Origin of the sequence: Streptomyces sp. NWU339 (assembly GCF_003143855.1) — a bacterium.
GTDB lineage: Bacteria > Actinomycetota > Actinomycetes > Streptomycetales > Streptomycetaceae > Streptomyces.
This window is the reverse complement of record NZ_QFRK01000058.1, coordinates 1-40,763: the sequence shown is the minus strand read 5'-3', so window position 1 is coordinate 40,763 and position 40,763 is coordinate 1. Positions and strand designations below refer to the sequence as shown.

General features: G+C 70.1%; 38 protein-coding genes, 1 other RNA gene and 1 pseudogene. 20 read left to right on the top strand and 20 right to left on the bottom strand.

What is annotated here, in order from left to right; translation table 11 throughout:
* Positions 1–114: 114 nt before the first annotated feature.
* The gene (locus DIZ27_RS37625; protein WP_109382882.1) at positions 115–1,107 is read right to left on the bottom strand and encodes a glycoside hydrolase family 11 protein; all 993 of its coding nucleotides are present in this window, start codon (positions 1,105–1,107) and stop codon (positions 115–117) included.
* A 334-nt stretch (positions 1,108–1,441) separates the two neighbouring features.
* Entirely contained in the window at positions 1,442–1,927 is a 486-nt protein-coding gene (locus DIZ27_RS37620) for a PaaI family thioesterase (RefSeq protein ID WP_109382881.1), read from the bottom strand.
* Positions 1,928–2,017: 90 nt separating this feature from the next.
* On the opposite strand from DIZ27_RS37620, the gene DIZ27_RS37615 reads away from it, so the two are divergent.
* Positions 2,018–2,497, top strand: coding sequence for a helix-turn-helix domain-containing protein (locus tag DIZ27_RS37615; RefSeq protein WP_109382880.1), 480 nt, complete (start codon positions 2,018–2,020; stop codon positions 2,495–2,497).
* Positions 2,498–2,609: 112 nt separating this feature from the next.
* Positions 2,610–3,476, top strand: a complete 867-nt coding sequence (locus DIZ27_RS37610; RefSeq protein ID WP_109382879.1) for an NAD(P)-dependent oxidoreductase — start codon at positions 2,610–2,612, stop codon at positions 3,474–3,476.
* A gap of 75 nt (positions 3,477–3,551) precedes the next feature.
* On the opposite strand, the gene DIZ27_RS37605 is transcribed toward DIZ27_RS37610, so the two are convergent.
* The 6 genes from DIZ27_RS37605 to DIZ27_RS37580 form a co-directional block, all read right to left on the bottom strand.
* Complete coding sequence (locus DIZ27_RS37605; RefSeq protein WP_258308725.1) at positions 3,552–4,046, bottom strand: ATP-binding protein; 495 nt, start codon at positions 4,044–4,046, stop codon at positions 3,552–3,554.
* A 48-nt stretch (positions 4,047–4,094) separates the two neighbouring features.
* Positions 4,095–4,376, bottom strand: coding sequence for a type II toxin-antitoxin system RelE/ParE family toxin (locus DIZ27_RS37600; protein ID WP_109382877.1), 282 nt, complete (start codon positions 4,374–4,376; stop codon positions 4,095–4,097).
* A 4-nt stretch (positions 4,377–4,380) separates the two neighbouring features.
* Positions 4,381–4,662 carry a type II toxin-antitoxin system Phd/YefM family antitoxin gene (locus tag DIZ27_RS37595; protein ID WP_258308724.1) on the bottom strand — a complete coding sequence of 94 codons (282 nt, stop codon included), beginning with the start codon at positions 4,660–4,662 and terminating at the stop codon, positions 4,381–4,383.
* A complete protein-coding gene (locus DIZ27_RS48985; RefSeq protein ID WP_375232052.1) occupies positions 4,659–4,781 on the bottom strand; it encodes a type II toxin-antitoxin system Phd/YefM family antitoxin in 123 nt (40 codons plus the stop codon). Before DIZ27_RS48985 ends, DIZ27_RS37595 begins: the two co-directional genes overlap by 4 nt.
* Positions 4,782–5,104: 323 nt before the next feature.
* Positions 5,105–6,496 carry a serine/threonine-protein kinase gene (locus tag DIZ27_RS37585; RefSeq protein ID WP_109382875.1) on the bottom strand — a complete coding sequence of 464 codons (1,392 nt, stop codon included), beginning with the start codon at positions 6,494–6,496 and terminating at the stop codon, positions 5,105–5,107.
* A gap of 265 nt (positions 6,497–6,761) precedes the next feature.
* Positions 6,762–7,862 carry an NAD(P)-dependent alcohol dehydrogenase gene (locus DIZ27_RS37580; protein ID WP_109382874.1) on the bottom strand — a complete coding sequence of 367 codons (1,101 nt, stop codon included), beginning with the start codon at positions 7,860–7,862 and terminating at the stop codon, positions 6,762–6,764.
* 319 nt (positions 7,863–8,181) lie between these two features.
* Here DIZ27_RS37580 and DIZ27_RS37575 point away from each other — a divergent pair, with 319 nt between their 5' ends.
* Positions 8,182–8,823, top strand: a complete 642-nt coding sequence (locus DIZ27_RS37575) for an NADPH-dependent F420 reductase (protein WP_109382887.1) — start codon at positions 8,182–8,184, stop codon at positions 8,821–8,823.
* A gap of 194 nt (positions 8,824–9,017) precedes the next feature.
* Here the strand turns inward: DIZ27_RS37575 and DIZ27_RS37570 are convergent, their stop codons facing one another.
* Both DIZ27_RS37570 and DIZ27_RS37565 read right to left on the bottom strand, forming a co-directional pair.
* Positions 9,018–9,785 (bottom strand): SDR family oxidoreductase, encoded by a 768-nt coding sequence (locus DIZ27_RS37570; protein WP_109382873.1) that lies wholly within the window; start codon positions 9,783–9,785, stop codon positions 9,018–9,020.
* A gap of 74 nt (positions 9,786–9,859) precedes the next feature.
* Entirely contained in the window at positions 9,860–10,315 is a 456-nt protein-coding gene (locus tag DIZ27_RS37565; protein ID WP_219933696.1) for a lipocalin-like domain-containing protein, read from the bottom strand.
* 359 nt (positions 10,316–10,674) lie between these two features.
* Here DIZ27_RS37565 and DIZ27_RS37560 point away from each other — a divergent pair, with 359 nt between their 5' ends.
* The 11 genes from DIZ27_RS37560 to pqqE all read left to right on the top strand — a co-directional run bounded on the left by DIZ27_RS37560 (position 10,675) and on the right by pqqE (position 21,458).
* Positions 10,675–11,097, top strand: a complete 423-nt coding sequence (locus DIZ27_RS37560; RefSeq protein ID WP_181383890.1) for an Hsp20/alpha crystallin family protein — start codon at positions 10,675–10,677, stop codon at positions 11,095–11,097.
* Positions 11,098–11,188: 91 nt separating this feature from the next.
* Complete coding sequence (locus tag DIZ27_RS37555) at positions 11,189–11,584, top strand: DUF2267 domain-containing protein (RefSeq protein WP_109382870.1); 396 nt, start codon at positions 11,189–11,191, stop codon at positions 11,582–11,584.
* Between the two features lie 272 nt (positions 11,585–11,856).
* Positions 11,857–13,251, top strand: coding sequence for a DNA-binding protein (locus DIZ27_RS37550; RefSeq protein ID WP_109382869.1), 1,395 nt, complete (start codon positions 11,857–11,859; stop codon positions 13,249–13,251).
* 77 nt (positions 13,252–13,328) lie between these two features.
* Positions 13,329–15,539, top strand: a complete 2,211-nt coding sequence (gene katG, locus DIZ27_RS37545) for a catalase/peroxidase HPI (RefSeq protein WP_375232051.1) — start codon at positions 13,329–13,331, stop codon at positions 15,537–15,539.
* Positions 15,540–15,994: 455 nt separating this feature from the next.
* Positions 15,995–16,456 carry an MSMEG_3727 family PQQ-associated protein gene (locus tag DIZ27_RS37540; RefSeq protein ID WP_109382868.1) on the top strand — a complete coding sequence of 154 codons (462 nt, stop codon included), beginning with the start codon at positions 15,995–15,997 and terminating at the stop codon, positions 16,454–16,456.
* 13 nt (positions 16,457–16,469) lie between these two features.
* The gene (locus DIZ27_RS37535) at positions 16,470–18,170 is read left to right on the top strand and encodes a PQQ-dependent dehydrogenase, methanol/ethanol family (protein WP_109382867.1); all 1,701 of its coding nucleotides are present in this window, start codon (positions 16,470–16,472) and stop codon (positions 18,168–18,170) included.
* A 47-nt stretch (positions 18,171–18,217) separates the two neighbouring features.
* Positions 18,218–18,316, top strand: a complete 99-nt coding sequence (gene pqqA / locus DIZ27_RS37530; RefSeq protein ID WP_109382866.1) for a pyrroloquinoline quinone precursor peptide PqqA — start codon at positions 18,218–18,220, stop codon at positions 18,314–18,316.
* A gap of 105 nt (positions 18,317–18,421) precedes the next feature.
* Positions 18,422–19,309, top strand: coding sequence for a pyrroloquinoline quinone biosynthesis protein PqqB (gene pqqB, locus DIZ27_RS37525; protein ID WP_109382865.1), 888 nt, complete (start codon positions 18,422–18,424; stop codon positions 19,307–19,309).
* A gap of 4 nt (positions 19,310–19,313) precedes the next feature.
* On the top strand, positions 19,314–20,012 hold the full coding sequence (pqqC, locus tag DIZ27_RS37520; RefSeq protein WP_109382864.1) for a pyrroloquinoline-quinone synthase PqqC: 699 nt from the start codon (positions 19,314–19,316) through the stop codon (positions 20,010–20,012).
* 5 nt (positions 20,013–20,017) lie between these two features.
* The gene (gene pqqD / locus DIZ27_RS37515; protein WP_109382885.1) at positions 20,018–20,347 is read left to right on the top strand and encodes a pyrroloquinoline quinone biosynthesis peptide chaperone PqqD; all 330 of its coding nucleotides are present in this window, start codon (positions 20,018–20,020) and stop codon (positions 20,345–20,347) included.
* The gene (pqqE, locus tag DIZ27_RS37510) at positions 20,340–21,458 is read left to right on the top strand and encodes a pyrroloquinoline quinone biosynthesis protein PqqE (RefSeq protein WP_109382863.1); all 1,119 of its coding nucleotides are present in this window, start codon (positions 20,340–20,342) and stop codon (positions 21,456–21,458) included. Before pqqD ends, pqqE begins: the two co-directional genes overlap by 8 nt.
* On the opposite strand, the gene DIZ27_RS37505 is transcribed toward pqqE, so the two are convergent.
* Both DIZ27_RS37505 and DIZ27_RS37500 read right to left on the bottom strand, forming a co-directional pair.
* Positions 21,418–21,927, bottom strand: coding sequence for a manganese efflux pump MntP family protein (locus DIZ27_RS37505; protein WP_258308723.1), 510 nt, complete (start codon positions 21,925–21,927; stop codon positions 21,418–21,420). The genes pqqE and DIZ27_RS37505 overlap by 41 nt on opposite strands.
* Positions 21,928–23,322: 1,395 nt before the next feature.
* Positions 23,323–23,619, bottom strand: a complete 297-nt coding sequence (locus tag DIZ27_RS37500; RefSeq protein WP_109382861.1) for a hypothetical protein — start codon at positions 23,617–23,619, stop codon at positions 23,323–23,325.
* Positions 23,620–23,834: 215 nt separating this feature from the next.
* Between DIZ27_RS37500 and DIZ27_RS37495 the strand changes: the two genes are divergently transcribed.
* Positions 23,835–24,983 carry a site-2 protease family protein gene (locus DIZ27_RS37495; RefSeq protein ID WP_109382860.1) on the top strand — a complete coding sequence of 383 codons (1,149 nt, stop codon included), beginning with the start codon at positions 23,835–23,837 and terminating at the stop codon, positions 24,981–24,983.
* A gap of 132 nt (positions 24,984–25,115) precedes the next feature.
* A complete protein-coding gene (locus DIZ27_RS37490; protein ID WP_109382884.1) occupies positions 25,116–25,958 on the top strand; it encodes a hypothetical protein in 843 nt (280 codons plus the stop codon).
* 137 nt (positions 25,959–26,095) lie between these two features.
* Here the strand turns inward: DIZ27_RS37490 and DIZ27_RS37485 are convergent, their stop codons facing one another.
* Positions 26,096–26,581 carry a hypothetical protein gene (locus DIZ27_RS37485; RefSeq protein ID WP_181383887.1) on the bottom strand — a complete coding sequence of 162 codons (486 nt, stop codon included), beginning with the start codon at positions 26,579–26,581 and terminating at the stop codon, positions 26,096–26,098.
* Positions 26,578–26,907, bottom strand: coding sequence for a ribbon-helix-helix protein, CopG family (locus DIZ27_RS37480; RefSeq protein WP_109382859.1), 330 nt, complete (start codon positions 26,905–26,907; stop codon positions 26,578–26,580). The genes DIZ27_RS37485 and DIZ27_RS37480 overlap by 4 nt, the downstream gene beginning before the upstream one ends.
* 543 nt (positions 26,908–27,450) lie before the next feature.
* On the opposite strand from DIZ27_RS37480, the gene DIZ27_RS37475 reads away from it, so the two are divergent.
* The 4 genes from DIZ27_RS37475 (at position 27,451) to fxsT (ending at position 35,642) form a co-directional block, all read left to right on the top strand.
* On the top strand, positions 27,451–28,398 hold the full coding sequence (locus tag DIZ27_RS37475) for a trypsin-like peptidase domain-containing protein (protein WP_181383886.1): 948 nt from the start codon (positions 27,451–27,453) through the stop codon (positions 28,396–28,398).
* Positions 28,399–28,463: 65 nt separating this feature from the next.
* Positions 28,464–30,008 carry a hypothetical protein gene (locus DIZ27_RS37470; protein WP_109382857.1) on the top strand — a complete coding sequence of 515 codons (1,545 nt, stop codon included), beginning with the start codon at positions 28,464–28,466 and terminating at the stop codon, positions 30,006–30,008.
* On the top strand, positions 30,001–31,125 hold the full coding sequence (locus tag DIZ27_RS37465; protein ID WP_109382856.1) for a MoxR family ATPase: 1,125 nt from the start codon (positions 30,001–30,003) through the stop codon (positions 31,123–31,125). The genes DIZ27_RS37470 and DIZ27_RS37465 overlap by 8 nt, the downstream gene beginning before the upstream one ends.
* 56 nt (positions 31,126–31,181) lie before the next feature.
* Positions 31,182–35,642, top strand: coding sequence for an FxSxx-COOH system tetratricopeptide repeat protein (gene fxsT / locus DIZ27_RS37460; RefSeq protein ID WP_146229062.1), 4,461 nt, complete (start codon positions 31,182–31,184; stop codon positions 35,640–35,642).
* Between the two features lie 37 nt (positions 35,643–35,679).
* On the opposite strand, the gene DIZ27_RS37455 is transcribed toward fxsT, so the two are convergent.
* From DIZ27_RS37455 to DIZ27_RS37430, 6 genes and pseudogenes are all read right to left on the bottom strand, one after another.
* Complete coding sequence (locus tag DIZ27_RS37455; protein WP_181383885.1) at positions 35,680–37,584, bottom strand: HEXXH motif domain-containing protein; 1,905 nt, start codon at positions 37,582–37,584, stop codon at positions 35,680–35,682.
* 164 nt (positions 37,585–37,748) lie between these two features.
* Positions 37,749–37,922 (bottom strand): hypothetical protein, encoded by a 174-nt coding sequence (locus DIZ27_RS46185; RefSeq protein WP_181383884.1) that lies wholly within the window; start codon positions 37,920–37,922, stop codon positions 37,749–37,751.
* A 127-nt stretch (positions 37,923–38,049) separates the two neighbouring features.
* Positions 38,050–38,373 carry a CU044_2847 family protein gene (locus DIZ27_RS37450; protein WP_258308722.1) on the bottom strand — a complete coding sequence of 108 codons (324 nt, stop codon included), beginning with the start codon at positions 38,371–38,373 and terminating at the stop codon, positions 38,050–38,052.
* 214 nt (positions 38,374–38,587) lie between these two features.
* Positions 38,588–38,991: RNase P RNA component class A (rnpB, locus tag DIZ27_RS37445), an RNA gene on the bottom strand.
* A 115-nt stretch (positions 38,992–39,106) separates the two neighbouring features.
* Positions 39,107–39,823 (bottom strand): annotated as a pseudogene (locus DIZ27_RS48980) (DMT family transporter); the annotation flags it as partial.
* Positions 39,824–39,905: 82 nt separating this feature from the next.
* Positions 39,906–40,739 (bottom strand): AraC family transcriptional regulator, encoded by an 834-nt coding sequence (locus DIZ27_RS37430; protein WP_109382851.1) that lies wholly within the window; start codon positions 40,737–40,739, stop codon positions 39,906–39,908.
* Positions 40,740–40,763: the final 24 nt, after the last annotated feature.

The window sequence follows — 40,763 nt, the reverse complement described above, 5'->3', positions numbered from 1 at the left end:
GGCCGACGGTCTCGCKGCCAGCGCGGCGACGGCCATCCCGGTGACCAGGGAACGCAAGGACGAACGGAGTCTGGTGCGCATACGAGTGGGTCCTCCTCACTCCTCGTGTCCGGTTCAGCCCGCGCTGCAGGAGACCGTCGGCCAGGTCCAGTTGCCGTTGGGCTGGATGGTCACGCCCCAGTTGTTGCCGTTGCCGTTGGGCCGGGCGGTCAGCACCTGCGCGCTGGGATAACTCGCGCTGACGTTCCAGGTGGACAGCACCTTCGCCGGCGACGGCACGTTCATCGTCACCGTCCAGTCGCTGGACCCGGTGACGGAGACGTTGAGGTTGTACCGGTCACCCCACTGCTGACCGGCCGACAACGTCGCGGCACAACCACCACCGCCACCACCGCCACCACCGCCGGATCCCGTGCCGCCGACCGTGATGTTGGAGCTGCCGCTGCTCTGGTAACCCTCGGTCGCCATGATCATGTAGTTGAAGGTGCCCAGGTTCATGCCGTTCCGGGCCCACGCGTCGAAGTGGTTGCCGGTGGTGATGGTGCCGCCCGTCCGCTTGGACTGCCGGACGCTCCAGTACTGCTGGAAGGTCCTGGTGCCCTCGACGGAGGGGGCGTTGTAGCGGGTCGTCTCGTAGATGTCGTACGTGCCGCCGTCGCTGGTGACGGTGCCCTTGAACGTCCCCGTGGGCCGGTAGGTGCCCCAGTTGTCGACGATGTAGTACTCCACGAGCGGGTTGGTCGACCATCCGTAGAGGGTCAGGTACGCGTTGCCCGACGGGTTGAAGGTGCCCGAGTAGGTCACACTCCGGCGCCCGCCGGTGCTCCAGCCCTTGCCGGCGACGAAGTTGCCGGTGTCGCGCCACGAGGTGCTGTACTGGCCGCCGGAACCCATGTTCATGGAGACGGTGCCCTGGCTGTCGGTCCAGAACGAGTAGTAGTAGCCGTTGTCGGTGCCGGTCTGGTTCGTCGTGACGACCGTGTCGGCGTGGGCGGTACCCGGCAGCAGCATCGCGGCCAGCGCGGCCAGCGCGATGGCCCACGCACTTCTGATGAACAGCGTGACGGGGCCGCTTCTGCGGCACCTCGGTCGGGCGAGCACGTTCATGGGGGGTTTCCTCTCCTGGAGGTTCCACGACGGCGCCAGTGTTGGCCTGCACGCGTCAGACGTCAACAGTTTCGGTAATTATTTCGAAATCTTCGACGCCCATTCAGAACCACGAGAACAGAGAAATCGCCAGCTCAGACACAGGTTCACAGCAAGGCGAGCACCCACACAAGGAATCACTCAGAATCTAGATCAGAAATGACGTGAAGTAAGAGCGAAAGTTTCGGACTCCTCGAAGGGCCGGGTCCACTGGGAAGTCCCGGACCCGGCACCGGGGACGGCCGGCTCCACCTGAGTCACGTTGCGCGCGGCGACCCGGCGGGCGCAGGGACGGTCAGGCAGGGAAGAGCATGCAGCTGCTGGTGGCGTGGGCGAGCAACCGGTCCGCCGAATCGACGAGTTCGACCTGGGCGAACGCCGTACGCCGCCCACTCTTGAGGACCGTGCCGACGGCCCGGACCTTGCCCGTGTCGACGGTGACCGGGCGCAGGAACTTCACGTTCAGGTCGAGCGAGGTGTACCGCGTGCCCTTCGGCAGGATCGACAGCACCGCACAGCCCGCCGCCGAGTCGAGCAGGGTGGCATAGACACCGCCGTGCACGCTGCCGAGCGGGTTGTAGTGCTCCTCGCCGGGGACGAGTGCGAACACCACACGGCCCTGCTCGACCTCCTCGAGAGTCATCCCGAGAGCCGCAGCGACCGGCGGGTCGGGAAGACGGCCGGCCAGCCAGTCGCACATCACGGTGAGACCGCTGTCCTGCCCCATGGCCGCGTCCAGGATGCCCGGGTCCTCCCAGCCGAACGTGCGTGATCTTTCCACGGAAACACCTTTCCCCACCTGGCTACTTTTTTCGAAGTTAGATGGCACGAGCTCTGGGTGTCAATACCGAAGCCTGCCTACCATTCCCGTATGACGTGGCTTGAGACGAGCACCGAGAACTGCACGGTCCAGCGGACTCTCGACCTGGTCGGAGAGAAGTGGTCGCTGCTGCTTGTCAGAGACGCCATGAACGGCGTACGGCGCTTCGACGACTTCCGCCGGCACGTCGGGCTGTCCGAGAGCGTGCTGACCGACCGGCTGCGGAAGCTGGTCGCGGCCGGGATCCTGCGCACCGTCCCCTACAGCGAGCCCGGCAGCCGCACCCGCCACGAGTACCGGCTCACCCGCAAGGGCTGGGACCTGTGGCCCGCGATGATCGCCCTCAAGCAGTGGGGCGACCGCTACACGGCGGACCCCGAAGGACCCCCGCTGGAAGTCGCTCACCGCGAGTGCGGCCGGCCGGTGGAAGCCGTGGTCGTCTGCACGGCGGGACACGGTGCGCTCATTCCCCCGGAGGCACTCACCCGCCCCGGCCCGTCCGCGCACCCCGCGACCGCGCCCGCCCGGTAGCAGCGGACCGACGGGCGCACGGGCACCCGCGCCGCGTTTCCTCCGCCAGGAAGGATTCGGGTTCCCAGCGGAAAATCGACAGGGGGAAGAGAATCCTGCGAGGGAGCCTTCCATGTCGCGCACCACAACCGTCACCGTCCTCGGAGCCGGCGCACTCGGCGCCGCGATGGCGACGCGGCTCGGAGAAACCGGTCACGACGTACGGCTGTGGAACCGTACGCGGGAGAAGGCCCGCGTGGTGGCGGAGCAGGCCGCCGGGATCACGGCGGTGGAGGCTCTGGGCGATGCGGTCTCCGGCGCGTCCGTCGTCATCACGGTGCTCCGTGACGGCGACGCGGTCGCGACGGTCATGTCCGATGCCCTCCCCCGGCTCGACGACGCCGCCGTCTGGGTGCAGGCGAGCACGGTGGGCCCACGGAGCGCCGACGCCCTGGCCGGTCTGGCTCGTGATCACGGTGTCGCCTTCCTCGACGCACCGGTCTCGGGAAGCACCGCTCCCGCCCGGCAGGGCAAGCTGATCTGGATCGTCGCCGGATCCGAGGACGTCCTCACGCGGGCGCGTCCCGTGCTCGACGCTCTCGGCTCGTCCGTACAGCACGTGGGGACGGGGGTCGAAGGCAGCGCCGTCAAACTTGCGGTCAACGCCTGGATGACGGCCGCGACGGTGGCCGCGAGCGACGTCCTCGCGCTGTGCGACGCGCTCGGTGTCGACCATGCGACATTGGTCCGGGTACTGGAGGCGGGCCCGCTGTCCATGCCGTACGAGTTGCAGAAGGTCGGCGCCATGGAGGAGACGTCGTACGCGCCCGGCTTCGCGGTGCGACTCGCCCTGAAGGACGTCGACCTGGCCGCTGAGGCCGCCACCCCCAGCCCTCTGTTCCAAGCGGTCCGCGACCGCCTGGAGGCAACCGTCGCAGCCGGGCACGGCAACGACGACCTCGCCGCCGTCGACTCCCTCAGGAAGCCGCCGTCGGCGTGAACCGCTCCGTGGCCAGGTTCAAGCCTCAACGGATGATGGACGCGTGATGGCAGGCCGACTTCGTGGTGCGCGGTACTACCGCACACACGGGGGCACGGACCCGCTCGGCGCGGCCCGGTCGGAGAGCGTGTACTGCGCCCACACCGTCTTGCCCGGAGCGCCGGGTCGTGGGTGCCGGTCCCAGCGGGCCGCCAGACGCGAGACGAGCAGTAACCCCCGGCCGCCTCTTCGACCCGTCCCGGTGGCCTCCGGGGCGACGGCGGGGCTCCGGGGCGCCCGTTCGGCGCGGGCGTCGGAGACCTCGACGCGGACGGTACGGCCGTCGGCCGGGGCGTGCACCCGCAGGTGGAAGTCCCGGCCGGGGGCATGCCCGTGCACCACCGCGTCGGCGGTCGACTCCGCGACGATCAGCACGATTTCGTGGTGATCGTCGGTGTCGTACGGGATGCCCCGGGCATCCCGCCGGAGGGCCGTCAGGCGACGGGCGAGACGGGCTCCGCGCGGCGTGGAAGTGAAGCCCATCGCAAAGGTGCGGTCCAGGTGTGCGCCTGCCTCCTGATCGGTGGTCAAGTGGGGCGTGAGGGTGGTGAGTCGGACCGTGCGGTACTCGGCCGTCCGTCAGGGAACCTGCCGGTAGACGTCGCGGCGATTGCCCAGGGCCATGACCCACACGATCAGTCGGCCGTCCTCGACGGTGTAGACGACGCGGTAGTCACCGACACGGAGCCGCCACCGGGCGCTGTGGCCCTGCAGGGCTTTGACGTCGAACGCCGCCGTGTCCCCCGAATCCATGGCCTTCTGCAATTCGGTGAGGCGATACAGGATCCGCAGCGCGTCCGGACGCGGGATCTTGAGCATGTCCCGCTGTGCGTGCGGCGTGAAGCGGGTGACGTACCCCATGCGGTCAGTCCTGCCCGTCCCGGAGCATGGCGGCCATCTCCTCGATCGAGACCGCTCCCTCCACCCCCTCGGACTCGGCCTCGTCGGCCAGCCGGTTGAGCCAGGCCTCCTCGGCCTCCTCGGCGATCCCGCGCAGCCGCCGGTACTCCTCGATGTCGATCACGACGGCTTCCTGCTTGCCGCGTCGCGTGATGATCGTCGGGATCTCCTCGCGCCGGGCGCGGTCGATGACGTCGGCGAGGTGGCTCCGCACCTCGGCCATGGATTCAACCACCGGATCACTCATGTCACGAATGTAGCAGATGTACATGAACACATCGGCCGCCCGTTCTTGGTCACGGTGATCCGCTCGCCGCGTCCGGCTGCGGCGAGGACCTCCAAGGCGTTCTGGTTGAACTCGCACACGGTCACCCCCACACCCTCAGAGGGCACCGCTCCACGTGAGTGCGCACTCGGCCCGGACCGTCTTGCCCGATCCGTCCGGGCGCGGATGCCGGTCCCGGCGCGCGGTCGGCCCCGCCACAAGGAGGCAACCCACGGCCACTCTCCTCGACGCCGGCGAGATCGAGGGCGTCGATTGCGTCAGGGGCATCGGAGGCGCAGGGGCGGGGCGGGGCGGGAGGCGTTCGGCGCGGGTTCCAAGCCCTGGGTCGGCCCTGTCGGAGCGGAGCGTCTGAGGCACGTACGGCCGTGAGGGCTCTGCCGTCCCGAAGGAACCGGCAGGGTCCTCACGTGCGCGGGGTGCCCGATCGGCTTCCGGCCCCCTCCCGGTCTCCCCCCGGACGGCTCGCGACCTTCGGGGCGGCACCCACCGCCCCTGCCGGATCCGCCGGAGCCATCGGGGCCTCCCCCGGCCGGGGAGGCGGAAGGGGGTGGCCGACGGCAGCGGGTTCATCGCCCGGCCGGCGCTCGGACGCGGGCAGCGGGACCGTCGGCGCCGTGGGCGTCCGCTCCCGACCGTCGTCCAGGAGCGTGGGCGGGTGGCCGCCGGGGCCGTCCGCCCCCTCGACCACCCACTCGATGTCCTCCGTGTTCACGAGGCCGTAGAAGCCCGGGTCGTCCTCCGCCCAGGGGGCGTCCGGTGCCTCGCCCTCGTCGACCGCCTTCTGCGCCAGCTCCCGTACGACGGGGTCGGCACGGCCCTTGAGCGCCTCGGGGGGCAGCTTCGGCGTCAGGTCGGCGTCGGTGACCCGCTCCCGGAGCTGCTCCGCCGCCTGTTCGAGGGTCAGGCCGGCGTCGGTGAGCAGGGTCGACAGGCTCTCCCGCACACCGTCGAGATCCGGACGCCGGAGCGGTTCGGCGACGATCACCCGGCCCAGCAGCGGCAGAAAGGCCGGATCGACGCCTTCCCACGTCGGGGGCACCATCAACGGCATGTAGGGATACGGCGCCCGGCCCGTCAGCGCGAAGAAGAGGGTGGCGCCGAGGGCGTACACATCGGCGGGCGCCTCGACGTGCTTGCTGTCGCGCAGTTGCTCGACGGGCATGTAGGGGCGCGTGCCCAGGCGGTCGCCGGTCCGGGTGAGCGCCTGGCTGGACTGGCGCTCGGCGAGCACCGCCAGGCCGAAGTCCAGCACCACCGGCCCGTTCGGACCGAGCACGACGTTGCTCGGCTTGAGGTCGCGGTGCAGCAGCTTCCTCCCGTGAATGGCCGCCAACGCGTCCACGAGGGCCAGACCGAGCGCCGCGCACGGCCCGGCGGGAAGGGGTCCGGCCCCCTTCACCAGGGTGTGCAGCGCCGGTCCGGCGATGTAGTCCATGGCGAACCACAGCTCACCGGCCTCCGGGTCCGCCGCGCGCAGCGCCGGAACCCGGTCGCCGGCCACCGCGCGGACGGCGTCGATCTCCCGCGCGAACCGCTCGCGGGCCTGCGGCTGGCCCAGCAGGGACGGCTGGATCATCTTGACCACGGCGAGCCGCGACGGGTCGGCCACCTCGTCACGGCCACGATCATGATCGGGCTCGACCAGCCGGTAGGCCGCGACCATCTCGTCGGAAAGGCCCTCCAGCGGGATTTCGCGCGCCAGATAGGCGACGCCCATGCCACCCGCGCCAAGCCGGGCGAGCAGTTCGAACGGTCCCACCACACGCGGGTCCGCATTGGTGTCCAGCGGCTTCATCGGCGCTCTCGTATCCCCACACTCTCGTCCCGGTCCTCCCCCGGCCACACCGGCGCACCACAGTCTACGGACTGTGACCGGATGAACACGGAAGGCTCGACCGGGCAACCGAGAGCCCGAAGCAGCCGTGTTCCAGAAGCCGTTGAGGGGCGCACGAGCTCAACGACTCGTGCGCCCCTCAGGTTCGGACTGCGGGGCCCGCGGGACTCGCCCCCCGGCTCCCGGCCTCGACGGCCCTCGGCCGCGTCAGAGACGTCAGACGGCGTCAGAAGACGACGACCGGCTTGACCGCCGCCCCACTGGCCGAGTCGGCGAACGCCTCGTTGATCTCCTTGAGTTCGTAGGTCTGCACGAGCTCGTCGAAGGGGAAGCGGCCCTGCTGCCACAGCTCGACGAGGCGGGGGATGAAGACCTGCGGGACCGCGCTGCCCTCGATGACGGTCTTGAACGTCCAGCCCTTCAGGAGGGACTCGCCGATCTCGAAGGGGACCGTCGTACCGGCCGCCGCGGCTCCGACGAGCACGATGGTGCCCCGGATCGCCAGGGCGTCCAACGCCTGGGTCAGCAGGGCCGGTACGGCGGTGGTGTCCACGACGTAGTCCACGCCCTTGCCGCCGGTGATCCTCTTCAGCTCGGACACGACGTCGGCACTGCCGGAGTTGACGGTGTGGGTGGCGCCGATCCGTCGGGCCAGGTCCAGCCGGGAGTCGTGCAGGTCCACGGCGACGATCGTGGTGCAGCCGGCGACCTTGGCCGCCATGACGGCCGCCGAGCCGACCGCTCCGGCCCCGAAGACCACCAGGGACGTGCCCGCGGCGGGCTGCAGTTCGTTGAGCACCGCTCCGGCGCCGGTCTGCAGGCCGCAGCCCAGCGGGCCGAGCTTCTCCAGCGGTACGTCGGCCGGAACCTTGACCACGCTGCGCTCCACGACGTTGGCGTGGGTCGCGAAGGAGGACTGGCCGAAGAAGTGGGAGGACACCTGCTCCCCGTTCGAGGACAGGGAGGTGGTGCCGTCGGAGCGCCGGCCGCCGAAGCACTGCTCGTAGGCGTTCTCGCAGTAGGTCGGGTTCCCGCTCATGCACTGCGCGCAGACTCCGCAGGACGCGGCCGACAGGACCACGTGATCCCCGGGCACCACAGTGGTGACCGCACTGCCGACCGCCTCCACGACACCGGATCCCTCGTGACCGAGGACGGCGGGCAGCGGGGTCGGGTACACCTGGTCCCTCACGATCGCGTCCGTGTGGCACACACCGGTGGCGACCATGCGGACCCGGACCTCGCCCGGCCGAAGGTCGTCCAGTTCGAGCTCCTCGATCGTCAGTGGCTTCGACTCGCCCCGGGCGACAGCGGCGGTGACGTTCATGGCACAAACCATCCTTTCGCTCCTGCGTCGTGCGGATAGTTGAACCGTAAATGACTTTGCGAGCAAACGCTAACCAGGGTTCGGAGGGTGCTTGAACAGGAGTGACCGCCACGAAGTTCCGTTTCGCGAACGGGTGATGGTGGCGCCGATGGGGTGTGAGGTCGTCCCGGGTGGCAGGTGAGCGGGTGGGGAGGTTCCCGCCGGGGGCGTTCGGTACCGGCGCGGCGTACGGCACCAGCCGGAAGAACCTCGATCGGTGGCAGCGGCCGTCCGGGAGTGCGAGGGTGGAAGGCATGTGACGTCCATCGAGGAGCAACGCATGATCGTCACCATCGTCGGTGCCGGGAACATGGCCCGCGGCATCGGTACCCGGGCGTTGGCGGGCGGGCACTCCGTCCGTCTGCACGACCGCGGGAAGGCCAAGGCGGAGGAGCTGGCCACCGCCTTGAGCCAGGCCACCCCCGGAGCGGACGTCACGGCGGTCGACGCCGACGCCGTGGCTGACTCCGACCTCGTGGTGCTCGCCCTGCCCTATCCGGCCGGACGCGACGTCGCCGCCGCGTGGGCCGGCCCCCTGGCAGGGAAGGTCGTCGTCGACATCTCCAACCCGGTGGATTTCACCACCTTCGACTCACTCGTCGTGCCCCCCGGCACCTCCGCCGCCGAGCAGATCGCCGCCGCCGTGCAGGAAAGCCGGGTCGTCAAGGCCTTCAACACCACCTTCGCCGGGACGCTCACCACGGGGGAGGTGGCAGGCCGGCCACTGGACGTCTTCATCGCCGGAGACGACGAGGCAGCGAAGCAGGCCGTCTCCGGCCTGGTCTCCTCCGCGGGGCTGCGCCCCCTGGACGTGGGACCGCTGCGCCGGGCACGCGAGCTGGAAGCCTTCCAATTCCTGCACATGGCGTCCCAGGAACGGCTCGGCCTGAACTGGTCCAGCGCCATCGCGATCCTGCCGTGACAGCCGGCGCATCGGTTTCCTCTCTCCCCGATGCACAGCGTGGTGGCTGTTCTCAGCGCCTGCACGGACCACGTCGACCACGCGCCGGAACGCAACCCGCAACACGGAAAAAGTCCGGCGGGCGGTCGATGTTCTGCGTCTGGACAACGGGCTCCGGAGTCTTCACCCGGAAGGGTCGCACGCTCAATGGCGTGTCATTGCGCGGCTTTTGAGCCGCCGTCGACGGCGAGGGTCTGCCCTGTGATCGACTTGGCGCTGTCGGAGGCGAGGAAGAGCACCAGTGCGGCGATGTCGTCGGGGTCCGTGAAGTACTTGAGGGACTGGATGCTCAGCGCGTCGGCGGTGACGTCCGCCAGGCTGCGTCCGTCGGCATCGGCTCGGCCCCGCAGGACCCGCTGGATGCGTTCACCGGCGACGGCACCGGGGGCGACGGCGTTGACGCGGATCCCGTCGGCCCCGAGTTCGAGGGCGAGCGTCTCGGTCAGACCGAGCAGTCCTCGCTTGGTGGTCGCGTAGGGAGCGCGGTTCGGGTAGCCGTAGCGACCGCCGACCGAGGACATGATGACGACGACGCCGGCCGCGGACTTCTTCAGGTGAGGGAGGGAAAGCCTGGTGACGTTGAAGGTGCCGGTGAGGTTGACGGCCAGTACCTTCTCCCACTGGTCCGGGTCCGTCTCCTCCACTGACGCGGTGGGACCGGAGATCCCCGCGTTGTTGACCAGGACGTCGATGCCCCCGAGGGTGCGCACCGCGGTCTCGACGAAGGTCTCGACAGCGCGCCGGTCCGACACGTCGCAGACCGTCCCGGTGACCCGGGGATCGGCCCGAGTGACGCGTTCCAGCGCCGACTCGTCGATGTCGCAGATGTGCACGCGGTCACCGTCGGCCGCGAAGGCCTTGGCCATCGCGAGCCCGATTCCGCTCGCCGCCGCCGTCACGACGACGTTTCGAGGTGTGTCCATGCGGGCCCTCCTCCTTGTCGGCCGCGCCGCACTGTCCGGTGCCGGGGGGGCGGGCTGTGTCCCGGCCGGTACGGTCAGTTGGGTTCGGCTCTGCGCCAGGTGAGCGCCGAATTGACGGTCTTGCCGCTCGACGAGATGGGCGACGCGGTGCTCAGGTGCAACGTCTGTCCCTCGAGCCTCACCACCCGTGGCTGGGTCTGACCGGTCCAGTTGGGGAACAGGGACACGAACATGGTGTGGGTGAGGGTCTGCTTCTCCTCATCCACGTGGAAGGGACCCGAGTAGGCGATGTAAGTGGTCGCTTCCGCCGTGTAGTCGTCGGTCGTGCCGTCGAACCAGTCCCCGGAGGCGAACACGGGGCGGTCGGGTCTGGACAGCTGCGCGGACATGTATCCGTCGGGGGTGTACATGATGATGCCTTGCGGCGCGTGGCCCAGCGGTTCGAACGGCTCGGACCCGTCCACCGGGGTTTCCCGGTACGACACCAGTTTCCACGCGCCGATCAGCCGTTGACGCAACCCTTCAGGCACGATGACCTCCATTGCCCCACGCACCCACCACCCCGCCTCCTCTGAGGCGCCCCGCCGGTGTCGGGAGAGGTGGGTTCATCCCCTGAATGAGAAAATCCCACGTTCGACTCGCGGGCGCTCGGCCAGTGCGGCGTTCGGGTTCGGGCCTTACCGAGCCGCCGACGCACCGGCCGGCTCGCCTCACGGCGCACTTCCCGTCCCGGCCGGCAACAGCGCCTGTCGCAGCGTCGCCGCCCTCGACCACTGCACTGCTTCATTCGATCCCAAGAGCATTGAGCCGATGCTTGTCAAGTTTACTGAGGTGAGATATATAGGTGTTGTCGCCATGTGCATCCCGTCCCGGAGAGGAGTGACCGATGATGCTCATGCGAACCGATCCCTTCCGCGAGCTGGACCGGCTCACCCAGCAGGTCTTCGGCACCGCTGAGAGGCCGACGGCCATGCCGATGGACGCCTTCCGCGACGGCGACACCTTCGTCGTCGAACTGGATCTGCCGGGCGTGGCCCCCGAGTCGATCGACCTGGACATCGAGCGCAACGTGCTGACGGTCAAGGCAGAACGCCGTCCGAGCATCGGCCAGGACAGCGAGGTCGTGATCGCGGAGCGACCCACCGGGTCCTTCAGCCGCCAGCTCTTCCTCGGCGAAACCCTGGACACCGAACACATCGACGCCTCCTACGAGGCCGGTGTGCTGCGGCTGCGCATCCCTGTCGCCGAGCAGGCCGAGCCCCGCAAGATCACCATCAGCGGCGGCGACTCGCGCAAGCAGATCAGCGGCTGAACCCGCAGTACGAGGCGGGCGGGAACCCGGGCCAGGGACTCCCGCCCGCATACCCCCGCCAGACATCGGTCGGTCCCCTTCGGAGGACGTCATGCGCATGCACTGGGACGCGTTCATCTCCGCGGTCCAAGAACGCGGCGAATACCCCACCCAGGAAGAGGCGGAACGATCCTCCCGCGTCGTTCTCGGCCTGCTGGGTGCTCATCTGGTGGGCGAAGTGCGCGCCGAGCTGGCCGCCCGGCTGCCGGAAACGCTGGCGCTGGTTCTGCTCAATCCCCTCCAGGCGCACGAACCGCTTTCGCCGGAGCGGTTCATCCGGGCGGCTGCGGCCTGGATCGAAGGCGCCACCGAGAAGACCGCGACGTGGGACGTCAGCGCCGCCCTCAGTGTGGTGGCCGACGTCGCGGGCGACGACCTGGTCAACCGCATCCTGCTCCAGCTGCCGCCGGGCTACGACCTGCTCTTCGGCCGCCCCCGGCCGACCTGACCACTGCACCACCCGTGCGTGGACGTGACCCGACCAGGAAGCGGCATCTCGCGCACGCGGCCCGGAGCGGGACGTGCGCAGCCCGACAACGGTACCTAGGGTGGGGAGTGCGGGAGTGCAGGTATGTGACACAGCCCGGAACGAGTGACGAAGCAGGAAGACGCGCGACGCAGTGCCCGGTCCGCTGCAGGCCCGCCGCGACGAGCGGCGACCGGCGCGGACCGCGCGCACGCCGTCGGGCGTTGGGGACGGACCAAGGGCGGTTCTGAACCATGAGGGATGTACATCGGCTCGAGCCCATCTCGGCGGACCTGGGCAGCGGCACCGTGCTCGCGGCGTGGGAACGGTTCGTGCAGGGCGAGGACCAGGTCCCGGGTGTCCGGCCCCTGGTGGCGATCTCCTGGCATCGCTGCCGAGAGCAGTACCGGGTCGATCCCCACCTCACAGAGGCTCCGGTGGCTGTCACGACGCCCGACCACACGCCCGAGCACGATGTCGTATTCGCCGAGCTGGGTTTTCGTGCCGCCTCCGTGGCACATGAAGTGGGCAACCTCGGTGGCGTCGTCACCGTCACCGATGCCACTGGCCGGATCCTGGCCGAGTGGGGCGACCAAGCCACGCTCGCCAGAGCCGGCGACTCCAATCTGACGCCCTGGTTCTGCTGGTCCGAGTGCGCGGTCGGCACGAACGGCATGGGCACGGCGCTCGAGGCGCACGGCCCGGTGCCGATCAGGGGAGCGGAGCACTGGTGCCAGGCGTTCCACAACTGGGCCTGCGCGGGCATCGCGGTGCGTGACGTGGTGACCAGGGAACCGATCGCGGTCCTGAACATCTGCTGCTGGCGCAGCCGGCTTCCCGCGTCCGCGGAAAGCTGGCTGGCGAACGCGGTCACCATGACCCGGTACCCGCTGAAGAGGCGCGCCCGGAACAGCGGCGCCGAGTTGGTCGCGGCCTACACCCGGGCCAGGACACGCTCCAGTGCGGCGCTCGCCGCGGTGGACACCGCGGGCCAGGTGGTGATAGCCGACGACATGGCAAGCATGCTCCTGGGCGTCCCGGCATCGACCCCGGCGGTCGACCCCACGCTGAGATGGAACGCCGGGCTGCCGGAATTGATAGCAGCCGCCCGGTACGCCACCAGGCAGGCAGCCCACAATCCCGACTGGGTCGGCTCGACGCAGATCTTCGCCCACTTCGCCGACGAGCCGACAACGATCAGCCTCCGACCCGTCTTCTCGTCCGGACACCTGATCGGGAACCTGGTCTCGTTCGGTGCCTCCGACGGGGCACAGTTCCCCCAGGAGGAGGAGTCCGCGCACCCTCGGATGCAGCCGCGCCGACTGGTCGCGACGCGCGACAACCGGATGGTGCTGCTGCGGCTGCCGGAAGTCTCCTTCGCCGAAGCGCAGGGAAACGACGTGTGGCTCTCCACCGATCAGGGGCGATTGCGGGCCGCTTCTCTGAGCCTGGACAAGCTCGACGGTGAGCTGGCGGACGTCGGCTTCCTGCGGGTGCACCGCCGGTATGTGGTCAACCTCAGCCGCATCCGGGAGATCGAGCGCGGCCCCAAGGGCGAGCTGTCTCTGGTCATGGATGACCGGACGAACGAGATGGTGCCGGTTTCCCGGCGAAACGCGCCGACCGTGCGTCGCGCGCTGGACCTCTGAGTTTCCCGGCACAACCGCTGTCCCGGAAGGAAAACCCCGTGTCTGACAGCCCGGACGCCGTTGGCGGCGAGAGGAACGTGGGGAGCGCGGGCGGCCTCGGCCTCTCTGCCTCGGCCGGGCACCCCGGCCACCCGATCGGGGGCGCGAGCAACCGCGACTGGTGGCCGAACCAGCTCGACCTGAGGATCCTCCGGAAACACCCCGCCATGGCCGACCCCATGGGCGAGGACTTCGACTACGCCGCGGAGTTCCGGACGCTCGACCTCGACGCCCTGGCACGGGACGTCGACGAGGTGCTGACGACGTCGCAGGAGTGGTGGCCGGCCGACTTCGGCCACTACGGGCCGCTCGTGATCCGGATGGTGTGGCATTCCGCCGGGACGTACCGCATCGACGACGGCCGCGGTGGCGCGGGCGCCGGCATGCAGCGTTTCGCGCCGCTGAACAGCTGGCCGGACAATCGCAACCTCGAGAAGGCGCGCCGGCTGCTCTGGCCGGTGAAGAAGAAGTACGGCCGCAAGATTTCCTGGGCCGACCTGATGATCTTCGCGGGCAACCGGGCCCTGGAGACGATGGGCTTCACGACCTTCGGCTTCGCCGGCGGCCGGGCGGACGTCTGGGAGCCCGACGAGGACGTCTACTGGGGTCCCGAGCACGCCTGGCTCGGCGACGAACGCCACGGCGGCGTCCGGAATCTGGAGAACCCTCTGGCCGCCGCCCAGATGGGCCTCATCTACGTCAACCCGGAGGGACCGAAAACCGTCCCGGACCCGCTCACCGCGGCCCGGGACATCCGCGAGACGTTCCGGCGCATGGGGATGAACGACGAGGAGACCGTCGCGCTGATCGCGGGGGGCCACACGTTCGGCAAGACCCACGGCGCGGCCGACCCGGACGCCCACCTCGGCCCCGAACCCGAGGGCGCTCCCCTCGAGGAGCAGGGCCTGGGCTGGAAGAGCAACTACGGCACCGGAAAGGGCGCGGACACCATCTCCAGCGGGCTCGAGGGTACGTGGACACCCACCCCGACGAAATGGGACAACGGCTTCCTCGAGACCCTGTTCGGCTACGAGTGGGACCTGGAACTGAGCCCCGCCGGCCTGTGGCAGTGGATCCCGAGGGACGGCGGCGGGGCGGGCACCGTGCCGGACGCCCACGACCCGTCGACGACACACGCCCCGACGATCCTGACGACGGACCTCGCGCTGCGGTCGGACCCGGTCTACGAGCCGATCGCGCGGCGCTTCCTGGAGAACCCGGACCAGCTCGCGGATGCGTTCGCCCGGGTCTGGTTCAAGCTGACGCACCTCGACATGGGCCCGATCCAGCGCTACCTCGGACCGCTGGTCCCCCGGGAGACGCTGCGCTGGCAGGACCCGCTCCCCGCCGTGGACCACGAACTCGTCGGGCCGGCGGACATCGCCGTGCTCAAGAGCCGGATCCTCGCCTCCGGGCTGTCGGTCTCCCAGCTCGTCTCGACCGCGTGGGCGTCGGCCTCGACGTTCCGCGTCAGCGACAAGCGGGGCGGGGCGAACGGCGCACGCATCCGCCTCGAGCCGCAGCGGGGCTGGGAGGTCAACGCCCCCGACACGCTGGCACAGGTGCTGCGCACCCTGGAGGGGATACAGAAGTCCTTCAACAGTTCCCCGACCTCCCAGGCCGGGGACAAGAGGATCTCACTGGCCGATCTCATCGTGCTCGGCGGAGCCGCCGCCGTCGAGCGGGCCGCCGAGATCGCCGGCCACGACGTCCAGGTCCCCTTCACTCCGGGACGCACGGACGCCACGCAGGAGTGGACCGATGCGGAGTCCTTCGCCCCGCTCGAGCCGACCGCGGACGGGTTCCGCAACTACCGCGGCAAGGGCAACCGGCTGCCGTCGGAGCACCTGCTGGTCGACCGCGCGAACCTGCTGAACCTGAGCGCGCCCGAGATGACCGTCCTCGTGGGTGGCCTGCGGGTGCTGGGCGCCAACCACCAGCAGTCGCCGCTGGGCGTCTTCACCTCGGCGCCCGGGTCGCTCACCAACGACTTCTTCGTGAATCTGCTCGACACGGGCACGGAGTGGAAGCCGACGTCCGCGACCGCGGAAACCTTCGAGGGACGCGACCGCGCCACCGGCGAGGTCAAGTGGACCGGTAGCCGCGTCGACCTCGTCTTCGGCTCGAACTCCGAACTGCGTGCCGTCGCGGAGGTCTACGCGAGCGACGACGCACGGGAGAAGTTCGTGCAGGACTTCGTCGCCGCGTGGCACAAGGTCATGAACCTCGATCGGTACGACCTCGCTTGATCCTCCATCGGGGCCCGGACACCGGAAGAGGCGTCGGGACCGGTCAGCCGGTGTTGATCGGCGACGGTTGACCGGGGCTGCCACCGGCCCCGGCGCGACGCGGTGCAGCCCGGCTCCTCCCAACGGTGGCACATCCGGTACGAGCGGTAGCTGTTCGCGGACGAACGGCATGAGCCGGCCCGAGATGGTGCTCACCCTTGTCGGTGTGATTCGTCCGGCGTAACGTACTTATTGAATAATAATTTTTCACCCTTTTCGGCGTGATTCACCTGGGGCAGCGCGCCTCTTGACCGCCGATTACAGCCGGGCCTCGGGCGACACAAAAAGGAATTTTCGAAGTCGATTCGGAGACCCTTTTTCCGAACGGAGGTGTGCAATCGGCCGCGGCGTACCGCCGTCAGCGCGGCCCATGCGAAGTGGACATAGAGATTCGGGACGAGGAGAGTGAAGCCCCGATGACGACCGCGCAGGAGCGAGCCGACCTGCTGGACAAGATCGGGTTGGCCGCACAGAACAAAGCAGCGCTGGGTCAAGTGCTGGCAACCGGAAACATCGGGCAGGCCACTGAGGGATCGGACGGCCGCATGCAGGCCACCATTCGTATCAACCCGGATGAGCTGATCTGGGATCCTTCTATTCTGGTCATGCCCCATGGAGGCGATATCGAACTCGAGCTCGTCAATGACGACCTGAACACGCACTGCGCGCTCCTGCCGAGCAACGGCGACCGGAAGTTCATCTGGTTGGTGAACCATTCGCGAGGACGGGCCACCCTCAACCTCGACGGGCCGGGCTACTACTGGTTCAGTTCGCCCACGGGCAATGACGAGGGCCGGGGGCTGACCGGGGCCATCGTCGTCCTGGGGGACGCTCCGCCGGAGGCTCGCCTCGACCGCCCCGAACAGCCGCGGCCGTAGAAAGGAGGAGGCAATGACTGTCGCATACGTGGACGCGGGTGAGGCTGTCGACCAGGGAACCCTGAACTACAAGACCCCGGGGGCAGACGTCGCGCCGCCGGTGGTGGCCGACGTCACCTACGAGCGCATCCTCAATGCCCGCGAGGAACCCCAGAACTGGCTCACCTACTACGGCGCCTACAACGGGCAGCGGTACAGCCCGCTGGACCAGATCAACACGGAGAACGTCAAGCGCCTCGCCCCCGCATGGGTCTTCCAGGCCGGCACGACCGGCCTGATCGCGGGCGCGTCGACCTACTCGTTCGAGGCCGCCCCGGTCGTCGTCGACGGGATCATGTTCGTCTCCGGCTGGGACGGCTGGCTCTGGGCCCTCGACGCGAAGACGGGGGTGGAGATCTGGCGGTACAAGCACGCGGTCCCCTTCGACGTGTCCCTGTGCTGCGGGAACGTGAACCGTGGGGTCGCTGTGGCTCAGGGGAAGGTCTTCTTCGTCACGGCGAATGCCCGTGTGCTCGCGCTCGACGCCACCACCGGCAAACGGGTCTGGGAAAAGACCTACGGAGACGTCCGGGCCGCGGAGAGCGCCACGGTCGCCCCGCTGGTCGTGAAGAACATGGTCATCGTCGGGAGTTCCGGCGGCGAGTTCGGCGTACGCGGCCACCTCGACGCGTTCGACCTCGAGACCGGCGAGCACCAGTGGCGCTGCTACACGGTGCCGAAGCCCGGGGAGCCCGGCTCGGAGACCTGGCCCGCCGACGGCGAGGCCTGGGCGCGGGGTGGGGCGAACTGCTGGGTCACCGGCACCTTCGACCCGGAGACGAACCTGCTGTACGTCGGCACCGGCAACCCGGCGCCCGACTTCGACGGAGCTGTCCGCGAGGGCGACAACCTCTTCACGGACAGCGTCATCGCCGTCGACGTGGACAGCGGTCAGATCCGCTGGCACTACCAGTGCACCCCGCACGACGTGTGGGACTACGACAGCATCGCCGAGTGCATCCTGTTCGAGCAGGACGGGCGCAAACTGCTCGGGCACTTCGACAAGAACGGCTACTTCTTCGTCCTTGATCGCACGAACGGCGAGAGGGTCCAGATCACCCCCTTCGTGGACCGCATCACCTGGGGGGCGATCACGAGGGAGGGCCAGGTGACGGCCAAGGTGTACCCGGACAAGGAGGGAGACCCGGTCCACTTCTACCCGGGTCCGGCCGGCGCCAAGGAATGGACCCATGCGGCCTACAGCCCGAAGACCGGTCTCTTCTACGTCCCGGTCCAGGACACCGGCGCCACGGCCACCCGGCGACGCCGGGAGTTCAAGGAGAGCATTCCGTACTGGGGCGCGGGCGTTCAGGTGGACATCGAGGACATGGCGGGGTCCATCAGCGCGTTCGACGCGGGCGGCGAGGAGAAGTGGCGCTGGCGCAACGACCTCCCGATGTGCGCCTCGGTGCTGGCCACCGGCGGTGACCTGGTGTTCGCCGGTGAACCCTCCGGGGAGTTCAACGCGCTCGACGCCCGCACCGGGGAGCTGCTGTGGCAGTTCCAGTGCGGGAGCGGCCACCACAGCAACCCGACCACCTACATGGTCGACGGCAGGCAGTACGTCGTCGTGCCGGTCGGTTGGGGCGGATGGGCCGAGGGGTTCCTCCCCGGCATGCTCGGCGCGGGGCACGGAAGCGCCCTGCTCGCCTTCGCCCTTCCGGAATCGTCGTAGCGCGTGACCGGCGCCTGCCGCAATTCGGGCAGTGAGGAGGTGAATCCATGGAGTCCCAGCTCGCTGTGTGGGAAACCCCCGAGTTCGACGAGATCGGAGTCGCGGCCGAGGTGACCATGTACGTCGCTCGGTTGGAGGACGAGTGACACGGGGCGGCGCCGGACCTGGTCCGGCGCCGCCCGAGGGCCCGGGACGGCCACGGACGGCCGGGCCGACGACGGACCCGGATCTTCGACGAACGGAGTACCGACGTGTTGCTGCGGGTACTGGGATCGGCGGCGGGGGGTGGCTCCCCGCAGTGGAACTGCGGCTGCCCGGTGTGCGCCGCGGTCCGCTCCGGGGCCGGCCCCGCGCGCACCCAGTCGTCGGTCGCGGTCAGCGCCGACCGCCGCCGGTGGTTCCTCGTCAACGCCTCGCCCGACGTCCGCACCCAGATCGAGGCCTTCCCCGGCCTGCACCCGCAGGACGACCGGACGACGCCGCTGGAGGCGGTGCTGCTCACCGACGCCGAGCTGGACCACACGCTGGGCCTGCTCCTGCTGCGCGAGGCCCGCGCCCTGCGGCTGTACGCCACGCCGGCGGTGCGCGAGACCCTGTGTGTCGGCTCGGGGCTTCTGCGCACGCTCGAGCGCTACTGTCCGGTCGAGTGGCGGACAGTGATCCCGGGCACCGACCTCGCCCTGGCGGACGGGCTGTCCTGCCGGGTGTTCGACGTGCCCACCACCAAGCGCGACCGGTTCGGAGCCGGGGTGGACCACGGCCGCGTCGTGGGCTACCGGCTGACCGACGAGCGCAGCGGGGGGACGCTGGTGTACCTGCCGGGGGTGCAATCGCTGACGCCGGCGCTGCGCGTGGAGATCAAGGGCTGCGCATGCCTGCTGCTCGACGGGACCTGCTGGCGCGACGACGAACTCGTACGGCTCGGCCTGGCCGGCAAGACGTCCCGGGAGATGGGCCACCTGCCCATCGACGGCCCGGACGGCAGCCTGGCGCAGCTCCCGTCGCTGGGCGTGGGGCGGACGATCTTCGTGCACATGAACAACACCAACCCGGTCCTCCTGGAGGACGCGCCCGAGCGGCGTATTTTGGAGGAGAGCGGCATGGAAGTGGCCATGGACGGCCTCGAGGTCCAGGTGTAGAGCCGTGACGACGACAACCACGGGAACCGGTGCCGACGCCTTCGTCGAGACGTTGCGGGCCCACTCGCGGCGGTACCACGACCAGCACCCGTTCCACGTCCGGATGAACGCCGGCCTACTGAGCCGCCTGCAGATCCAGGGCTGGGTGGCCAACCGCTTCTACTACCAGGAGAACATCCCCCGCAAGGACGCCGCGATCCTCTCCGACTGCCCCGACCTCGAGGTCCGCCGCCGCTGGATCCGACGGATCGTCGAGCACGACGGCACCGCCGCCGGCGAGGGCGGCATCGAGGCGTGGCTGCGCCTCGGCGAGGCCGCCGGGCTGACCCGCGAGGAGATCCGGGACCACCGGCACCTGGTACCCGGGGTGCGGTTCGCCGTCGACGCCTACGTGAACTTCGCCCGGACCCGCCCGTGGGTGGAGGCGGTGGCGTCCTCGCTCACCGAGCTGTTCGCGCCCGACCTGATGGCGGCGCGGCTGGCCGCGTTCGAGCGGTGGTACCCGTGGATCGCCCCCGAGGGCCTCGCCTACTTCCGCGCCCGCCTGGAGCAGGCCCCCCGCGACTGCGAGCACGCCCTCGAGGTGGTCACCGCGCACTGCCTCTCCGCCGAGTCCCAGGCGCGCGCCGTCGACGCGCTGTCGTTCAAGTGCGACGTCCTGTGGAGCCTCATGGACGCCATCGACCAAGCCTATCCGGAGTGACCGTCATGGACCCGACCCAGAGCGGAACGCCCCGGACCGAAGCCGGCACCCGGCACGGCGTCGGGGTGTCCGGATCGGACCGGCCCCGGTTGGCGCGCCATGTCCGACTGACCTTCTGCCGGACCAGGCGGCGTCAGACCCTGCAGCTCCCCGAGACGGTGGTGGTTCTGAACGGCAGCGGCGCGGACATCCTCGAGCTGTGCGACGGGCGGCACACCGTGGCCGAGATCGTGGCCGAGCTGGGCGCGCGCTACCAGACCGTCCCCGACGACGAGGTGCGGCAGTTCCTGACCCGGCTCGTCGCCCGGCGCTACGTGGAGATCGCCGATGGATAGCCCGTTCGGATTGCTCGCCGAGCTCACCTACCGCTGCCCGCTGGCCTGCCCGTACTGCTCCAACCCGCTGAACATGGCCGGCTACCAGGACGAGCTGGCCACCGACGAGTGGCGGCGGGTGCTGGCCGAGGCCGGTGACCTGGGGGTTCTGCAGTGCCACCTGTCCGGCGGGGAACCGCTGCTGCGGCGCGACCTGGTGGAGATCGTGGCGGACGCCCACGACCTGGGTCTCTACACCAATCTCATCACCAGCGCCCTCGGGCTCTCGCGTCCGAGGGCCGAGCAGCTGCGGGCCGCCGGCCTCGACCACGTGCAGATCAGCATCCAGTCCGACGAGCCGGCCGTGTCCGACCGGATCGCCGGGACCCCGTCCTTCCGACGCAAGATCGAGGCGATGGGCGTGGTCAAGGAGCTGGGCTGGCCGCTCACCGTGAACGTGGTGCTGCACCGGCTCAACATCGACCGCGTCGCCGACGTGCTCGAGCTGGCCGAGGAGGTCGGCGCCGACCGGGTGGAGCTGGCCAACACCCAGTACTACGGCTGGGCCTGGCGGAACCGTGACGCGCTGCTGCCGAGCCGGGCCCAGCTCGAGGCGGCCGAGGTCGCCGTGCGGGCCGCCCGCGAGCGGTTGCGGGACCGCATGGACATCATCTACGTCATTCCCGACTACTACAGCCGCTACCCGAAGCCCTGCATGGGCGGCTGGGCCTCCCGGCAGCTGACCGTGACGCCGAACGGCGACGTCCTGCCCTGCCCCGCCGCCCACACCCTGCCGTTGCCGCGGGCCAGCGTGCGGGAGGACTCGCTGGAGCGGATCTGGGCCGAGTCCCCGGTGATGAACGCGTTCCGGGGGACGGACTGGATGCCGGAGCCCTGCCGGAGCTGCCCCCGGCGGGAGCTGGACTTCGGCGGGTGCCGCTGTCAGGCGTTCCTGCTCACGGGTGACGCCGCCCGCACCGACCCGGTCTGCCACCTGTCGCCCGACCACGGCCTGGTCACCCGGGCGGTCGAGGCCGCCAACGCCGACTCGCGGGCCGACGACCTTCCGCTGATCCCCCGCATACACCGGGCTAACCGCCGAACATCAACGGCAGCACCACAGCGGCGATGATCAGGGTGATCCCGCTCAGCAGGTCCGAGCGGATCCGGATGAGGCGCGCCGCGGCCCTCCCGAGCCGCAGCCCGACCAGCGACATCACCGCCGTGATGGCGCCGAAGACGGAGGCCGAGAACCACGGCGAGAGCCCGAGGAGCCCCAGGCTCGCCCCGGCGAACAGGTTGTCCAGGCTCAGTGTCAACGGGATGCCGAACAGCGCCCACGGTTGGTCCAGCTCCTCCGGCTCAGGGTTCCGAAGGGCCGAGATGACGAGGTAGAGACCGTACCCGCCGAGCGCGGCCGCGCCCACCAGATCGGCGACGCCCCCGACGGCCTCCCCGATCCGGCGACCGACCAACAGCCCGACCAGGGGCATGATCGCGTCCCACAGCCCGAAGGTCAGCGCGACCTGCACCGCGCGCTTCAGACCGAATGGGACGGTGCCGAGCGCGATCGATACCCGGAAATTGTCGAGACTGAGCACGAAACCCAGGACCAGTATTTCCCCGATCATGGCGACGTCGCTGCCCGAGAACGCCCGACGCCGACAGGAACGACTCTGCCTCGGCTAGCATTCGCCATGCTGGAAATGATATCTCAGACGGTCCGCGGAATAAACCCGGTAATCCAATTTCCGGCAGTTTCTCGACACTGCTCGCCCGACGGCGGTTTGCAGGCTTGCCAAGGCACCTGACGAGCTCATTCGCGGTGGTCCGTCCGCTGCAGCGCGCGGGGCTCGCCACCCCACGGGGTCTGCTCCCGGAAACACTCCCACCCCGATGGAAATCCGCCGGAGCCAGGAGCCGCCTGCGGACGAGAGCTTGCGATTAATCAGCTGAGGCACTGGCGCCGGGAAACGCCCATCCGGCGTACGAATCAACGGACGGTCGGTAAGCGGATCGAGTCTGTGCCGCGACAGATGAAGATGAACCTGTTCCCGGGCATTCTTCATCCTGATTCCTTCACCACTTACCGAGTAAGCCGTCCGCACCCCCTCTTCGATTGTCGGCCCGCGGGCGTCGTCTCCTGGAGCCCCACTCGATGAGGAATGGGCCGCTGTGCGCGATTCACCGGTGCTCGCCGGCTGGTTCGGGCTGCCGAACGATGAGTTTCTCCTGCCCTGGAGGTCTGTCTCAGCGCAATGGCCCGGCGGGCCGAAATCGAACGGCAAGACTCAGCGGGAAGGGAACTTCGACCATGAACTGACGACCTCCGTCGTCGGCGTGGCTCCCTGGCCAGTGCCCTCCAGGAGTTCTCCGTCTCCTCGGCTGCCGGAAGGGGCTGCCGACAAGGGGTGGAGGTGTCGTTGTCCGGCGTGCGACGCCGCAGCCGTTCCGCCACGACCTCTGCGTCGTCCCGCACCGAGACGGCCAGGAGGCTGAAGGGAGCCGTGGGCCGCAGTTCGACGCACACCACGGGCCTGCCGGGCCGTACCGCCACGAAGTCCTGCCCACCGGGGTGGCTCCGCGTGCCGACGCACAGCACGCCGGGAATCCAGACGCCGTGCAGGACCACTCCGCGCAGGGCCCGCCACCAGCTGGGCTCCACCGTCACCCGGCGTACGGCCGTCAGTGGCACGCGCACGCCTCCGCGGCGCGCGGCGGCCTTTTCCCACCACGGCAGGCGCACCACGAGGTCGTCGCCCTGCACCAGGATCCGTGCCATGTCCCCTCTTTTCCATGCTCGCTCCGGCCGGGGTGGCGGCACGAGGGACGACACCGGCCGCGCCCGCCGTCGTCTCTCGCGGACGGCCCGCCTGATCCACTGCCGCGCCATGAGGCCTGCCGCAGACGACAGAGAGGTACGGGTCCTCACGGCACTACGCGTCGGGGTCACGAAGGCCGGCTGCGTCATGCCGCCGGAGCGGCTCGACGCAGTGCTACCGCTGAGGGATGCCGAGTTCGCGGCCGCGGTAGAAGCCCTCCCGTTCCTCGGCGACGTACGGGGCCATGGCGGCACGCCGTTGCGCCTCCGCCTCGGAGGACCGCCACGCGTCGCAGGTCTCCCGGGAGTCCCAGAACGACACCCCGGTGATCTCCTGTCCGTCCTCGGACCAGTAGGCGTAGGCGCGGCGGAGCCCCTGCGGGGCGGGTTCCGGCCGCCACTCCTTCTCGAAGTCCTCCAGGGTGCCCGGCCGAATGCGCCGCGTCGTCACCCAGACGAAGTGCTCTTCCATCGCAGCCTCCTCCGCAACGCCGGTCGGCTCACCGAGCTCTCTCCGACCACCGTAGGCCCGCGGCACGCTCTCCGCCTGCCTGGGACGCCGGCGCCGCCGATCCCGGCTCGCGGGCCTGATCGCATGAATCGTTTCCTGTTATGGGGGCCGACGACCGACCATGGAGAGGGAGAAGGCAGTGCAGTCGGGGGCGGGAGTCGTCGGCGGTGAGGGCGATGAAGGGTTCGATCCGGCTCGGAAGTGTCCGGGGCCTGGCGCTGCGGGCGCACTGGAGCGTGCCGTTGCTCATGCTGCTCCTCGCGTACGGCCTGGCGGCCCGGACACTGCCCGGGTACGTGCCGGGCCTGGCGCCGGTGGTGTACGCGGTCGCCGGAGTGGCCGGAGCCTTGCTGCTGCTGGCGAGTCTGGTGGTGCACGAGGCCGCGCACGCGCTGACGGCTCGCAGGGCGGGGATCCCCGTGCAGGACATGACATTGTGGGCGCTGGGCGGGGTCACTCGGATGGACCAGCCGACGACACCGCGAACGGCCTTCCTGGTCGCCGCCAGCGGGCCGCTCGCCAGTCTGCTGCTCGGCGCCGTCGGTATCGGCGCGGCTGCCGCGGTCGCGGCGACGCTGGGCTGGCGGATCCCGGTCGCCGTACTGGGCTGGCTCGGTGGCACGAACCTGTTGCTGGGCGTCTTCAACCTGCTGCCCGCCGCGCCCCTGGACGGAGGCCGGCTGACGCAGGCCCTGCTGTGGTGGCGTACGGGGGACCGCGAGCGGGCTCAGCGGGCGGCAGGACGCGGTGGCCAGGTCGTCGGCATGGCGCTCGCCATCCTGGGCTGGCTGGCGTTCGCCCGGGGACTGACGGCGGGATTGTGGCTGATCTTCGTCGGCCTCTTCGTGGCGGGCGCCGCGGCGGCCGAACGCCGGTGGGCCGAGCTGGTCACAGCCCTGCGGGGCGTACGGGTCGGGCAGGCGATGACCACTCCGGTGGTCACCGGCCCCGACTGGCTGACCGTGGACCGCTTCCTCTCCGAGGTGACCGCGCAGGCGGGGCACTCGGTGCTGCCGCTGCTCGACTTCGAGGGTCACCCCAGTGGCGTCGTACAACTGCGCCGACTGGCCGGCCTGCCGTTCGAGAAGCGGGCGTCGCTGCGGGTGCGCGACCTCGCGACCCCGCTGTCCCGATGCACGCTCGCCGCACCGGACGAGCTGCTGAACTCCGTCCTGGAGCGCCTCGGCACCACCGGGCTCCTCCTGCCGATCCTCGTGATGGACGGCGGCCGGCTGAGCGGAATCATCACCGCGCACGACATCGACCGGTTCCGCCGGCACTCTCGGCTTTCGTCGGCGCCCCCGCCGCCCTCCGGACCGCCGTGAGGACGCCCGGCTTCCGTGTCCGGAGCGATCGGGTGCCCTCGCGAGCCCCGGGTGCGGCAGACCTCCCGGGCCGTCGGAAGCGGGACATGATGGAAGTGGAGTACAGATGTGTTCCGTGAGGAGGAGTACGGCATGGCCGGGTCAGACTCTGGCGGCACCGAGGGCACGAGGGACGGCAAGTCGCGGTTCGACGACATCTACGACCGGCCGGATCCGCGCGCGTACTTCAGGCGGCTGGCCCCGCTGGAGTACGAGATCCCGCACCACGCCCAGCCGGTCTTCCGGCAGGTCGCCGCCGAACGGGCCGCACTCGACGACGGCCGGCCGCACAGGCCGGCGGTGCTGGACGTGTGCTGCTCGTACGGGATCAACGCAGCGCTGCTCAACCACGACGTGACGCTGGCGGAGATGTACCAGCGGTACACCTCCCCCGCTTGCCGGACGATGTCGACGGCGGAACTGGCGGCACGGGACAAGGAGTTCTACGCCGAGCGGCGCCGACCGGACGCCGTGCCGGTCTTCGGCCTGGACGTCTCGGCACCCGCCGTGCGCTACGCGCTCGAGGTGGGGCTCCTGGACGCCGCCTTCACCGACGACCTCGAACAGGGCTCGCCCGGCCCCGGGCTGAACCGCGCGCTCACCGAGGTCGGCCTCGTCACGCTGACCGGCGGCGGCAGCTACGTCACCGCCCGAACGTTCACGGCGCTGCTGGACGGTGCCCGGAGACCGGTGTGGGTCAGCGCGTTCGTGCTGCGGACGGTGTCGTACCAGCCGATCGTCCGGGCCTTGGCCGCACACGGTCTGAGCACCACCGTCGATGCCTCCCGCACCTATCCGCAGCGCCTCTTCACCGACGAGCAGGAACGGCGGTACGCGATCGCGGCGGTACGGGCGCTGGGCGGCGACCCCGCGGGGCGCGAGGAAGCCGGCCGTTTCCACACCCTGCACTACGAGTCCCGACCCGACACGCCATGAAAGCCGAGCGGGAAGCACCACGCGAGCCGTTGGCACCGCCCACGGGGTGAAGCGGCCGCGGGGCAGGACCGGAGCCGCCCGACCGATCTCGGGCCGCACAATACGCAGCCGCCTGGACGGGGCGGAGCTCTCGGTCATCACACGGCGACCACGTGCACGTCCGTCGGCGTGAGGACCGTCAGGTAGGCCTCGATGTCCCCCGGATCGGTGGTGAAGACGACCGCACTGCCGTGCCGGGCCGCTGCCAGGGCCACCCAGGCGTCCACCGCGTCCGGCCGCTTCTTCGCCGGCAGGGCCGCCCGCCCCAGAGCGGTGCCGATGCGCCGCCAGTCCGCGAGGTCGGGGCCCGTCGCACAGGCCAGACACTCCGGACGACCCGCCTTCGTCTCGCGCACGGGCGGCTCGGACGTACGGGCCTGCGGGACGGTGCAATCCTTCAGCACCCCGGACAGGGCGTGCACCAGCGCCGGCTGGGGGCGCCACACCTGGGCGAGGACCGGGCCGAGCACCAGCGCCCGGTGCGGGACCGTGCGCAGTCCCTCGTGGAGAGCCACCGCCTTCGCCTTGCGGTCGGCGAGCGCGATGAGCATGCCCGTGTCGTACACCGGCACCCGTGCGTTCACGCGGCGTGTCCCGGACGGCGGTCGTGCCGGTCCCGGCCGTGGACGAGGCCCAGGGCCTCCTCGACCTCGCGGCGTTCCTGCTCCGTCAGCTCCGCGGCCGGTTCCGGGGCGGGTTCGGCGGGCAGCCCGTCCGCTGCCCGCTCCGCCCGGGCGATGAGCGCGTCCACCTCGGCGAACTGTTCCTCTATGGCATCACTCTCGGTCATCTGGCGGATCGCGGCATGCACCAGGTAGGCCGAGACGTCCATGCCCGCCCGTTCCGCGTGCTGCCTGATGCGTTCGGCCTGGTCCTGCTCCAGGCTGATACTGATCCGTGTCCTCGCCATGAAGGCATCGTAATACGCGTATGACGGCAGGGCGAGCGCAACAGGATGTGCGCAACCCGGACCCGGGCCCCCACGGTACCGACGGAGATCACCCCGTCACCGGGCTTCAGACAGCCCGCTCGATGTGCTCGAAGACGTCCGAGCCCGTCTCCCGCTGCCGGGCCGGAAGGTCGGCCCGGTCGGCGACATCGCGGGCTTCGGAGCCTTGAAGTGCTCGCACATCCGGGCGGTCCAGCAGATCGCGACGAAGCGGCCTGGAGACTGGCCCGGATCACCCGGCACCCCGACGAAATGGCGTACCGGGTCCATGGACAGCTTCGTCGGTGAAGGAGGGCCGGCCTCGGCTCGCGAACGGTACCTGCACCAACGGCTCCTCCTGGTTTCCGTGGGAGTGCCGCCAGTCCTCCATGCTCCTGGAGAGCACTACTCTGCTCTCTGGGCGGCAGCCCGCGCGGTGCGTAGCCTCTTCCTTGGACTCGGCACGACTGATCAGTCCTCCGCCTGGGGAGGTTCCACCCGCGAGCTTTGAGGGGGTGCTGGGGCGTGGGCAAGTGGCGCGTTCGGGTACGAGGCCCTGGTGGGGAAGGCCTGTACGGCGCGGGCGTTCTCATCGGTGACGGCCTGATACTGACCTGCGCCCATGTCGTGGCCGAAGCGCTCGGACTCCCCGCCGAGCACATGATCCCCAGCGGCACCACGATCCTGGTCGACTTCGCCCCGTCCGGGGACGTGCGGCCACGGCGTGCGCGGACGGTCGAGGGCGGCTGGTTCCCCGTGCGGCCCTCGTCCGGAGACATCGCGGTCCTGGAGCTCGATGAAGGCGAGCAGCCCGCCGGGGCGCGGCCGACGGCGCTGTATCCGGGAGAGGGGACGGAGCGGACCGAGGTGGGCGTCTACGGCCATCCGCGCCGCGGCCTCGGCGACGGCCTGTGGGTCGAGGCGACCGCGACCGGGCCCGGCGGCCCCAACCCGGCATGGCGGCAGTTGGACGGGAGGGTGAACGGGGTGGCGATCCAGCGGGGCTTCAGCGGGGCCGGTGTGTGGGACCACCGCGCCGGCGGTGTCATCGGCCTCGTTGTCGCCGCGTACGCCTCGTCCGTCGAACGGGTCGCCTGGATGTTTCCGCTGGCCGCCGTGGGCCGCGAATGGACGCCGCTCGCCTCCATGATTGCTCCGGCCGCCGCAGCTCCGACAGAACTGACGGCACGTCAATGTGCTGAACTGGCCCGGATGATCGCCGCGATCCCTGCGTTCGGCACGCTCGGCGGCCGTCAGGATCTCGTCTCGTTGCTGCGCCCGGAGATCGGAGCGGTGGTGGCCGAGCGTCCTGAACCACACGCGCACCTGTACCACGTGGTGCGCACCAGCTCCGACTACGAAGGAGGTCTGGAAGAACTCATCGGCGCAGTACGCGCGTTGGTAGGAGACTCCCGTGCCGTCCGATCGATCGCCGCCGAGCTTCGGCGTTCCACGGAGGAGGAGCTCCGGTGAACGGGCATTCGACACTGTGCGTGGCCGAACCTGTCCACGCCATGATGGCTCACGGGAAAACGGGGATGGCGGACACAATTGACGACTCGTCGGAATGGGTACGCACCAGCAGACTGGTGGAGGCCCTGGAACGCACCAGGCCCATGCGGGATCCGGATTCACGGCGCCAGTGTCTGGAGGTGGCGGGAAGCCGGCTGAACATCGAGCTGACGGGACTCGTGGCGGAAGGCATGTCCGCGCGAAGTCAGTTCTACGACATCGTGAGGCTTCTGGGCGACATTCCCGGCGGCCTCATGGTGCTCGCCGACACGTTACGTTTCTTCGCCCCCGGCGCCAGGTCCACCGAGGCGTTCCATCACCTGGTGCACTCAATGTTCGTGCAGCCTCCTCTGACAAAGGCCCAGTTACAGGAGATACACGGCCTGTTGCGCCAAGCTCCCGCTGTGCCCGTCGTGCGGATACATCGCGCGGCACGCGGCACCTACGAACAGCTCCCCGCGGGGCAGGACGACATAGTTCTGGCCTTTGACCACCTGGTGCAGGCGAATGCACGGGCGGACGGCCTCTTCCCCTTCCTGCTGTACGTCGAGTATGTCGCCGCCCTCACGCCCGTCCGCCTGCGCCGGCAGATGAGCCGGTGGAACGCCTCGGTGGCCGACGGCCTCGGTGTGCTCGACACCCTGGAGGCACTGGCCGCCGAACTCTCCCCCGTACGGCCGGAGCACGCCGAAGGCATGGCCTACCTCGCGATCCGGATCGAGCGGACGGACGACGCCGACGGTGACCGCGACAACGGCTACGACAGTGGCGGTGGCTACGGCGGCGGCCACGACAGCGGCCACGGCGGCGATGGCGAGTACCTGGTGTCCTCGTGGACGAAGGAGGACACCTCCTCCCCGGCCCGTCCGGACTTCCTCGACTTTCCCTGTTCCGAGGAGGATCTGGAGATGACCGTCGAACGCGCCATCTCCAGCGGGGAGTCCCTCCTGGCCGGCCTCGACACCCCCGTACAACTGGAGTTCCTGCTCGGCCGGGATCTGGTCGACCTTCCCGTCGAGGAGTTCTCCACCCATCGCTCCTCCGGTCTGCCGCGCTCCCTGGTGCGCCACTACCAGACGGTGATCCGCAGCCTCGAACGGCAGCACGACCCCGCCATCCAGCGGGTGTGGCGGCGCCGCTGGCGCAGCATGCGCGAATCCCCTCACGAGTGCGCCTGGCACGCGTGCGGGGGGTTGAGCGGTCTGAGCCCTTCCGGTCTTCAGGAAGTCCTGGGCCGGGACATGGCCGGACGTGTGGTCGCGGTCGCTCTGCTCGACGCTCCCCGAAGACCCGAGCCCGGCATCGTCCATCCGTACGATGTGGCGCTGCGCGAGGGCGTCCCTGCGATGCTGTGGAGCCGCTCGACCGACGCGGTCCAGACCCTGGACGACCTGGCGAAGCAACTGTTCGCGACGAACCAGCTGAACACCCTGGCCGCGAAGATCCACGAGGTCCGGGGCGCACAGGCCTTCGACGGAGTACTCCTGCTCATCGATGATCCCGAAAACGTCTACGTGCCCTTACGGCGCTACGAATCGCCACGGCACAGGGAAGGACGCGGTCATGAGTGACGGCCAGCCCGCCGACGACGGTTCCCCTCCGGACGCCCGGCCGGCCCGCGGCCTTCAGGACACCGCGCCGTGGTGGGTCTATCACGGTGACGGTCGCACTCTGGAGGCCCCCGATCTCGACGACGTACTCATGGGCCCACCGCCCTGGCGCACCTTCGACGGCGGCCCCCTGCAGCCTCGCCCGGCCGAGGACGAGAGGGAGGTGACACGCCGTATCGGCCCACCTGCGCGCGACGGGGATCCGCGGCGCCCCGTCGATGTCGACGAGGTGGACATGGTCAACGCAGCCCTGTATCTGCGCCGCCCGCTGCTGATCACCGGCCGTCCGGGCACCGGAAAGTCGAGCCTCGCCTACCGTGTGGCCCGCGAGTTGCGACTGGGCCGCGTCCTGCGCTGGCCCATCACCACCCGCACCACGCTGCGCTCCGGACTGTACGAGTACGACGCCATCGGCAGGGCACAGGACGCCGCCGCCCACCGTGCCGTGGCGGAGGCGGAAGGAGGGCCTGCCGACGGACTCGCCGCCGAACGGACCGGTATCGGCGACTACATACGGCTCGGCCCCCTGGGCACGGCCCTGCTGCCGTACCGCCTGCCCCGCGTCCTGCTCATCGACGAGCTGGACAAGAGCGACGTGGACCTGCCGAACGATCTTCTCAACATCATCGAGGAGGGCGAGTACGACATCCCTGAGCTGGTCCGCTCCGCCCCACGTGAGCCGGAAGCCGAGGTGCTCACCGCCGACCCCGGTGCGACGGCCCGGATCTCCCACGGCCGGGTGCGCTGCCGTGCTTTCCCCCTCGTGATCATCACTTCCAACGGGGAGAAGGAGTTTCCGCCCGCTCTGCTGCGCCGCTGCCTGCGCCTCGAGCTGTCGCCGCCCGACGTGGACCAGCTGGCCGCGATGGTCGCGGCCCGTTTCGGGCAACGGGCGGCCGGCCGGAGTCAGGAGCTCGTGAGGCTCTTTGTCGCCCGCAGCGCGCGCGAGGGGGGCATGTCCGCGGACCAGTTGCTCAACAGCGTCTATCTGGCGACGTCCGACCGGTTCGGCGGTGACGAGCACTGGGACAGGCTGGTCGGCTCGCTGTGGCGCAGCCTCGACGCGGCGGGGCCGTGATGTCCGCCGGCCATAGTGCTCCGACGCCTCCGTCCGGCCCTCGGAGCGGCACGGACTTGACGCCGTACGAACTCGCCGACGGCCTGTGGCTCGCCATGTGCCTGGCCGGGCGCACCCGCCCTCCGGACCGAGCACCCTTCGCCGCGGTGCGGAAGCGGCGGGAACCACCGCCCCCTGCCGAGCCACCGCGTCCCGCCCCGGCACCTGCGCCGAAAGCGGAGCGGGAGGCCGAGGCCGAGGCCGAGGCCGATCAAGAAAGGGAGCAGGGCGGCAGGGCGCGGGGGAAGCCCTCACCCAGGCCCGTTCCGGTACCTGCGCCGGGGCCCGGGTCACCGGCCTCGCCTGCCGTCCCGGCCCTCCACGTCGTCGACGCCGCGGTTCCTCTCCCCCGCTTCCCGGGCGCCGAAGCGGTGGCCGGCGCGTGGAGCGCTGTCCCCGGGCTGGAAAACAAGCGGCTGCTGGAACAGGCGCTCCGCCCGTTACGCCGGACCGTCGCGTCGCGGCACGAGCGGGAACTCGATGAGGAGCTGACCGCCGAGGCCCTCGCGGAGGCCGAGCCCCGGCTGCTCCGGTACCGCCCCACCCGGGAACGCTGGCTGGACCTGGTGCTGATCGTGGACGCCGGGGTGTCGATGGCCGCGTGGCGCCACAGCGTGGCCGAGTTCTCCCGGCTGCTGTACGGCCTTGGCGCCTTCCGTACCGTCAGCGTCCGGCTGCTCGGCACGGACCAGGAGGCCGACGACGGGCTCCGGCTGCGCGGACCCGGCCCGTCCGCCCCCGCCTTCGACCTCACGGACCCGGTACGGCCGTCCCGGCGCCGGGCCGTCATGGTGCTCACCGACGGGACCGGGCCCGCATGGCGGTCCGGGGCCGCGCAACGACTCGTCGCACGCTGGGGTGAACGTGTCCCGGCCGTCGTCGCCCATCTGCTGCCCCGTCGTTCCTGGCACCGCACCTGGGTCGCCACCCGTCCCGCCCGGATCCGTGCAACCGGTCCGCTGCCCTGCGGCTCGAGGTGCACGGCAGTGGTGCCGACGGCCGGATCCGCAGGCGGTCCCGACGCGCGGACCGCCGTCGAATCGGCCGTGCCCGTCGTCGAGCTCACCGCGCGGTGGCTGGGGCGGTGGGCGCACCTGATGACGGGAGAACGCGGCGACTGGCCCGGCGCCCGGGTGCTGTCCGCGGAAGCGGTCTCCTCCGAAGCCGGCGTGCGGGACGGGCATGCCCGGGCGGACGAGGACCTCGTCTCCGCACGTCCGCCGACACCGGCCGAACGTGTCCTCGAGTTCCGTGCCGCCGCGTCCCCCACCGCCTTCCGGCTCGCGCAGCATCTCGCGGTCGCGCCCCTCGACCTCGCCGTGATGGAGACGGTCCAGCACCTCACCCAACCCGGTTCGCGCCCCGCCCACATGGCCGAGGTCCTCACCTCAGGGCTGCTCGTCACGGAGGACGGCACGTCAACCGACCCCTTCGGGCCGGCCGCGCACCGGTACGCCTTCCTGCCCGGGGTGGCCGAGGAACTCCTTGCCACCAGCGGGCGTGCCGCCACGGTGGAGGTGATGCTGCACGTCATCAGCCGTCTCGCGGAGTCGCTGCCCGAACTGCGGGACCTCGCCCACGTCCTCGCGGCTCCGTGGTCCGACCGGCCCATCGCCATACCCGAGAAGTCGAGCGGCGACTTCATTCCCTTCATTCGTACGCTGCGTGCTCTGTCCGGTCCGTATCTGCCCTGGGCCAACCGGCTGAGCGCGCGCGTCAAGCGTTTTTCGGCACAGGACACCGGCGCTGATCCCCTAGAATTCGGGGGGCCAATCATGCCCGAAAAACCTGCGTCCGAACCTTGTTCAAAATCGGTCACAAGAGAACAGTTGCAGGCCGATACCGAACGTGCAGCACCGGCGGCCGAAGGACAGGCTGCGGCGGACAGAGGAGACCACAGTTCGATGAACGATGCATATGTACGGACACCGGGCCCCGTGGAGCGCGCTATCGCCGAACGGCGTAAGGCGGGCAGCCCACCACCCGTTTGGGGGAATGTTCCGCCCAGGAATGTGAACTTCACCGGACGGGTGCTCGCACTCCAGGACCTGCATGCACGTCTGACTCAGGGAACCACCGCGATTTTGCCTGAAGCACTGCACGGAATGGGCGGTGTCGGCAAGTCTCAGATTGCCATTGAATACTCCTATCGCCATAGTTCTGACTATGACATCGTTTGGTGGATACCCGCCGAACAACCAGCTCAGATCCGTGCTGCCTTCGTGGACCTGGCGCAACGCTTGCGACTGCCCACCAGTTCCGAAGCCAACACCGCGGTTCCAGCCGTCCTGGAAGCCCTCCGACGGGGCGAGCCCTATCGCAACTGGCTCCTGGTGTTCGACAACGCTGAAAGCCCGGAAACAGTCACACCATTCTTCCCACGGGGCGGCACCGGCCGGATTCTCGTCACTTCCCGAAACGGACAATGGGTCAACATGGCACGGACCATCGAGGTTGATGTTTTCGCGCGCGCGGAGAGTATCGAGCTTCTGCGACGCCGGGGCCCCGAGCTCACCGACGAAAAAGCGGACCGGCTGTCCGAAGCACTCGGCGACCTTCCGCTCGCCATCGAACAGGCTGCGGTCTGGCTCACCGAGACCGGTATGCCGGCCGAAGAATATCTCGAACTCTTCGAAGGAAAAAGGGAAGAGTTCGTCAACCGTCGTGCGGAACTGCTGGAACTCGCACCGCCGATGGACTACCAACTTCCCGTGGCCGCCGCCTGGAACGTGTCCCTCGACCGTTTGCGGGACACCAACCCGGGAGCTCTCCAACTCCTCCAGGTCTGCTCCTACTTCGCACCCGAGCCGGTCTCCCGCAGCCTCTTCATGGCAGGCCGCAACGCCGCGCTGCCCGGACTGCTCGGGCAGGTGCTGAGCGACCCGATCCGCCTCGGGCAGGCACTGCGAGAGGTCAACAGGTACGCCCTCGCGCGCATCGACCACCGCACCAACAGCATCCAGTTGCACCGCCTCGTCCAGGCCGTGCTCATCGACCAGATGAGTCCCGGGGAACGCGAGTCGATGCGCGAGGCGGCCCATCTGCTGCTCGCCGGCGGCGATCCCGGGGAGCCCGGGGTGACCTCGAACTGGCCCCGCTACGCCGAACTGCTCCCGCACATCCGGGCCTCGCGAGCGGTCGAGTGCGACAACCAGTGGGTGCGGAACCTCATCGTCAACACCATCACCTACCTCTTCACCTGGGGCGATCACGACGCCTGCCTGGAGCTGGCGCAGGAGGCGCTCCGGACCTGGCGGGCCAATATCGGCCCGGACGACGCCCAGACACTGACCGTGGCCCGCTACTGCGGCCACGTCCTGCGCGCACTCGGCCGCTATTCCGAGGCCTCACAACTCGACGAGGACAGCCTGGAGCGGCGGCGCAGGACCGCCGGGGACAATCACGAGGACACCCTGCTGGCCGCCCGCGCGGTCGCCGTCAACATGCGTGCCGCAGGGGACTTCTCCTCGTCCGTCAAACTCAACAAGGAGTCCTACGAGCAGGCGGTGCGCTCCTTCGGCGAGCGGGACCCCATGGCCATCGCGGCGGCCGTGGACTACGGAACGGCGCTGCGCCACACCGGCGATTTCCTCACCGCCCGTGACCTCGACGCGACCAGTCTCCAGCTCGCGGTGGACGTCCTCGGCGAGGACAGCCTGCTGACCATGATGCTCGTCAGCCTGCTCGCGGTCGACCTCCGGGAGTGCGGCGACTACGTGGGCGCCTGCGAAATGCAGGAGAACAACTCGATCCGCTTCGAACGCCTGGCGGGCAGCGAGACCCCCATCACCCTGATGGCACTGCGCCATCTGGGCGAGGCACGCCGCAAGGCGGGGGACCACGAAGGAGGCCTCGCGGCCTGCCTGGAGGCGTGGGAACGCAACCGGCGCCGCTACGGCGACGACCACCTCAACACCCAGTGCGCGGCGTCGAGCCTCGCCATCGCCCAGCGCCAGGCCGACCACCTGGACGAGTCGGTGGAGTTGGGGACGAAGACCCTGGAGCAGTTCAAGGGAAGCCTCGGGGAGAGTCACCCCTTCACCTTCGGCGTCATGACGAACCTGGCGATCTCGTTGCGCCGCAAGGGACAGGCCGAGCAGGCCGCCGCCCTGGACAGGCAGGCCTACGACGGCCTGATCGCCACCGTGGGACCCAACCACCCCTACACCTTGTCCGTGGCCATCAACCTGGCCAGCGACCTGCTCACCCTGGGGGACCCGCAGGCCGCGGCCGAACTGGACGAGGAGGCCCTGCGGCGCACCACTCAGGAACTCGGCGAACTCCACCCGACGACCCTGGCCTGCGCGCTCAACCTCTCGGCCGACCTGCGTGTCCTGGGCAGGATGAAGCGGGCCGAGAGCCTGTACGCCGCGACGCTGAGCTCGTTCCGGCAGGTCCTCGGCCAGCAGCATCCGGCGACGACGGCCGCCACCAGGGGCGACCGCGCCGACTGCGACGCCGAGGTGTACCAGATCTGAGGGCGGGGGCGGACAGGGCTTCCGCACCGACCCATCCCTAGGTGGGGTGGGGCGGTGGTACGGCCACCGCTTCGGCCCTCCCGGCCCGTTCCATGCCCCCGGTCCCCTCCGCCGCCTCCACGGTCTCCGTCACTTCCGGGTGCCGTCGGCCGATCCACTCGGCCAGGGCCAACGGGTCGGCCGGGGCGGCCTCCTCGGCCACACGCAGCTGGACGGCCCGCACCAGTTCCGGCCGGCCCAGCAGTGCGGCGGCGGCGGCCCGGTTCCCGCGGCCCCGTGCCGCCAGACCGAGGCCTATCCATGGACTCGACGCCTCGGGCCGGGCCATGAGCTGCTGCCGGTAACCGCGCAACGCCGCGTCGAAGTCACCGTCCAGCAGTGCTGTGTCGGAGAAGGTCGCGCCCAGTGTGTCCGGATGCTCGCGCAGCCAGTCCAGTCTTCGCGGGTCCTCCCACCGGATCTTCACCAGTTCGGCCCGCACGGCCCGTTCGCGGGGCAGGACGTCGGTCTGCAGGGCGGACCTCTTCGCCCCGGGGCAGGCAGCCCGCGGGGTCCGGATCCAGCTCTCGGCCAACGCCCCGATGTCGGACGCGGCCGGCCGGCCGTTCCGCAGCCGCCACATGCCGAGATTGTCCGCGGCGGCCAGGGCGGCGTCCGTCTCGATGTGCGCGGGCAGGGGCTCCTCGCACCAGCCGGCCAGAAGCTCCTGCATGTTCGTCACGAACCACACCCCCAGCTCGGTCAACTCCCCGCACGTCAGCAGGTCGTCGAGGACGGCGAGCGTGCTGCGGCGCCATCGCGCGTAGGCGAAGCGGGCGCGGAGGGCCTCCTGTCCGGACGCCACCGGGTGGTACCGGCGCCAGAAAGCGACAATGCCCAGGTAGGCGTACACGCCCTGCAGGAGCCCCGAGACCGGACGAGGGTCGAGACGCCACGGGGCGTAGTGGAGCCCGCCGTCCCCTTGCCTCGTCAGCGTGACGAGATCCAGCAGGGCACCCAGCTTGACGTGCTGGAACTCGTGGACCAGGCCGACGGCCAACGATGTGGGACTCAAGGGGAGTTGCAGCATGACGCCGCCGAAGGACTCGGGCGAGCTGACGCTGTAGGGCTCCCCTTCCGTGACGGGTGCCAGCGGAACCAGGGAACGCATGGTGTACGCGAGGCCGTCGGCGGTGTCGGGCTGGCTGCGGACCAGAGCCTCCCACGCCTGCTCGGTCAGGGCCTGCCACCGCTGCCTGCTCTGCTCGTTCAGCAGGGCGGGCTGCTGTCCTGCCACGAAGGGGGCGTACGGGTCGGTGTCGTCCAGCGCGAGGCGCAGGCCGTGCCGTGGTCCCTCGGCCCGGACCTGCGGCAGCGGACGCCAGCCGGGCACCGTCGACTCCAGTGGTTCCGGCAGCAGCACGCACGCCCCCCTCGGCGAGACCACTGCCACGCTGCCGCCCCCTCGGCCCGCCCAGCGCACGGTCGCGACATGGGTCTGGGGTCGTATGTCGTCGGCATCGGCGCGGGGAAGCAGGACGGTTCCCAGCGAGGGGAGGTGGAGCGTGCCGCCGTCCGGCACGGGCGCCCGGGTGTGGAACTCGAGGCCCGCGCGGATCGCGGCGGCTGCCGCAAGGGTGTGGAAGTACCCGACCTCCGTCCACAGCGGGACACTGCCGGACCTGACACCCCGCAGACGCCGCAGCACGTGTGCGGCCCAGACACCGGTGGACGGGTACATCAGGATCTCTTCGAAAGCGTCCGGGTCCTCGTACTGCACCCTGCCGAGCAGGTCCCAGGCGGAACGCACCAGGGGCAGGGGCCCCATCGTGGCGGGATCGGCCGCAACGGCCTCGAACACCATACGGATCAGGAGCAGTCGCTTGCTCTTCTGCCCGTACCGGAGCTGCCCGAGAGCCTCTGCGTCACCGCCGCCCACAGACAGCTGGGCAACGGATTCCACGGGCAGGCGATGCCTGCTGCCGAAACCTTCCCGCACCTCCTCGAAAGAGAGTGGGGAAGATGATAATGGCTGGTTTCTGTCCCTCAATTAACGGCCTCCAGTCGACGCCACGGAGCCATTCCCCGCCGCGCTCCCGCTGCCGGGTAAAAGGAAAACAGAGCCACTCAGCAACTGCCGCTCTGCGCCGAAGCAATGAACGGCTCCGGCAGTTCGACCTGGAGAAGAATGCGCCGCGCGGAACGATCGAGGTCCCCCGAAGGACACAGCAGCAGTTCGTCCAGGGAAAGTTCAGCCACATTCAGCAGTTCCGTCGCTATGACATGCTTCGCGCGTTCCATCCGACCCGTCCCCCTGTCTGGCGCCCTTGACTGGACCTCGTCTCTCATGATGCCCGTGTACAGACAACGGGGGAAGGGGACCCTTGCCTGCGAAACCGAAGAGACCGGCGGGCCGTCCTGCCGGGCGTCACTCGCCCCCGGCGCCTCCTCGGCTCCACTCCAGAGACACCACGAAGTTGGCCTCCGTCGAACCCCGGGCGACGATCACCCCCGCCTCCAGGGACAGCTTGATGCCGAACTCGACACTCACCCGGTCCGGAGTTTCCGGAAGGTGCCGCAGCTTCTCCCACACCGCCACGGCGACGGGACGAATCCTGTCCAGGGACTGCTGAAGGGTCTCCTGGGCAACCGCCGCCACCTCCCCCGGCCGCGCCACCCGGACGATCCCGTCGGACTCCTCCGACACCTCGACCCGGATGGATTCACCGCCGTCGACCGGAACCTCGATCACGTAAGACACGATGCCCGCCCCATTCCAGTCCCTCGCCCGGACCAAACCCTCAGCAGGATAGGCGGGCCACGACGGATCCACACGGAAGAACGGATCATCCGCACCAGGACACGCGGCACAACCCGCGAAAGGAACCGGCGAAAGGAACCCGCGAGGGAAACAAGAGGAACAGGCGCCACAAAGGAAACAAAGGGAACAAAGGGAACAGCGGCGGCAGACGAGTCGGGCTGTACGCCGGGTTCTGTTCCGGCGGGTCCTCGCGGGCCCGCCGGTGACGGCCATCCATCTAGGGCCGGCGTTGCCGCCGGCCTCGTGCGGTCTACCCGCGGACTCGGGCGGGCAGCCCTCGAACGTCCGCGCAGAGCGCTTTTCACGGCGCCCCTCTTGACCTTGCTCCGGGTGGGGTTTACCTAGCCGCCTGAGTCACCTCAGGCGCTGGTGGTCTCTTACACCACCGTTTCACCCTTACCGGGGGCCGAAGCCCTCGGCGGTCTGCTTTCTGTGGCACTGTCCCGCGGGTCACCCCGGGTGGCCGTTAGCCACCACCCTGCCCTGTGGAGCCCGGACGTTCCTCGGGAAGCCCCGCAAAGGACTCCACGCGGCCGCCCGCCCGGCTCGTCTGCCGTGCCGACCATGGTACCGGGCGCGAGCGGGGCCTCGGTGCCGCGGCCGTCGCCAGGACCGAGCCGGTGAGGATCAGGGCGAAGGCCGCCAGGACCGTCGCGGTCAGGGACTCGCCCAGGAGGAGCACCCCGGCCGTCACGGCGACCGCCGGGTTGACGTACGTGATGACGGTCGCCCGGGTCGGCCCCGCTTCCTTGATCAGCTCCAGGAAGGCGACGAAGGCGACCGCCGTGCAGACGGCGCCCAGGCCCGCGAGGGCGGCCAGGGCCCCGGCGGAGGGCATCTCGGCAGGCCGTGTGAGCACGGCGGCCGGGGCGTAGACCAGCGCCGCCAGGGTCAGGCAGACCGCGGTGAGCTGGAGGGACGGGACCTGCTTCAGATGGCGGGCGGCGATCAGCGGGGCGATGGCGTAGCCCAGCACCGTCACCAGCACCTCGGCGAGCGAACGGGCGTCGCCGCCGGTCAGGTGCGGAACGGTGAGGACGCCGACGCCCACCAGACCGAGCCCCAGGCCGGTGAGACGGCGTGCGCCCAGGCGCTCCGTGTCGCCGAAGAACCTGGCGAGCGCCACGCCCACGATGGGGACGCCCGCGATCAGCAGGCCGGCGGTGGAGCTGGAGAGGTGGCGTTCCGCGTCGGTCAGGGTGTACCAGGGGCCGATGATCTCGATGACCGCGAAGGCCAGCAGGGGGCGCCAGTGGGCGCGGACGGTCCCGGTGAGGCCTCCCTGCCGCAGGGCGAAGGGCAGCAGGAGCAGGGCGCCGAGGGCGCAGCGGGTGAAGACGACCCCGGAGGGGGACACCTCCTCCACCGCCACCTTGATCATCAGGTAGGGGATGCCCCAGACCACTCCCATCAGGGAGAACAGGAACCAGCCGCGTGCAGTCATGCGGCGAGTCTCGGCCGGGTCAGTGCCCCGGGTCTTGAACGCTGTTGCGGTACGCCGCCGGGGTCACCCCGAGGACGCGGCGGAACCACCGGGTCAGGTGTGCCTGGTCCGCGAAGCCCACGAGTCCGGCCACTTCGGCGGGGCGCAGCCCGGCCTCCAGCAGGCCGCGGGCCCTGGTGACCCGGTACTGGGCGAGCCAGGCGTAGGGCGGTATCCCCATCGTCGTGCGGAAGGCGCGCAGCAGTTGGTACCGGGACAGGCCGAGGTCGGTGGCGAGGGCCGCGAGGGAGGGCGGGGCGAGCAGTTCCTCGGCGAGGCGGTCGCGGACGGCCAGGGCGATGCGTCCGGCACCAGGGACCGCGCCGGTGTCCGCACGGGCGGTGGAGTGGCGGTGGGCGAGCGCGGTGAGCAGCCAGGGCAGCCTCGACTCCGCCTCCAGGGGCTCGGGGCAGGCGCTGACCTCGGTGTGCGCGCGGCGCAGGGCGCCGGCCAGTTCGGGGTCGTGGAGGACCGGCTCGCGGAAGTGCGGGAGGCCGGCGCCGTGGGTCCCGTCGGTGAGCAGGGCGGGCACGGCGTACAGGGCCCGGTAGGCGTAACCCTCGGGGGCGGCGGGGCCGCCGGTGTGCATCTCGCCGGGTTCGAGGACGACGATGGAGCCGGGTCCGGAGACGATGCGCCCGCCGCGGTACGCGATGGCCTCCAGGCCGCCGGTGGTCACGCCGACCGTGAACTCGTCGTGGGCGTGCGGTGCGTACTCGTGCCGGTCGAAACGGGCGGTGAGCAGGTCGACGGAGGGCCCGCAGACCCCGAGCCGCGCCCTGGTCCAGCTGGCCTGCTCCCGCACCTTCGCCACCCCGCACCCCCGCACCCCCGCACC

Coding starts and splice junctions, on each gene's coding strand:
- DIZ27_RS37625 (WP_109382882.1), bottom strand. CDS start 1,107: ATGAACGTGCTCGCCCGACCGAGGTGCCGCAGAAGCGGCCCCGTCACG.
- DIZ27_RS37615 (WP_109382880.1), top strand. CDS start 2,018: ATGACGTGGCTTGAGACGAGCACCGAGAACTGCACGGTCCAGCGGACT.
- DIZ27_RS37610 (WP_109382879.1), top strand. CDS start 2,610: ATGTCGCGCACCACAACCGTCACCGTCCTCGGAGCCGGCGCACTCGGC.
- DIZ27_RS37600 (WP_109382877.1), bottom strand. CDS start 4,376: ATGGGGTACGTCACCCGCTTCACGCCGCACGCACAGCGGGACATGCTC.
- DIZ27_RS37595 (WP_258308724.1), bottom strand. CDS start 4,662: ATGAGTGATCCGGTGGTTGAATCCATGGCCGAGGTGCGGAGCCACCTC.
- DIZ27_RS37585 (WP_109382875.1), bottom strand. CDS start 6,496: ATGAAGCCGCTGGACACCAATGCGGACCCGCGTGTGGTGGGACCGTTC.
- DIZ27_RS37580 (WP_109382874.1), bottom strand. CDS start 7,862: ATGAACGTCACCGCCGCTGTCGCCCGGGGCGAGTCGAAGCCACTGACG.
- DIZ27_RS37575 (WP_109382887.1), top strand. CDS start 8,182: ATGATCGTCACCATCGTCGGTGCCGGGAACATGGCCCGCGGCATCGGT.
- DIZ27_RS37570 (WP_109382873.1), bottom strand. CDS start 9,785: ATGGACACACCTCGAAACGTCGTCGTGACGGCGGCGGCGAGCGGAATC.
- DIZ27_RS37560 (WP_181383890.1), top strand. CDS start 10,675: ATGCTCATGCGAACCGATCCCTTCCGCGAGCTGGACCGGCTCACCCAG.
- DIZ27_RS37555 (WP_109382870.1), top strand. CDS start 11,189: ATGCGCATGCACTGGGACGCGTTCATCTCCGCGGTCCAAGAACGCGGC.
- DIZ27_RS37550 (WP_109382869.1), top strand. CDS start 11,857: ATGAGGGATGTACATCGGCTCGAGCCCATCTCGGCGGACCTGGGCAGC.
- DIZ27_RS37540 (WP_109382868.1), top strand. CDS start 15,995: ATGACGACCGCGCAGGAGCGAGCCGACCTGCTGGACAAGATCGGGTTG.
- DIZ27_RS37535 (WP_109382867.1), top strand. CDS start 16,470: ATGACTGTCGCATACGTGGACGCGGGTGAGGCTGTCGACCAGGGAACC.
- pqqA (WP_109382866.1), top strand. CDS start 18,218: ATGGAGTCCCAGCTCGCTGTGTGGGAAACCCCCGAGTTCGACGAGATC.
- pqqD (WP_109382885.1), top strand. CDS start 20,018: ATGGACCCGACCCAGAGCGGAACGCCCCGGACCGAAGCCGGCACCCGG.
- pqqE (WP_109382863.1), top strand. CDS start 20,340: ATGGATAGCCCGTTCGGATTGCTCGCCGAGCTCACCTACCGCTGCCCG.
- DIZ27_RS37500 (WP_109382861.1), bottom strand. CDS start 23,619: ATGGAAGAGCACTTCGTCTGGGTGACGACGCGGCGCATTCGGCCGGGC.
- DIZ27_RS37495 (WP_109382860.1), top strand. CDS start 23,835: ATGAAGGGTTCGATCCGGCTCGGAAGTGTCCGGGGCCTGGCGCTGCGG.
- DIZ27_RS37490 (WP_109382884.1), top strand. CDS start 25,116: ATGGCCGGGTCAGACTCTGGCGGCACCGAGGGCACGAGGGACGGCAAG.
- DIZ27_RS37480 (WP_109382859.1), bottom strand. CDS start 26,907: ATGGCGAGGACACGGATCAGTATCAGCCTGGAGCAGGACCAGGCCGAA.
- DIZ27_RS37470 (WP_109382857.1), top strand. CDS start 28,464: ATGGCGGACACAATTGACGACTCGTCGGAATGGGTACGCACCAGCAGA.
- DIZ27_RS37465 (WP_109382856.1), top strand. CDS start 30,001: ATGAGTGACGGCCAGCCCGCCGACGACGGTTCCCCTCCGGACGCCCGG.
- DIZ27_RS46185 (WP_181383884.1), bottom strand. CDS start 37,922: ATGGAACGCGCGAAGCATGTCATAGCGACGGAACTGCTGAATGTGGCT.